At 46.5% G+C, this 43440-nt stretch carries 40 protein-coding genes, 1 tRNA gene and 1 rRNA gene (1 of these 42 running past the window's edge); 16 read left to right on the forward strand and 26 right to left on the reverse strand.

Annotated features, from left to right (window positions below; all coding sequences use genetic code 11):
• The 9 genes from ACQKPA_RS15670 to rpsF all read right to left on the reverse strand — a co-directional run.
• Positions 1-667, reverse strand: the 5' portion of a protein-coding gene (locus ACQKPA_RS15670) for an ABC transporter ATP-binding protein (protein ID WP_427493536.1). It extends 299 nt beyond the left edge of the window; the window shows 667 of its 966 coding nt (coding positions 1-667); it begins with the start codon at positions 665-667; the stop codon falls past the left edge of the window.
• Positions 667-1641, reverse strand: coding sequence for an ABC transporter ATP-binding protein (locus ACQKPA_RS15675; RefSeq protein WP_427493537.1), 975 nt, complete (start codon positions 1639-1641; stop codon positions 667-669). The genes ACQKPA_RS15670 and ACQKPA_RS15675 overlap by 1 nt, the downstream gene beginning before the upstream one ends.
• A gap of 11 nt (positions 1642-1652) precedes the next feature.
• On the reverse strand, positions 1653-2576 hold the full coding sequence (opp4C, locus tag ACQKPA_RS15680) for an oligopeptide ABC transporter permease (RefSeq protein WP_427493538.1): 924 nt from the start codon (positions 2574-2576) through the stop codon (positions 1653-1655).
• Positions 2577-2588: 12 nt separating this feature from the next.
• Positions 2589-3551 (reverse strand): ABC transporter permease, encoded by a 963-nt coding sequence (locus tag ACQKPA_RS15685; RefSeq protein WP_427493539.1) that lies wholly within the window; start codon positions 3549-3551, stop codon positions 2589-2591.
• 66 nt (positions 3552-3617) lie between these two features.
• Entirely contained in the window at positions 3618-5381 is a 1764-nt protein-coding gene (locus ACQKPA_RS15690) for an ABC transporter substrate-binding protein (protein ID WP_427493540.1), read from the reverse strand.
• Positions 5382-6106: 725 nt separating this feature from the next.
• Positions 6107-6781, reverse strand: a complete 675-nt coding sequence (locus tag ACQKPA_RS15695; RefSeq protein WP_427493541.1) for an SOS response-associated peptidase — start codon at positions 6779-6781, stop codon at positions 6107-6109.
• Between the two features lie 813 nt (positions 6782-7594).
• The gene (rpsR, locus tag ACQKPA_RS15700; protein ID WP_006207333.1) at positions 7595-7867 is read right to left on the reverse strand and encodes a 30S ribosomal protein S18; all 273 of its coding nucleotides are present in this window, start codon (positions 7865-7867) and stop codon (positions 7595-7597) included.
• Between the two features lie 21 nt (positions 7868-7888).
• Positions 7889-8383 carry a single-stranded DNA-binding protein gene (gene ssb, locus ACQKPA_RS15705; RefSeq protein ID WP_071219337.1) on the reverse strand — a complete coding sequence of 165 codons (495 nt, stop codon included), beginning with the start codon at positions 8381-8383 and terminating at the stop codon, positions 7889-7891.
• 47 nt (positions 8384-8430) lie between these two features.
• On the reverse strand, positions 8431-8715 hold the full coding sequence (gene rpsF, locus ACQKPA_RS15710) for a 30S ribosomal protein S6 (protein WP_009591503.1): 285 nt from the start codon (positions 8713-8715) through the stop codon (positions 8431-8433).
• A 238-nt stretch (positions 8716-8953) separates the two neighbouring features.
• Between rpsF and ACQKPA_RS15715 the strand changes: the two genes are divergently transcribed.
• The gene (locus ACQKPA_RS15715; RefSeq protein WP_071219336.1) at positions 8954-9148 is read left to right on the forward strand and encodes a YjzC family protein; all 195 of its coding nucleotides are present in this window, start codon (positions 8954-8956) and stop codon (positions 9146-9148) included.
• Positions 9149-9725: 577 nt separating this feature from the next.
• Here ACQKPA_RS15715 and ACQKPA_RS15720 read toward each other — a convergent pair.
• From ACQKPA_RS15720 to ACQKPA_RS15735, 4 genes are all read right to left on the reverse strand, one after another.
• Positions 9726-9816: transfer RNA gene (locus ACQKPA_RS15720), tRNA-Ser, on the reverse strand.
• A 71-nt stretch (positions 9817-9887) separates the two neighbouring features.
• Positions 9888-10109, reverse strand: a complete 222-nt coding sequence (locus ACQKPA_RS15725) for a DUF951 domain-containing protein (RefSeq protein WP_071219319.1) — start codon at positions 10107-10109, stop codon at positions 9888-9890.
• Positions 10110-10173: 64 nt separating this feature from the next.
• Entirely contained in the window at positions 10174-11073 is a 900-nt protein-coding gene (locus ACQKPA_RS15730) for a mechanosensitive ion channel family protein (protein ID WP_427493542.1), read from the reverse strand.
• A gap of 14 nt (positions 11074-11087) precedes the next feature.
• Positions 11088-11372, reverse strand: coding sequence for a DUF3343 domain-containing protein (locus ACQKPA_RS15735; RefSeq protein WP_427493543.1), 285 nt, complete (start codon positions 11370-11372; stop codon positions 11088-11090).
• A 231-nt stretch (positions 11373-11603) separates the two neighbouring features.
• Between ACQKPA_RS15735 and yyaC the strand changes: the two genes are divergently transcribed.
• Positions 11604-12209, forward strand: coding sequence for a spore protease YyaC (gene yyaC, locus ACQKPA_RS15740; RefSeq protein ID WP_194540271.1), 606 nt, complete (start codon positions 11604-11606; stop codon positions 12207-12209).
• Here the strand turns inward: yyaC and ACQKPA_RS15745 are convergent.
• The 12 genes from ACQKPA_RS15745 to rpmH all read right to left on the reverse strand — a co-directional run bounded on the left by ACQKPA_RS15745 (position 12184) and on the right by rpmH (position 25005).
• A complete protein-coding gene (locus ACQKPA_RS15745; protein ID WP_427493544.1) occupies positions 12184-12684 on the reverse strand; it encodes a DUF4446 family protein in 501 nt (166 codons plus the stop codon). The two genes, yyaC and ACQKPA_RS15745, sit on opposite strands and share 26 nt — an antisense overlap.
• Before the next feature lie 38 nt (positions 12685-12722).
• Positions 12723-13871 (reverse strand): aminotransferase class V-fold PLP-dependent enzyme, encoded by a 1149-nt coding sequence (locus tag ACQKPA_RS15750; protein ID WP_427493545.1) that lies wholly within the window; start codon positions 13869-13871, stop codon positions 12723-12725.
• Between the two features lie 252 nt (positions 13872-14123).
• Positions 14124-14963, reverse strand: coding sequence for a ParB/RepB/Spo0J family partition protein (locus tag ACQKPA_RS15755; RefSeq protein WP_427493546.1), 840 nt, complete (start codon positions 14961-14963; stop codon positions 14124-14126).
• On the reverse strand, positions 14956-15717 hold the full coding sequence (locus ACQKPA_RS15760; protein WP_071219313.1) for a ParA family protein: 762 nt from the start codon (positions 15715-15717) through the stop codon (positions 14956-14958). Before ACQKPA_RS15760 ends, ACQKPA_RS15755 begins: the two co-directional genes overlap by 8 nt.
• 267 nt (positions 15718-15984) lie before the next feature.
• Complete coding sequence (gene noc / locus ACQKPA_RS15765) at positions 15985-16803, reverse strand: nucleoid occlusion protein (RefSeq protein WP_427493547.1); 819 nt, start codon at positions 16801-16803, stop codon at positions 15985-15987.
• Positions 16804-18258: 1455 nt separating this feature from the next.
• Positions 18259-18981, reverse strand: a complete 723-nt coding sequence (gene rsmG / locus ACQKPA_RS15770) for a 16S rRNA (guanine(527)-N(7))-methyltransferase RsmG (protein WP_427493548.1) — start codon at positions 18979-18981, stop codon at positions 18259-18261.
• 3 nt (positions 18982-18984) lie between these two features.
• Positions 18985-20871, reverse strand: a complete 1887-nt coding sequence (mnmG, locus tag ACQKPA_RS15775; RefSeq protein WP_427493549.1) for a tRNA uridine-5-carboxymethylaminomethyl(34) synthesis enzyme MnmG — start codon at positions 20869-20871, stop codon at positions 18985-18987.
• 109 nt (positions 20872-20980) lie between these two features.
• Complete coding sequence (mnmE, locus tag ACQKPA_RS15780) at positions 20981-22357, reverse strand: tRNA uridine-5-carboxymethylaminomethyl(34) synthesis GTPase MnmE (RefSeq protein ID WP_427493550.1); 1377 nt, start codon at positions 22355-22357, stop codon at positions 20981-20983.
• A 188-nt stretch (positions 22358-22545) separates the two neighbouring features.
• Complete coding sequence (gene jag, locus ACQKPA_RS15785; RefSeq protein ID WP_427493551.1) at positions 22546-23334, reverse strand: RNA-binding cell elongation regulator Jag/EloR; 789 nt, start codon at positions 23332-23334, stop codon at positions 22546-22548.
• On the reverse strand, positions 23331-24221 hold the full coding sequence (locus tag ACQKPA_RS15790) for a YidC/Oxa1 family membrane protein insertase (RefSeq protein WP_427493552.1): 891 nt from the start codon (positions 24219-24221) through the stop codon (positions 23331-23333). The genes jag and ACQKPA_RS15790 overlap by 4 nt, the downstream gene beginning before the upstream one ends.
• A gap of 75 nt (positions 24222-24296) precedes the next feature.
• Positions 24297-24647, reverse strand: a complete 351-nt coding sequence (rnpA, locus tag ACQKPA_RS15795; RefSeq protein ID WP_009591465.1) for a ribonuclease P protein component — start codon at positions 24645-24647, stop codon at positions 24297-24299.
• A 223-nt stretch (positions 24648-24870) separates the two neighbouring features.
• The gene (gene rpmH / locus ACQKPA_RS15800; protein ID WP_006207379.1) at positions 24871-25005 is read right to left on the reverse strand and encodes a 50S ribosomal protein L34; all 135 of its coding nucleotides are present in this window, start codon (positions 25003-25005) and stop codon (positions 24871-24873) included.
• Between the two features lie 454 nt (positions 25006-25459).
• Between rpmH and gnd the strand changes: the two genes are divergently transcribed.
• The 11 genes from gnd (at position 25460) to gyrB (ending at position 37930) form a co-directional block, all read left to right on the forward strand.
• Entirely contained in the window at positions 25460-26359 is a 900-nt protein-coding gene (gnd, locus tag ACQKPA_RS15805; protein ID WP_194540277.1) for a phosphogluconate dehydrogenase (NAD(+)-dependent, decarboxylating), read from the forward strand.
• A 135-nt stretch (positions 26360-26494) separates the two neighbouring features.
• Complete coding sequence (locus ACQKPA_RS15810) at positions 26495-27172, forward strand: GntR family transcriptional regulator (RefSeq protein WP_427493553.1); 678 nt, start codon at positions 26495-26497, stop codon at positions 27170-27172.
• Between the two features lie 162 nt (positions 27173-27334).
• Positions 27335-28696, forward strand: coding sequence for a GntP family permease (locus ACQKPA_RS15815; RefSeq protein ID WP_427493554.1), 1362 nt, complete (start codon positions 27335-27337; stop codon positions 28694-28696).
• Positions 28697-28785: 89 nt separating this feature from the next.
• The gene (gntK, locus tag ACQKPA_RS15820; RefSeq protein WP_427493555.1) at positions 28786-30333 is read left to right on the forward strand and encodes a gluconokinase; all 1548 of its coding nucleotides are present in this window, start codon (positions 28786-28788) and stop codon (positions 30331-30333) included.
• 301 nt (positions 30334-30634) lie between these two features.
• Positions 30635-30868 (forward strand): hypothetical protein, encoded by a 234-nt coding sequence (locus ACQKPA_RS15825; protein WP_427493556.1) that lies wholly within the window; start codon positions 30635-30637, stop codon positions 30866-30868.
• A 742-nt stretch (positions 30869-31610) separates the two neighbouring features.
• Positions 31611-32957: a chromosomal replication initiator protein DnaA gene (gene dnaA / locus ACQKPA_RS15830; protein ID WP_427493557.1), complete on the forward strand. Its 1347-nt coding sequence runs from the start codon at positions 31611-31613 to the stop codon at positions 32955-32957.
• 203 nt (positions 32958-33160) lie between these two features.
• On the forward strand, positions 33161-34303 hold the full coding sequence (dnaN, locus tag ACQKPA_RS15835) for a DNA polymerase III subunit beta (protein ID WP_427493558.1): 1143 nt from the start codon (positions 33161-33163) through the stop codon (positions 34301-34303).
• 39 nt (positions 34304-34342) lie between these two features.
• Positions 34343-34558, forward strand: coding sequence for a S4 domain-containing protein YaaA (gene yaaA, locus ACQKPA_RS15840; RefSeq protein WP_009591516.1), 216 nt, complete (start codon positions 34343-34345; stop codon positions 34556-34558).
• 56 nt (positions 34559-34614) lie between these two features.
• Entirely contained in the window at positions 34615-35727 is a 1113-nt protein-coding gene (recF, locus tag ACQKPA_RS15845; RefSeq protein ID WP_427493559.1) for a DNA replication/repair protein RecF, read from the forward strand.
• A 14-nt stretch (positions 35728-35741) separates the two neighbouring features.
• Positions 35742-35993 (forward strand): extracellular matrix regulator RemB, encoded by a 252-nt coding sequence (gene remB, locus ACQKPA_RS15850; protein ID WP_071219299.1) that lies wholly within the window; start codon positions 35742-35744, stop codon positions 35991-35993.
• Positions 35994-36019: 26 nt separating this feature from the next.
• A complete protein-coding gene (gene gyrB / locus ACQKPA_RS15855; RefSeq protein ID WP_100541344.1) occupies positions 36020-37930 on the forward strand; it encodes a DNA topoisomerase (ATP-hydrolyzing) subunit B in 1911 nt (636 codons plus the stop codon).
• 133 nt (positions 37931-38063) lie between these two features.
• Here the strand turns inward: gyrB and ACQKPA_RS15860 are convergent, their stop codons facing one another.
• On the reverse strand, positions 38064-38876 hold the full coding sequence (locus tag ACQKPA_RS15860) for a YheC/YheD family protein (RefSeq protein ID WP_427493560.1): 813 nt from the start codon (positions 38874-38876) through the stop codon (positions 38064-38066).
• Positions 38877-39287: 411 nt separating this feature from the next.
• On the opposite strand from ACQKPA_RS15860, the gene gyrA reads away from it, so the two are divergent.
• The 3 genes from gyrA to ACQKPA_RS15875 form a co-directional block, all read left to right on the forward strand.
• On the forward strand, positions 39288-41783 hold the full coding sequence (gyrA, locus tag ACQKPA_RS15865) for a DNA gyrase subunit A (RefSeq protein ID WP_427493561.1): 2496 nt from the start codon (positions 39288-39290) through the stop codon (positions 41781-41783).
• 174 nt (positions 41784-41957) lie between these two features.
• Complete coding sequence (locus ACQKPA_RS15870; RefSeq protein ID WP_427493562.1) at positions 41958-43070, forward strand: HD-GYP domain-containing protein; 1113 nt, start codon at positions 41958-41960, stop codon at positions 43068-43070.
• A gap of 296 nt (positions 43071-43366) precedes the next feature.
• Positions 43367-43440 (forward strand): 16S ribosomal RNA (locus tag ACQKPA_RS15875); the annotation flags it as partial.

The raw sequence follows: 43440 nt of genomic DNA on the forward strand, positions 1-43440 counted from the left end.
ACAAATGCTCTACAACACTGAGATCATGCGAAATGAACAAGTAGGTCAACTGTTTATCGCGCTGCAAATCACTAAGCAAGTTGATGATTTGCGCCTGAATCGATACATCCAGTGCGGAGACCGGCTCATCCGCTACAATAAAATCTGGATTCAGAATCAATGCGCGGGCAATCCCGATCCGTTGACGCTGTCCGCCGGAGAATTCATGCGGATAACGATCATAATGATAGGCAGCAAGGCCGCAAATCTCAAGCGTTTCAATCACGCGAGCCTTAAGATCCTTACGGTTAACTAAGCCATGGTCAATGAGTGCTTCGCCGATCGCTTCGCCAACCTTGATTCTTGGGTTCAGGGAACTGAAAGGATCTTGGAACACGATCTGCATCTTCGGACGCAGTGCACGCATTTTCTCTTTGGACAATGTATGGATATCCTGACCATTAAAGATAACTTTACCTTCCGTTTTCTCCAGCAGACGGAGAATGGTTCGGCCAATGGTGCTTTTGCCGCAGCCGGATTCACCTACAAGCCCGAAGGATTCACCTTTGTTAATGGAAAAGCTGACTCCGTCAACTGCTCTTACATTGCCCACCGTCCGCTGCAATATGCCGCCGGTGATGGGAAAGTATTTCTTCAAACCATCGATTTCGATCAGTGCTTGACTCATTACGCTTTCCCCTCCTCTTCATACAACCAGCAAGCGACCTTATGGCCGTTAGGATCCGTACCGAGCGGAGGCGTCTTCTCTCTACAAATCTGCATGCATGATTCACAGCGATCATGGAAATGACAGTTGTCTCCAAGATCTACCGGATTGGGTACCTGTCCCGGAATTGAATACAGACGTTCCTGGGTCTGATTAATGACGGGCTTAGCTTTCAAAAGCCCCCTGGTATATGGATGCTTCGGCTGCTTGAAGAGCTCAATGACCGGGGCTTCTTCAATGACTTTTCCTGCATACATAACAACAACATAATCCGCCATCTCCGCTACGACACCAAGGTCATGCGTAATCAGCATAATGGATGTATTCAGCTTCCCTTTGATGTCGCGCATTAGATCCAAAATCTGGGCCTGAATCGTAACATCAAGCGCTGTTGTTGGCTCGTCAGCAATCAGAAGTTTGGGATTACAGCTAAGCGCAATTGCGATCATTATCCGCTGGCGCATACCGCCGCTGAGCTCATGCGGATAGGAGTCAAAAATCTTCTCCGCACGCGGTATTCCTACCAGATTGATGAGGTCGATGGCACGTTGTTTAGCTTCTTTGCGGTTTACGAGCTGATGCAGCAGAATCGGTTCTACAATCTGTTCCCCGATCGTTAATACCGGGTTCAGGGAGGTCATTGGTTCCTGGAAGATCATAGCGATATCGTTACCGCGAATCAAACTCATTTCGCGCTTGCTCATCTTCAACAGGTCCTTGCCTTCATATAGAATCTCTCCTCCAACTGGAGGTGTATCAATTAAACGCATAAGAGACATGGCTGTTACGCTTTTTCCACAGCCCGACTCACCCACCACGCACAGTGTTTCACCCTCACGGATTTTGAAGCTTACATCGTCGACGGCTTTCACGGTGCCTGCGGAGGTTTGAAAATGCGTTTTTAAATTACGGAATTCAACTAATTCTTTTGCCATATTCGCATCTCCTACTTCTTCATTTTCGGGTCAAGTGCGTCGCGAAGCCCGTCACCGATCAAGTTGATTGCAACTACGGTAACCAGAATACACATACCTGGCGGAATCCATAGCCATGGTCTCTTCCGGAAATCAATCAAGTTGTTTGCCGCAGAAATCATATTTCCCCAGGATGGTGTCGGTGGAACAACCCCAATTCCGAGAAAGCTTAGCGAAGATTCAAAAATAATCGCGCCTGCTACCCCTAAGGTTGCAGATACAATAATGATAGGAATCGTATTAGGAAGCAGATGGCGGAAAATCTTCCGACGATCTTTAAGCCCTAAAGCTTCTGTTGCTTGCATGAACTCCTGCTCGCGGAGCCCCAAGATTTGACCACGTACGAGGCGGGAGATGCTGCTCCAGCCCAACACACCGATAATCAACATCAAGAAATAGATACGATCCGTTGGCTCCACCTTCAGGTCTGACAATATCGCGCCCAGAATAATCAGGATCGGCAGCGTAGGCAATGCCATAAAAATATCAGCCACACGCATAATCAGCGTGTCCACCCATTTACGATAAAAACCCGCTAAAGCTCCCAAAGTTGCTCCGATAATTACCGAAATGCCTGTGGCAACAAGCCCAACCAAAAGAGATATTCGTCCAGCAAGCATCATACGCAGTAAAATATCTCGCCCAAGCTTATCGGTACCTAGCCAATACTTCGAGCTTGGAGGCAAATTCTTGTCAAGTACACTGTAATCATATAAGGAATAAGGTGAAAAGAAAGGGCCAATAAAGCACAGCAAAAACATAAATACAATTATGAAAAGTCCGATGACAGCGAGACGGTTTCTGGAAAAACGGCGAATAGCAATTCGCCATGGGGAATCCGGCCGCTTCTTCGGAACTGGTAGATTCGTTTTTAATGGTGCAGTCTCTGCGGACAAATGAATCTCCTCCTACTTTAAGCGAATTCTTGGATCTGCAGCTCCATATAGAACGTCAGACAACAGGTTGCCCAGAAGTGTCAGTACGGATATGAATACTGTGAACCCAAGCATGAACGGATAGTCCCGCATATTGATTGATTCCAGATAGACTTGACCGACCCCGGGCCAGATGAAAATTTTCTCCATGATGATGGCTCCACCAAATAAAGATGGAAGCTCAAAACCCATGAGAGTAATGGCAGGAAGCATGGCATTACGCAGCGCATGCTTGAAAATAACCGTACGTTCTTTCAATCCCTTTGCGCGGGCTGTGCGGATGTAATCCTGACGGATAACCTCCAGCATGCTTGTACGGAAATACCGCGTCAAACCGCCTGTGCTCAGCATCGTAAGTACGGTTACCGGCATGAACATATGCCATGCAATATCGATCAGTTGATCCCATGTGCTTCCGTTCATTCCTGAAGTCTTCATACCTCCAACAGGAAACCATCCTAAATCCAAGGCAAAAAACTTGATAAGCAGGAGTCCGATAAAGAAAGACGGCAGTGACATACACAAGAAAACTAATAAAGTTATGATCTTGTCAAACAATGAATATTGAAACTTCGCTGAGAACACGCCAGCAAAAGCAGCTATAATCCAACTCAATATTAAACTGAAAATCGCAATAAAAAAGGAATTCCACACGTAATTATTCATTACGGTTGTGACAGGTTGTTTGTGCACAAGGGAATCTCCGAGATTGCCCTTTAACATATTACCGACCCATGTAAGATAACGCTCCACAGGCGGCTTATCCAAACCATAAATTTCCCGAAGCTGAGCTGCTTTCTCAGCAGTCATCGTCGGGTTGTTCACTGCAGTGATATAATCACCTGGTACCAAAGATGATATTGCAAATATGAGAATCGAGATCCCGATCAATGTCGGGATTATCTGCAGCAGCCTCCGGATAATGTACTGCTTCATAATATTCCTCCCGGCTTATAAGTGCATATGCCCAGCTCTTGCGAGCTGAGCATATGTTTCTTGATGCTATTGTTGAATTTCTGCTTTGTACAGGTCAATTGCGAAATCTTTGTACGGTGTGATGTCAACGCCGTTCAATCTGGAGTTGATTGCCCATGCATCACGTCTTTGGTAAATCGGAAGATCCGGAACGTCTTTATTCAGCACTCGATATGCTTCGGCATAAGCCGCTTTACGCTCTTCCAAATCAAAGGCGTTCAGACCTTTTTTCATAGCTGCATCATAGTCAGGGTTGGAATATCCGATGTCATTTTGCTGTCCATCTGTGATATATACCGTGGAGTCTGGATCTGGAGTCAATCCCCATGCAGCAAAGAACATTTCGAACTCGCCTTTATCCTTCTTATCCATAATTGCATTAAAGTCCAAAGTTTCAGCTGTCAACTTGATGCCCAGCTCTTGGTAGTTCTGTGTCATGACCGGAATCAAAGCATCAATTACCGGGTTGTCAGCAGTTGCAGAGAAATGAATTTCGAATTTCTTGCCGTCTTTTTCGCGGATGCCGTCAGCACCTGGAGCCCAACCTGCTTCATCGAGAAGCTGCTTCGCTTTTTCCATATCAAACTCGTACGGCTCAATACCTTCACTCGTGAAAGCCCATGATTCGCTGGACTGTGGAATGTTGATTACGTTAGCATATTGGCCGTAGATAATTTCTACAACCTCAGCGCGGTTCAAACCATAAATCAATGCTTGACGAACTTTAGGATCTTGGAACTTAGGATCTTTATGGTTCATCGCAACATAACCATAACCATTGGTTGGGAAGATGTTAATGTCCAAGAAGCCCATCTCTTTCAACGCTTCTACGTTATCTTCGTTAACGGTAACCATATCCATATCGATTTCACCGGATTGGAACATAGCCAATCTAGTTTCTTCGGTAGTTGTCTTGTAAATTACGTTCTTAATTTTTGGTGCGCCCAAGAAGTAGTTCGGGTTAGCTTCCAATACAACCTCTTGTCCAGGAGAGAAGCTTTTCAGTACATATTGACCGCTACCAATTGGTTTAGCATGCAGATCTTTCATATATTCCAGGTTGCCTTGTTTGTAACCTTTTCCATAGTATGCTTCTGGTACAAAAGGAATCGTACCGAGATTATCCTTGGTCATGGCGTTTGCTTCGGTAACTTCGATTTCAATGGTATGGTCGTCAATGACTTTAATACCGGAGATATCTTTAGCTTTACCTTCGTTGTACTCTTTACCGCCTTTGATATGAACGGACAACAAATCGGATTGGCCGTCATAGCTGGAATCATGATAAACTTTCATTGCGAAAGCATAGTCTTTTACAGTAACCGGAGTGCCATCAGAATATGTCACGCCTGGCTTCAATTTGAATGTGTATTTCAATTTGTCTTCGGATACTTCAACGCTCTCAGCCAGGCGATTATTATAAGTTCCATCACCGTTCAGCGAGAAGAAAGAATCGAAAATTGCTTCTACAACATATTTGTCATATGCTGTTTGCCAGTAGAATGGGCTAAATACCCCTTTAGGTGCTGTCATACCAACAACGAGTGTGTCTTTACGTGCCAACGCATTCGCCGGATTAGCAGATGGATCTGCTGCCTCGAAATAACCTTGGCTTTCGTCTCCAGTTTCAGCAGGCGGTTCTGTAGTATCTTTGTCGCCTTCAGCTGGTGGTGTTTGCTCCGTTTGCTCCCCTTGACTTGGCTGTTCTGCTGTTCCTCCGCCCCCACATGCTGCCAATACCGTGATGGCCAGTAGCATGATTGCAAGCAGGAGTGACATTCTTTTCTTCATGCGAATCCTCCTCTTAAAAAATATTGTTGCTATAAATTATTAGGACGAATATTGAAATCATCCTTAAATAATTTCGTGCTGAATTCTAAGTTCTCTAGGATGTCATTGCATGATGTGAAATAAATTGAAAGTTTTACAGAAAATATACCATTGGTCAATTAGTGCCAAAGTCTCTAGCAAAATCTTCTTGCCTATAAAATTAATGTTATGATACGTGTAAATTTAGGTAACGTCAATTACTTTTTTTCATTTTTCTCAAAAATCATGTTTTTAACGTCATTTTTGAGGTTAATAATTAAGTTTATCTCCGTTGTATATCCTTAGTTTACTGAAAATGTATGTATTATCAAGATTTATTTACAATTTATAACTATAATCACTTATGGTTCAACCGTTTTTATGTAATATTTTATTACATAAACCCTTAAATTAAATGATAACTTTCATTGGTTGAGTTAAATGTGTTAAGTATACGTAATCTTATTTAACATTCACTAAGTTTGTCTCCCTTGTTTACAACTAGAAGCCACTTTTATGTAATATATTATCCTTACAATATGCTTCAATTCAGTATTAGATGACGTGTATTTATGGTTCAGCTTTTTCATAGTTTAGCCTCCTACAGCGTTAACGCTTAAAAAAAGCAATCCAGGACTGTGGTCCGGATTGCTTTTATGTTGAATTCCATGTCAGATAAATCAACCTTGCTCTTTCATACTTGCGAACTACAGATTCTTTACCCAAGCAAGTTTTAAATCCATCTCTTCAATGCACTGCTGGTGATCATGCGTATCGTCTGCCACTAACGGCGTCACCGGATACATTCGCATCTGTCCGCGGTACGTATGAAGCAGCGGAAACACCGCATGTCTTCCTTGGATCCCTGGGTCCAGCCACTTTGCCATGTTTTCCTCTGACAAAATCGCCGGCATTCGGGTTTCGAACTCTCGAATCGCTTCATTGGCCTCTGTCATTAGGACCGTACATGTTCTCATTTCATTTCCTCTTGCATCTCGCCAAGTCTCGTACAGGCCAGCCATACCGAATATTTCATGATCTCCGATAACGGTCCGTACCGCATAACTCCGTTTGCCAACCGTTCTCCAGTAATATAAACCGTTACAAGGGATTACACAGCGTCTTGTGTCAATCGCTCTACGGTAAGTGGGATTTTGATCAACCGTTATAATATCAGCATTGACTGAGTCTTTACCCCAATAGGGCACTAACCCCCATCGATACTCGTCGAGCACCCGCTCTCCCTGTTCCTGTACAATGACCGGCATGGTTTGGGTAGGGCTAATGTTGTACCGGCTTTTGTAGTAATACATTACCCGATTGATGCCAAAGCGTTGGTTCACTTCATCGATCCCTGCGGACAGCGAGAATCGTCTGCACATATAACTACCTCCTTTTTCCTTTATCGTTTGGATAATGGAGGCGGAATATGCATAATAAGACTAACAACATGGAGCTTCCACTACTTGTACGCTTGTATCCCTGGAGTGGACATCACAAGATTGAAAGGTTTCTGCAAGTTTTATGTAATCACAATATTAAATTTTCTTTAGCACTCTGTCGTGGCAATGTTCTTCTATCATGTTTGTATACGATAGACATCATTCTCGATTATGTAAGCATGGGATCTGCTTAAATCGTTCTCTTTTTTGAGACAACGTTTTGACTGTACTCTATTTTCAATTTGGTGATTATCCCAGTTCTCATTTGATGAGTTGATACGTACCTATATATAATAGAAGGAATTTTTTTTAGATGGCTTCTTTTTGCCTTCATAATCGTACTTCTATTTCTTACGGGAGTAATTCCATTATGGATAAAATTGTATTGCTTACAATAGACACTGTCCGTTTGAAGTAGACATAGTTTCAGGGCTTTAAAACTGGAAAGCTTTACACCAGGCTTGTATTTGTCGGCAGCTATTTTTCTTCCTCAGTGTACACTCTGGGGAGACACGATTCTTCCGTGGAGACATTATGTTGTCCCAACATTTGGATAACTCCATTTCACGCCGAAATGAATTTTGCTTCTAATCCTGAACTTTCATACTTGTGAGGTACGCTTGGTTTTACTTGCTTGTATGACCCTCATCTCATACATTTCCCATCACATCTCTCACGAAGCAACCCTGGGCTCTTCCATAATAAAAAAGCGGACCAGCCTAATTATAGGCTGGTCCGCTCTGACACAATTGATTACTCAGTTGTGTATGGAAGCAATGCGATTTGACGGGAGCGTTTGATCGCAATCGTCAGGGCACGCTGATATTTAGCGCTAGTACCTGTTACACGACGAGGCAAGATTTTTCCGCGCTCGCTGATGAATTTCTTGAGCAGGTCTGTATCTTTATAGTCAATGTGAGTAATTTTGTTCACAGTGAAGAAACATACTTTACGACGCTTGTTGCGGCCGCCGCGGCGTGCCGGTCTTTTGTCGTTGTCTCCGCCTTCTCTTTGTTTAAAAGCCATGTGTTGTCAGTCCTTTCCGTATTAAAATGGCAAATCATCATCCGAAATATCGATCGGTTTTCCTTCATCGGAAAAAGGATCCTGATTGTTGTTTCGCGAGTAGTTATTGTTCCCGCGGTTTCCGCCACTGCTATTGCTGTTGCTTCCTCCGCTGAACGATGATTCCTCACGATTTCCTCCGCCACCGCTTGTTTCACGGTTTGACTCCAAGAAGCGAACATTATCGGCAATGACTTCGGTGACGTATACACGCTTACCTTCGTTATTCTCGTAATTCCGCACTTGAATGCGCCCTTCTACAGCCGTCAGACGGCCTTTACGCAGATAGTTTGCACAAGTCTCCGCAAGCTGTCTCCAGGTCACGACCGGAATGAAATCCGCTTCGCGCTCCCCGCCTTGTCCGGTAAACGGACGATCGACAGCAAGTGTAAATTGCGTTACAGCAACACCTGAAGGAGTATATCGCAGCTCGGGATCCTTAGTCAGTCGGCCAATCAAAATGACACGGTTCAACAATCCAATCCCCTCCTTAGAACGAAATCAATTACAAAGTTTTTTACATATTAAGCAACGTCGTTCGTGATGAGATAACGAATAACTTCGTCAGAAATCTTCATGAGACGCTCAAGTTCAGCTACAACTTCAGGTGTTGCGTTGAAGTTTACCAGAACGTAGACGCCATCACGGAATTTCTTGATCTCATACGCAAGACGGCGTTTACCCATTACGTCATGCTTTGTAATTTCTCCGCCGTTGGAGATGATGCCTTGGAATTTATCGACTGCAGCTTGAACAGCTTCTTGTTCAATGTCAGGACGAATAATGTACATCACTTCATATTTGCGCATATGTTTCACCTCCTTATGGACTTCGGCCCTCAATCTCTGTTGAGAGCAAGGAGCGAGTCTAACTCGCACCATAATACTATACCAGAACGGGTGATCGGATGCAAGTTTCTTTTCGGTGCTGAATCTGCTCTCTTCCCTTTATTCCCGCGCCTTTCTCACTTTCCCTGCAATGATTTAGGGTCCAATGGCGCATGATAATACATGCAGTCCATCCATCATAATGAGGAGGAATTCCACAATGGGAGAACAGTCCGAATTTCGTGCGGGTGACAAAGCCCCAAACAACGGCATTTATATGGAAGTGGGCGTCAGAGACCACATCATGGGGATCGAAAACCCTCGTCAAATTAAAATGAGCAAAGGCGATACCTTCCCCGAAACCCAAAATGACGATCGTGTATGGTTAAACAAACGCAGAGTGCAGCCTAAGTAATCGCCTGAATGGATCAATCAGCTTAAAGGAGCTTTGTACATCGTGCCTACCGTATCTTGTGTGCAGGGAGTTATCAGAGCATTGCTTGAAAACTGTCAGCTACTCCATGAAAATTAAACGATTGATGTTGGAATTTTCTTCCAGTGAAATTCGCATGTATACAATTGGACCTTTATGCGCACATTATAATCAGGCGGTGCATGAGAGAGGTGTGGTTCCGTTGAACGTTGCAGCAGAACGACGCATGAGGTTTCTGATCGTCACACGGATTGCAAGCTGAGGAAATGAGCCGAATGCTTGACCGCTTGGACAAGTGAAGCTATTGACAAGGTTCGCAGAAGTGCTGATAAAATGATTCCAATTCACAAGCACCGCCTACCCAGAAAGAAGGGCCCAATCGGGCCCTTCTTTTTCCGTTCAAAGCTCGGGATCTAGGCTCAAATTGTTAGCAACGAAAAACACCCCCCGCAGATTGTCTGCATGAGGGTGTTTTATTCAAGGGCGCTTTACAGCTTAACCCCTAACTTATGTATCAAACATCGTTTACATCCATAACAGCGGAACTTTAAACGATTGGTGGCGGAAAGGGTGGGATTCGAACCCACGCACGCCTTGCGACGCCTAGCTGATTTCGAGTCAGCCCCCTTGGGCCTCTTGGGTACCTTTCCACAGCAGAATTGATTATATCATGGAAACGTTATCTGGTCAATAGCTTGTCTTAACCTTAGGAGAGGAGATATTACGGTGTATCTCCTGCCCCTTCCGTCTCCTGAGCCGAACGCAAAACCTTCTTCATATTCTTCTCAAACTTTACACGGGGGATCAACACGCTATGCTGACACTTGGTACATTTGATCCGAATATCCATCCCCATGCGAATAATCTCCATCTCATTATTTCCACAGGGATGAGGCTTCTTCATCTGAACGATATCCCCTAACTGAAATACCTTGCGCTCCATGGCTATCGCTCCCTTTTACTTCTATTACTTCTATCTATTATATATCATTGGTTAACCGATTAGATCAAGCCTGAACGCGTTCTTGTCCCATATCCCGTGCTTCAATAGCCTGTTTGATATCCGTAAATATCTGGCGCTCCACGTTTTCCCTTGCATTAGGATTGCATTCCGCCACAATACGAACAACATATTCAGAAGTATTCAATGTCTGGATTCCTAGCACATCCGGTGTCCGCTGCACCTCTGGGCGACGGTCCATGATTCCCGTAAGGGCTGACTGAATCAGCGTAATCGTATCCTTCACCTGCTGGTCGTTCTTTACCGGTAAATCTACAATGGCTAATGAGTTAGAAAGGGAGTAATTCGTGACGCTGGTAATCATTCCGTTCGGAATAATATAGGTCTCCCCATTCAATCCCTTAACACGCGATGTGCGTAGCCCGATCATTTCGACAGTTCCCCGGTACTCACCACTCTTGATTACGTCACCTACCGCGAACTGATCCTCGAATATAATGAAGAATCCGGTAATAACATCCTTCACTAAACTCTGTGCACCAAAACCTATTGCAAGACCAAGTACCCCGGCGCCTGCTAACAGCGGTCCTAACTTGAAGTTAAACTCTGAAAGAATGATCAGAATCATGACAAAGTTGCACACAACAGAGGTTACATTTTTTAACAGTTCCCCTACCGTGACAAAACGTCTTGAGTTCACTTGAATTCGGCTTTTCTCCTGCCTAAGGAGAAACTGATCAATCATTTTATATACAACCCGTATCACAAAACGCGTCAGGATAAATATGATGATAACCCGAATGCCGGATGACAGGATATTCATCCACATCTCTTCATTCGTTAACCATCCCCAGACTTTATCTTTCAAACCCTCAGCCTCCTTAGCTATAGTTTCTAAGTTTACACCATCATCTGTTTCCCCTGATAAGTAACCAAAGCCCCTCATCTGATGTACTCCCCTTACTCTTCGATGTTGATATACCTCTCGTTGTTATCCAGCCTAAAGATGCCCCGGATCTCCACATGCTCCTGTCGGATAATCTCTTGAACATCATTTAACGCATCAGGTGGGAATTGAATCGATAATGCACAGCCAGCCGTAATCTCTTTTGGTGTAGGAAAAAGATCAATTTCGATATCCGCGTACTCCAGCAGCATTTCTGCACGCAGCGCCTGCTGGGTGGAATCAAATGCGATCAACATCGCGCCTTCCACTGCCCCGTCCCCCTCCATCATGGCTATCATTTTCTCTTATTTCTTCTCAACCATCATTCCCATTGATTAAGAGTTTTATATAAACCTTTTCATAGATCAAGTATATTCATATACCTCATACTGTCCAGGCACATTCCTTATCCTGAGAACATTCTTCTGTCCGAGTTGAATATAAATCACATTTTAAGTGAATCCCAAAGTATAAAAACAGTCTTTCATCCATATACTGATACTACCAAATGCAGACGAAAGGAAGATTCTATGAACCGTCTATCTAAAATCACGTCTCGCCCGGAGGCTTCCAGCTTAAAAATACCACACACGGACCCTAATATCCATTCTGCTATTATACATCGCTTGCTCTTCCATCTCTCTGACGCCCGTATTCAGCATCGTCCGCTTGTCATTGTCTGCATCGGTACCGACCGTTCTACCGGCGATTGTCTGGGACCCCTTGTCGGCACCTCACTTGCACGCTACAACAGTCCCCTGTTTCATCTCTATGGCACGCTGGACGAGCCTGTCCACGCCATGAATCTGAAAGATACACTAACGGCGATATATGAAAAATTCGACAACCCTTTTGTGATTGGCATTGATGCGTGTTTGGGGCAATCATCAAGTGTAGGCTCTATTCAAATATCCGATGGCCCTCTAAAGCCCGGAGCTGGCGTACATAAAGAATTACCGCCGGTCGGCGATATCCACGTAACGGGCATCGTCAATGTCGGCGGCTTTATGGAATACTTCGTATTGCAGAACACTCGCTTAAGCTTGGTCATGAGGTTGTCCGATATTATTGCAACTTGCCTATTTGCAGGTATTAAAGAGTGGAACCGTTCTACCCTTCTTGCAGCGCAAGAGTGATGGCCTCTTTTTCTTCCGGAGACAATGGATATTTGGACTGCCCATCCTTCAGTGGTTTAGCGTACACATAGGAGCTCTCCCGGTTATGCAGACCGGTCAGAACAATCCCTTCCTCTTGTTCACTGAGAATAGCCAGGGAGAAGCTCATTTCGTTCCCCCGCTCGCCAAACGCATTGTATCGTACGATACCAACCTTGGACTTCATTCCTTTCAAACTGCCGCTGATCGTATCCAGCATTTTTTGATGATTGGCATGGCCCTCTTCAATCTCATCCATTTGGATTTTCAGTTGGACCAACAATGATTCGATATCTTCTACTCCACTGCCTGCCATCATCGCATCATAACGACGCTTCATTTTACGCAGTTTTGTCCCTTGAACAATTAAAGTTACCCATAAGATCAAGATGATCATGATCATTCCGACGACAAACCAATGAAGCTGCTCCATGATCAATTCATTTAATTCAGACATGCTTTCTTCCTTCCTCTTCTCCATCTTGATCTATTTGATTATCTATGAATTTCTGTAATTGCCTTTCGCATGAGCTCTACCTCGTCACGGCTAGTAGATATCCCCACACTCGCTCTGACTGCACCTGTCTGTTCCGTGCCTGATGCCATATGCGCAAGCGGTGTGCAATGATAACCAGCACGCACGGCAATCCCATATTCCCGGTCCAGTCGAAAAGCTAATTCGGACGCGCTGTATCGCTCTGACACAAAAGCTACGATACCAGTCCTCGCTTGACCAAGTGCAGGACCTAATATACGAAGGTCTCCTACCTCTTGCAGACCCTCTATCATATATTGGGTTAGCTCCCATTCGTGCTGGTAAATATGCTGCGGTGTCCATTCAAGCACCTTCTTCACACCCGCTTGCAGTCCCGCATATCCAATCGTGTTAGGCGTCCCTGCCTCATATCGATCCGGACGTACCGTCGGCTGTTCAATAGCCTCTGATTGACTTCCTGTGCCTCCGTGCAGTAATGGTTCCAGATCAATATCAGGCGAGATATACAACCCGCCTGTTCCTTGCGGCCCTAGAAGCCCTTTATGCCCCGGAAAAGCCAACATGCCTACATGCATCGCCTCCACATGAATATCAAGCATACCGGCACTCTGGGCAGCATCTACGAGCAGTACAGCCCCTTTTCTCTTCACCAGTTCTCCAATCTCAACGAGAGGAATGATCGAACCAAGAAGGTTGGAACTGTGACTACACACAACAAGTCTAGTATTAGAACGAAAGGCTCCCTCTATTAGTTGCACATCAAGCTGACCTTCTTCATCGACAGGAATATAGTCTACTTGTATCCCTCGGGTGCGTTTCAAATACTCTAACGGTCTTCGGACTGAATTATGCTCAATCATGGTAGCAATCACATGATCGCCTTCACGCAAATACCCTTTGATCGCTAAGTTCAACGCTTCTGTTGTATTCGATGTCAGCGCAATATCATTAGGATTCTTTACCCCAAACAAGTCTGCGAGCGTCCTCCGTGTTCCATAGAGCACACGGGAAGCTTTCACCGCCATCCGGTGACTCCCACGTCCCGGGTTTGCAGCCGCCTCTTCCATCGCCTTTCTCATCGCCTCAAATACTTCAGGCGGCTTTGGCCACGAAGTGGCTGCATGATCCAGATAAACGATCGGGTCCATGATGTTTCACCTTCATCTTTGCCGTATTGGTGTCTCTTTACAGGATATGCCCAAATATCTTCAAGTTCGGAGTATCAAGGCTATGGCTTCACGTTTAGTTAAATAAAGACATATCTCATTCCTCTTACAGGAACGTCGACATGTCTTTGGTTTTTAATCGCACTCATTTGCTGTTCACTCATTTGCTGTTCACTCATTTGTGATTCAACCCGTCACGCATGATAGTTTCTTATTCAATAGAACTGCGGCTCTTTATTGAAGAAGTTCCAACAACCGCTCCAGGTCCTGTTTACTATAGTAATTAAGCTCAATCTTTCCTTTATCCTTATTGTGCTTAATTTTGACCGTCGTTTTAAAACGTTCTCTTAGATCCTCCTCCAGATGATCGATATAAGGATCTCTATTCTTAACCTTAGGCTTTGCTTTATCCGTTGGTTTACGATCCAGATTCTTAACTGCTTCCTCTAATTCACGAACACTCCACTCTTGCTCCACACACTGCTTTGCCAACTGTTTAACAAGAATGGGATCCTTAATTCCAACGATCGCCCGGGCATGTCCCATGGACAATGTTCCACGTGAAACATTGTCCTTCACTTCATCAGGTAGAGAAAGCAACCGCAAAAAGTTAGCGATGTGTGAGCGAGACTTACCCACCTTCAATGACAGCTCTTCTTGGGTTAAGGAAAATTGTTCCATCAAACCTTGATAAGCTACAGCAATCTCCATGGCGTTCAGGTTCTCCCGCTGCAGGTTCTCGATCAGGGCGATTTCCATGACTTGTTGATCGCTAAAAGATCGAACCACTGCCGGTATCGTTGCTTTGCCGCAATATTGAGATGCCCGGAATCTGCGCTCCCCGGCAATAATCTCATACCCTTTCAGCACACTGCGGACGATAATCGGTTGGATAACTCCATGCTGACGGATCGATTCCGCCAATTCCTGGATAGCCTCATCGTTAAATGTCTTGCGCGGCTGATACGGATTCGCTCGCAATTGACTAAGCGGAATTTCCACTACCTTGTCATCATCATGAATAGACAAAGATGGAATAAGCGCATCCAGCCCTTTTCCCAATCGTTTACTCATACGAGATCACTTCCTTTGCCAGCTCCAAGTATACTTCCGCTCCCTTAGATCGAGGATCATAAGTAATGATCGACTGTCCATGAGATGGTGCTTCACTCAAACGAATATTTCTAGGAATAATCGTTCTGTACACTTTTTCCTGAAAATACTTTTTCACTTCTTCAATTACCTGAATGCCCAAGTTCGTGCGGGCATCCAGCATCGTCAACAATACACCTTCAATCTTAAGCGATGTATTCAGATGTTTCTGAACAAGGCGAACCGTATTCAGCAGCTGACTCAGACCCTCAAGTGCATAGTATTCACATTGAATCGGGATAATCACGGAATCGGCTGCAGTCAATGAATTGATCGTTAAAATGCCAAGCGATGGAGGACAATCAATCAAAATATAATCATACTGGGGTTTGACTAATTGGAGTGATTTCTTCAATCGTACTTCACGGGATATCGTAGGAACAAGCTCAATCTCAGCACCAGCCAATTGAATGGTTGCCGGAATGATGTCCAGGCCTTCGATATTAGTCCCACAGATGGCGTCCTTCGGGTGTACTTCATTGATGATAATATCGTAAATGCAATTTGCAACATCGGCTTTATTAATGCCAACCCCACTCGTCGTGTTACCTTGGGGGTCAATATCCACCAAAAGCACCCGTTTGCCAAGCGAAGCCAATCCAGCTCCCAGATTGACGGAAGTCGTTGTTTTGCCGACACCGCCCTTTTGATTTGCTATGGCAATTATCTTTGACACTCATTTCACCTCAATGTAGGAAGACTCTTCTAAGTAGTCGCAATAGATGATATACAGTAATAGGCTGTATATGTATTAAGCGAACGATCCCGATGATTACGGGATGCCCAGGATATAGCGGCGATGAAAATGAGTAATAAAAAATTACATGTTTCTCATCTGCAACATCAAACCAAAACCCATTGTTAAGCAACATAGACCGCTGCAGAGCATTATCTCTTGATCAACAGAAAAAGCGGTACGATGCATACCGCTTCACACCATATCTCAACGTTTAGGTATTTTTATAACGATTTCATAGTGATCTTCATGATCATTCTCTGTTGTTTTAATTGCCATCCCCGAACCTGAGACCATATCGATCGATTGACGGATCGTGTTCAGAGCCAGGCGAACATCCTTACTGTACGATATACGCTTGGCCTTCTTCATTGTTGTTACTTCTTTATAAAAGGCGATTCGGGCCTCTGTCTGTTTCACATTCAGTTCCTTGGTAATGATCTCGTCCAGCACTTTAAGCTGGGTTTCTTCATTATCCAATGAAAGCAGCGCGCGCGCATGTCGTTCCGTCACCTTGCGTTCCATCAATGCCATCTTGACAGCTTCCGGCAGCTGCAGCAAACGAATCTTGTTTGCAATCGTGGACTGGCTTTTGCCTAGCCGTTGTGCCAAGCTCTCTTGCGTCAATTGATGAAGATCAATCAACTTCTGATAAGCCACTGCCTCTTCAATCGAAGTAAGACCTTCACGCTGCAGATTCTCGATTAACGCAATGGAGGCAGCTTGTGAATCGTTGAACTCCCGAACAATGGCCGGAATCGTGTCCAGACCCAGCTTCTTAACCGCACGCCAGCGGCGTTCCCCTGCAATGATCTCATACATGCCATTTCGGACACGAACGACAATAGGTTGAATGACTCCATGGGTTTTAATTGTCTGGAGTAATTCATCAATCTTCTCGTCATCAAAAATCGTCCGTGGCTGGTATGGGCTGCTGACAACCTCGTTTACCGGGATTTGTTTCACTTCATCCCCTTGGTTCCGCTCTGCCGCTAAGCCAAACAATCTCGAAAATTGTTCTTTCATTCCGTATATTACCACCTAATTTCATGATAGCACGGATAAGCCTCCGAATATCCCGGAATCGGTTATACGATTGGATAACCACAACATGGAGTCATACACGGATAGTCCCACCATCCATTGGCGCTAGAATCCACTGTGGTGCCAGGCATTTCCCTGCAAAAACAGATTTCATGCTGATCGGAGAAAGACGCCTGTGGTGATCATTGCCGTATTTCTCTGATCAAACCGCTGCATGAAGCGGTTGCTTCTTGAGAGATATAACAGGAGGTTTTATCATGATGCTTACGATCAATCGATATCTCACAAGTGGTATATATGTTTTTCTATTTCGCTTAAGGCCATGATCCCATGGGATGGCATGGTACCTTCCAAAAAACAGCAGCCACAACGATCAAAGTTGTTGACTGCACGAAGCAAGGATGGAAAAGTGACCAAACCAGGATTTATACTCTTTCATCCTATTAAAGAACGGGCAAACCGGCCCTTCTGTCCAAATGGATACTACGATTCTATTCTACCACTTTTTGTCCTATAACTCTATTCTCCAATATCACCTTTTTTCCTTCATTTCTTGCTTGCTTTATACATGATTTGTGCACAGTTCCAAAGTTTGCACGTCGAATTCATGTTATTGGGCCGCATCATCTACCTCGCAGCCTCTCTAGAGGATCCCAGATTCAGAATAATTGTAGGATATGCCAATAGATTGAATCTTTTGAACAATCATTATCATCAACGTATAAGAAGTACGAATCTCAAAGACTAGTAGATTCACTCGAATGATGCACATGATGATTCCCTGCTCCCTGCAACTTGCCCTGTCCAGTGCATGAATACGATGGTTAGTTGCAGACTAACTTTTTTATGAGGATATAAAAATCCTCCTTTATCCTTGTTAAATAGCATAATTAATCAAAGAATTATACCTTCATAGAGATGGCTAACATATAACTCACAACATTCTTCAAATGTTTCACGTGAAACATTCAAAGTTGATCAGATACATTCACAGCGTTGATGTCCATTCTTATTCAAAAGCTCATCATAAGTCACTCCCTTTAGAGGTAACCCTTGTTTCCATTTGATAAAAAACGTAAAAGTGAAAGTACCATCGAGTCGCAAAAATGCTCCTTATGAGATCCTTAAAGGCTCCCTCCTACTCGGCAATCTGATGAGATATATATTTTCTTGTTTCACCTCTCTAATTTAAATAATGACAACCACTGCTGGAAGGCTTAATCAACGAAAATACAAAAAATCACTTTTTTATATATTCATATGTAATAAAACAAGTATTAACGACCTCCCTTCCCTCTAAAGGCAAATCTACAAAGTCAATATAAAAAGAGAAGGACTCTATGAGTCCTTCTCTTGAATGGTTTGCATGTCTTCTAGCAAAGCTTGCTTCTGCAAGGGAGACCGACGTGACATTATCTAGATCAATGTACAAAATGCTTACACGATCGGCGTTTTGCTGGCCGTACCCGCCTTACGGGGGTACTTGGAAGGCGTGGCTCCCTTTTTATCGATCACCACGATATGCCGGCCTGATTCCTCTACGGGTAAGGAGAATGAATGAACCTTGTTCAAAGCCCCTCTCAGCTCTTTCAAGCTGCGAGCTGCCTCCTTCACCTCTTCCGTAGGGTCACTGCCCTTCATCGCTGCGAATCGCCCCCCTACCTTCGTGAAAGGTAGGCAGAACTCGTTCAACACAGCCATGCGAGCAACCGCTCTCGCTGTGACCAGATCGAACCCATCACGGTACCCCTGCTTGCGAGCAACCTCTTCCGCACGCCCGTGAATCAGTTCAACCCCCGTCAGGCCAATCGTATCCACGACATGCTTCAGAAAGTTAATCCGTTTGTTAAGCGAATCCACAATCGTCAGGTTCACATGCGGGAAGCATATTTTCAGAGGAATACCAGGAAAGCCAGCGCCTGATCCGATATCCGCCAGATTGCCGATTTGGGTCATATCTACATAAAAGGCGAGCGTAATCGAGTCGTAAAAATGCTTCGTATAGACTTGCTCCCGTTCCGTAATTCCGGTTAAATTCATTTTCTCGTTCCACTCCACCAGTATTTCGTAATACATCTCGAACTGCTGGAGCTGTTTCTCATCAATCGTGATCCCGTGCTCTCCGAGCCGGTCAACAAAAGCCTTCTGAATGTCGTCCATTCCTTATCCTTTCGCTGCGGTTACCCGGTTATAATGCTCCAGGTAAACGAGAAGTATCGAAATATCCGCCGGTGTTACGCCGGCAATGCGCGATGCCTGACCAATGGAGATCGGGCGGATCTTGTTCAGCTTCTGACGTGCTTCCATGGCCAGTCCGTTGATCTCGTCATAAACGATATCCTCCGGAATGCGTTTCTTCTCCATCTTCTGCAGCTTTTCCACATGTCCCAGCTGTTTCTCAATATAACCCGCATATTTAATTTGAATTTCGACTTGCTCTTTCATTTCTTCATCTAGCTTGTAAGGAGACGGCGAGAGCGACTCAATCATCGCAAACGTAATCTCCGGACGACGCAGAATCGTCAGCATATTGCTTCCATCCACAATCGGTGCAGAACCGGCTGCTTCCAGCATCGCATTCACGTCAACCGGCTTCACCTTCGTTTGACGAAGACGTTCGATTTCCTGCTCAACCAGCTGTTTCTTCAGCACGAATTTGGCATAACGCTCTTCCGAGATCAGTCCGATATCATGGCCGATTTCGGTAAGACGCAGATCGGCATTATCATGGCGAAGCAGCAGACGGTATTCTGCACGGGATGTGAGCAAACGATAAGGCTCATTTGTCCCTTTGGTCACCAGGTCATCAATCAGCACACCAATATAACCCTGGGAACGATCCAATATAACAGGCTCTTTGCCCTGTACTTTACGTGCCGCATTGATACCCGCCATAATGCCTTGACCTGCTGCCTCTTCATATCCCGAGGTTCCATTGATCTGTCCGGCCGTGAACAGACCCGGCAGTTTTTTCGTTTCCAGAGACGGCCACAGCTGCGTTGGCACCATCGCATCATACTCGATAGCATACCCGTTACGCATCATTTCTACCTTCTCCATTCCGGGAATGGAGCGAAGAACCGCAAGCTGAACATCCTCAGGCATGCTGGTGGATAGCCCTTGAACGTAGTATTCTTTCGTATTTTTACCTTCAGGCTCAAGGAAAATCTGATGCTTCGGCTTGTCGGCAAAACGAACGATTTTGTCCTCGATAGAAGGGCAGTAACGTGGTCCAGTACCTTCAATAACACCAGAGAACATCGGTGCGCGGTGAAGGTTGTCATTGATAATCTGGTGCGTATCCACCGACGTATACGTCAACCAGCAAGGAAGCTGCTCATTGTCGGAGGATTTTGTTTCATAAGAGAAGAACTTAGGCTTCTCATCCCCAGGCTGAATTTCGGTCTTGGAGAAATCAATCGTATCCTTATGCACCCGCGGTGGTGTACCTGTCTTGAATCGAACAAGGTCGAATCCAAGCTCGCGCAGGTTATGCGCAAGTTTTACAGACGGCTGTTGATTGTTCGGACCGCTCTCATACATCAATTCACCCATAATGACTTTACCGCGCAAATACGTACCGGTTGTCAGCACAACCGCTTTTGCACGATATTCCGTACCCGTCTGCGTCACGATCCCCACGCATACACCATCTTCTACGATGAGCTGATCCACCATACCCTGACGAAGGGTAAGCTTCTCTTCCTTCTCCATCGTCTCTTTCATGGTATGCTGATAAGAAAACTTATCCGCTTGAGCACGCAGAGCGTGGACAGCCGGACCTTTACCTGTATTCAACATTCTCATTTGAATGAAGGTTTTATCGATGTTTCGTCCCATTTCTCCGCCCAGTGCGTCGATTTCGCGAACGACATGGCCTTTTGCAGGCCCTCCAATGGACGGGTTACATGGCATAAAAGCAACCATATCCAGGTTAATTGTAACCATCAACGTTTCAGCACCCATTCGTGCAGATGCAAGTGCAGCCTCACAGCCGGCATGTCCTGCACCGACTACAATCACGTCATAAGTGCCACCCATATAACTCATAGCTCACCCTCCTGTTCTAATTGTGTTATATACGTAATCAAAGGGATTCCACCTCGGATATCCCTGAAATTGTTGAGCTGTTCCTACTATATATAGTAAGGCTTGAAGCTTATTTACCCAAGCAAAACTGTGAAAAAATCTGATCAATGAGCGAATCGCCAACCGCTTCACCCAATATCTCACTTAACTGCTCCCAGGCCATTCTTACATCGATTTGGATCATATCGATCGGAATGAGCTGTTCAGCCGCATCATAAGCATCCTGCAGCGACTGCTTGGATTTCTTCAGCAAAGCGATATGTCGCACATTGCTCACATACGTCAGATCTCCGCCTTCAATCTGGCCGCTGAAGAACAAGTTGGATATGGCCTCTTCCAGGCGGTCAATACCCTCTTGCGCCTTCACCGACATCGGAACAATCAATTCATCGGGATAGTATCGATGGAGAATGTCCAGATCGAGATTAGACGGTAAGTCCATTTTATTCATAATGATAATACATTGTCTACCGCGTATTTGTTCCATCAATTCCAATTCGTCCTGATGCAGCGGTTCGTTGGCATTCAGCACGAGCAGAATGAGATCCGCTTCGTTAACCGCATGCTTGGATCGTTCAACGCCGATCTGCTCGACCACATCCATCGTTTCCCGGATACCCGCGGTATCAAGCAGCTTCAACGGAATGTTGTTAATGGTGACAAATTCTTCAATCACATCGCGAGTCGTACCGGGTATATCCGTGACAATCGCGCGATTATCCTGGGCCAGCGTGTTCAGAAGCGAAGATTTGCCCACATTGGGCCGACCGATAATAGCTGTCGTAATCCCTTCACGCAGGATCTTCCCTTCTTGCGCAGTCTTCAGCAGCTTATCAATTTCACCCATGACAAGCTGGCTTTTCTCTTTAATGAATTCTGAAGTAAGCGACTCCACGTCATGCTCAGGGTAATCGATATTCACTTCGATATGGGCCAGCGTTTCGACCAGGGTATGCCGCAGCTCGTTGATCTTACGGGATAACGTTCCTTCGACCTGCTTGAGTGCAACGGAGAAGGCGCGATCGGATTTCGAACGAATCAGGTCCATAACGGCTTCCGCCTGGGACAGATCGATCCGGCCGTTTAAGAAAGCCCTCTTTGTAAATTCACCGGGTTCCGCCAAACGGATGTTTAATTGAAGCAACAGATCCATGACGCGTTTTACGGAGATAACGCCGCCATGAGCGCTGATCTCGACGACATCCTCAGTCGTGAACGATCGAGGAGCACGCATCACGGTTACGAGAACCTCTTCGAGGTTTTCTCCCGTTTTTGGATCCACAATATGACCGTAATGAACGGTATGGGAATCCACTTGTGTTAACTTGTTTTTACTTTTGAATATACGATCCACTTCCTGAACGGAGTCCGGCCCGCTGACGCGAATAATCGCAATGCCGCCTTCACCGACTGCCGTAGAAATGGCTGCAATCGTATCGCTAAACATCGTTTCCTTCACCTCTTTCTATTTAAAAAACCCCGGGATTACACCCATACGGTGTACTATCCCGCTGCTTGATCTATTTTCTTAAGAAAAACCTCCTGCTGAAGTTTTCCTGTATAGGTCTTTTTAAAAAACAATGACTCCCTCTTGAAGCTTAAGGAGTCATTGTTTATATATACTCTTCAACTCATTTAGGACGACTTGGGTGTAATAACAACCCGCCGGTTCGGTTCTTCGCCCTTGCTGTACGTCTTCACGGCTCCATGTGACTGGAGTTTAGCGTGAATCACCTTCCGCTCAGCAGCAGGCATAGGCTCAAGCACAATCTCTTTACGGGTCTTCAGTACCCGTCCCGCTAACCGATCCGCCAGATCCTCCAGCGTCTTCTTGCGACGGTCTCGGAAGTTCTCCGCATCCAGTACGATGCGAAGATAGCTGTTGGAATAACGGTTAGCTACGATATTCGCCAGATACTGAAGGGCATCCAGAGTCTGACCTCTACGCCCGATCATCAGTCCGAGTCCGGCGCCAGAAATTTGAAGCGTGGTAAAGTCTCTCCCCTTCTCAACCTCAACCGAAATATCTAGCCCCATGGCTTGTCCGGTATCAACAAGAAAGGTGATGGCTTCCTGGTAAGGATCCTTGCCTTCAAACGAAGCTGTGGCAGGGTTCTCTATATCACTGCTGACAGCAGGAGCTTCCTGCGTCATGACAGAGGTATTGGAGACCTGAACCACTTTGGCCGGAACAGCTTGCGCGTTTGTAGGAAGTACTTCCTTCACAGATGAATCGCCGCCGGCACCGTCAGGCAGGAGCGTTAGTTCGACTTTCGCTTCCTTGACCCCGAACAGGCCCAGGAATCCTCTTGATGGCTGACTCAATACTTGAACCGATACACGGTCTTGACTTACACCCCATCGGGCCAGCCCTTGTGCGACAGCATCTTCAATGGTTTTTCCTGTTGCGACGATTTTACTCATCTCGACTTTTTGGCTCCCTTCGAACCTTTTTTCCCGCCTTTGCTGCCATTCTTTTTCCCGCCCTTGTTACCGCTCTTATTGCTCTTCTGACCGTCGGTAGCGCTGGCAACGCTTGCCACGACAGCAGCCTTGTCATTGTTGCGGTACAAGAAGTAGTTCTGCACGATCGTATAGAGGTTACTGTAGAACCAGTACAACGGAAGTGCCGAAGGGAACTGGAAGGACATTACAAAGATCAGAATCGGATAAACGAACAGCATGAACTGCATCATCCCCATTTGAGGAGACGGGTTCATCTTCATCATCATTTTTGTTTGGAAATAAGTGGTTACAGCGGCAAGCACCGGCAAAATAAACAGCTTGTCCGGTTGACCTAATTGCAGCCACAGGAATTCGTGATCACGAAGGAGATTGTTATAGTAAATCGAATGATAGAGTGCGATAAATATCGGCATTTGTACGATCAGCGGCAAACATCCCGCCATCGGATTAACCTTATTCTCCTGGAAGAGCTTCATCGTTTCCATTTGAACTTTTTCAGGTTGATCTTTATATTTCTCGCGAATTTTCTGAATTTCAGGCTGAATGGCCTGCATTGCCTTTGAGCTTCTGACCTGTTTCAGAGTCAGCGGTAAAATCAAGGTACGAACGATAAGCACCATCACGAGTACGGACAATCCGTATTCACCGTTAAACCATGTCGCAAACGTATCAAGTGCCCATGTAAAGTAATAAACAACGTTGCTCTGCCAAAAGCCTCCATTTTTCAAGTCTTCAATGGTACGCGTTTGGTCGGTTTCAGACGCACAACCCGATATAACGGCCACTGCGAGTATTACAGCGGTGAGGAGGAACCATTTTCCTCGTCTTGTCTTCATGAACGACACTTCAAAACCCCTCTCTTCGCCATTCCATTCCACGGTAAATCATAACATATTTATATGGACAAATAAACACATGGTTCAGCCCCTCTTCGCTTTCAGAAGGGACGATTTCCTCAATACATGAAGCACGCTTTTCTCCAGCTCCTGATAAGACTTGTCGAGCGCTCCCTTTCGAACGATAAAGATCAGGTCGATATGCTCGATAATCTGGTGCTGATGGTGCCTGACAATCTCTTTAACCAGCCGTCTCATCCGGTTGCGGACAACCGCATTGCCGATCTTTTTGCTGCACGAAACGCCGACGCGAAACTGCTCTACCTCTTTTTTGCGCGACCAATAGACAACAAATTGATGATTGGCGAAGGACTTTCCGTGTCGATATACCCGGCTGAAATCAGCGCGGTTCCGTAAACGAAGTTTTCTATGCACAAGTTTCTCCCGCCCTGCCGTTAATCAAGTTCAATAATCATAAGCCTCTTTGGCATCTCTTCTATTATAAGAGTATAGTCATGCCAAAACCGCGATAAACACTCCAATTGGAATACTTTAAGCCTACTTTAGCTTATATTCTACCGGTTTCATAAGGAAACTCCTCACACTGCAGGATATATTACGAAAAAAAGACCACCTCGGTGGTCTTCGTGGCCCAATATTACGCGCTCAGTACTTTTCTGCCTTTTTGACGGCGGTTAGCCAATACTTTGCGTCCGTTCTTCGTGCTCATTCTTTTACGGAAGCCATGTACCTTTTTACGTTTGCTTACATTCGGTTTGAAAGTCGGTCTCATGAATTAATGCACCCCCTTACAGGAATATGTCTTACCCATATTTTAAGATCATAACGTCAATCGACGCACTTTCACGGAAGAATAGACCGCGATTTGTTGAACCGACGTCTATGGACGTATCTCTTGTAAACAGACCGCTAAATGGTAGCGGATAATGTTCTCATCTTCACAGAAAATGCCTTTATACATTTAATCACGTTCAGGCCCAAAAGTCAAACCTTACTTGACCTCGGCAAGCACTTAAGTTTTCCACAAGTAGTCATTATTGCTAGTTTTGAATTATCCACATGGGGATAACCTACTAAAACATTGTGGATGTCATTTTTCGATTTCCATGTAAGTCCTTTCATCCCTCGCATGCCCCTTATTTACACAAGAGGTATAAAGGAGTAGTATAAATAATTGAATTTAAGTTGTATACAAGTATACACCTAAGAAGGAGTTGCATTGTTTTATGAAAATAGGCATGATCGGTCTGGGGAAAATGGGCCTCAATCTGGTTCAGAATCTGATTCATCATCAGCATCAGGTCGTAGCTTACGACTTAAATACGGAATTGGTCGATCAAGCTGCCCAGTGCGGTGCCGAAGCCGCAGCATCAACTGAATTGCTCGTTGCGAAACTGGATAAACCCCGCATCGTATGGATGATGGTGCCTGCCGGAAATATCGTGGATTCCGTCATTGATTCTCTCACTCCGCTCCTCGAGTCCGGTGATATTCTGATTGACGGCGGCAACTCGCATTATAAAGATTCCAAATCCCGTGCAGCACGTCTGGCGGACCAAGGCATTCATTATTTTGATGCCGGCACTTCCGGAGGCATGGAAGGCGCTCATCATGGTGGCTGCTTTATGATTGGGGGCAATCGCGACATATTCACCAGCATTGAGCCCCTGTTTAAGGATATGGCTGTCGAGAACGGTTACTTGTATGCCGGCGAAAGCGGCAGCGGCCATTTTCTGAAGATGGTCCATAACGGAATCGAATACGGCATGATGCAATCCATTGCGGAAGGCTTTGAAGTATTGGAAAAAAGCGCATTCGACTTCAACTATGAGGATGTCGCCCGGGTATGGTCTAATGGATCCGTCATTCGCAGCTGGCTCATGGAGCTGACACAAAATGCATTTTCCAAGGATCCGAAGCTGGATGGCATCAAAGGTGTGATGAAATCGTCCGGCGAAGGAAAGTGGACCGTAGAAACGGCACTTGAGGTACAAGCCAGCGCACCGGTTATCGCCATGTCGCTGTTTATGCGCTATCGATCCCTTGACCAAGATACGTTCCACGGCAAAGTCGTTGCAGCGCTGCGTAATGAATTCGGCGGCCATGCGGTTGAGAAGTCGGAATAACGTTGATTCTCTTCTATAAACCTGCTGCTTCTTAAGGGCATCATGTCATAGCCTCATCATGGTCCCTTCTCCTTTCGATGTGGTATCATTACCACTAGATAAAATTAGAATCAGTACGGATTGGAGAATTATGCTATGAAATTTCCCTCAACATGGCTTCAAGGGGCCTCTCTAGGAGAGGCCATCGCCAGTGAACTGAGATTGCAGATTATTAGCGGCACCATCAAGCGCGGAGAAATCCTGTCCGAGAATCGAATTGCAAGTGAATTCGGCACCAGCCGATCTCCTGTGCGGGAAGCAATGAAAACGCTGTCCAGCGAAGGACTGATCCAATTGGAGCGCATGGGCGCCGTTGTCATGGGCTTATCGCTTAAAGAAGTAGAGGAATTATACGATGTTCGTTTCCTTATCGAGAGCTTTGTTCAAGGCCAGGTGTTTGCGAATCCCCAGCCGGAATTAATCCAGCATTTAAAACAAATCGTCGATCGGATGGAGCTTGCAGCCAAACATCAGGACCCGGTTGAATTCTCCTATCAGGATTTGGCTTTTCATGAACGGATTATTACGGAAGCGAACCATAAACGGATTCTTCATCTGTGGAAGAGCATTCGCCCTATCGTGATCACAGTCATGTTAATTACGACCCGTCAGGTGTTTGGTGGCGGAGGCACCAAGATTCGGTATGTCATGGACAAGCATCTTCAGCTAATTGCAGAGATGGAATCCCTGGATCCGGCACGGATCCAAACGGCGGTTCAGCATTACTTCGATGATTCCCGTCAGACGCTTCATCTTAGTTTTCCGGAGGGTTAGCTTAATCCTCCCTTCCTCCGTCTTACGAAACACGGTGCACGCTCTAAGTTGTCGACAAGTATACAATAGAATTCACCTTTGTTTTGGGTATACTACCGCAGAACAGCTCGATAATAATCATTTCCCAATTCAAAATGGGTAATCTATAGGAGGAAGCAAGATATGAATTCACTATTCGGTCTCAGTCATAATGCTACCTTAATGATCTGGACACTGCTGACGATCGTCTTCCTGATCGTGCTGATTTCCAAATATAAATGGAATCCTTTCGTAACCTTATTGATCTCCGCACTGAGCCTTGGTCTATTGACGGGCATGCAGCCTGCAGATGTGATTACTTCGATAACCGGCGGTCTTGGCGGAACGCTTGGAACGATTGCAATCGTTATCGCCTTAGGTACCATGCTCGGAAAAATGATGGCTGAATCCGGCGGCGCTGAACAAATCGCCACCACCCTCGTGGACCGCTTCGGCGAGAAGCGCGTCCATTGGTCCATGATGATTGTCGGCTTTATTGTCGGTATTCCCGTATTTTTCGAGGTGGGTGTCATCCTGTTGATTCCCATTGTCTTTACAGTTGCACGCAAAACGAAAATGTCCCTGCTGCACATCGGCATTCCGATTTTGGCCGGATTGTCCACCGTTCACGGTTTGGTACCACCGCATCCTGCTCCAATGATTGCTATTGAAGCTTATGATGCCGACCTTGGCATGACGATTCTCTACTCGTTCCTGGTCGGGATCCCGGCAGCGATACTGGCCGGCCCAGTGTTCGGCAAATTCATCGGCAAACGGATCCGAACCGAACCGCCCGAGGAGCTTGCCGAGCAGTTTTCAAGCAAAGCGGAGCGCGGTTTGCCCGGCTTTGGCATCACGTTGTTTACCATTTTGCTGCCGGTTATTCTGATGCTTATCGGTTCCGCAGCTGATATTATCGATCCGGAATCTACCAGCTTCATTTCCGTGTTCTGCAAGTTTATCGGTCATGAAATCATTGCATTGCTCATAGCTGCTGTCTTCTCCTTCTACTCGCTGGGATTCGCACGCGGCTTTAACAAACATGATCTGTCCCGCTTCACCAGCGAATGTCTTGCTCCAATCGCTACGATCATTCTGATCATCGGCGCAGGCGGCGCTTTCAAGCAGGTTCTGATCAACAGCGGCGTCGGCAATGCCATCGCCGAAATTGCAACCGGTGCAAATATCAACGTGATCCTGTTTGCGTGGCTTGTCGCGGCACTCATTCGGATCGCAACAGGTTCTGCAACCGTAGCCATGACAACCGCCGCAGGGATTGTCGCTCCTGTGCTTGCCATGACGCCTGGCGCCAATGTTGAGCTAGTGGTCCTCGCTACCGGAGCAGGCTCCATCGTACTGTCCCACGTGAATGATGCCGGCTTCTGGATGGTAAAAGAATTCTTTAACATGACGGTAGCCCAGACGCTGAAGTCCTGGACCGTGATGGAGACGATCCTGTCCCTGACCGGACTCGTGTTGGCTCTCGTTCTCAATGTAATTGTATAATGAAGCAATAAGACACATGGGGGCTCCTTGGAATGCTGATATTTTAAGCAGCGAACCGGGTGCCCTTACGTAGAAAGAAGGTATGTCTCATGAGTACTCAGAACTATATGATCGGTGTCGATATCGGTACAACCAGCACCAAGGCCGTCCTTTTCAAAGAGAATGGTGAGGTTGTAGCCAAAGCCGGCGGTGAATATCCGCTGCTCACCCCTACTCCCTCTACGGCCGAGCAAGATCCGGAGCAAATCTTTCAGACCGTCATTTCCTCTGTTCAAGGGGTCATGACGGAGAGCGGGATAGATCCTGCTCAAGTTCTATTCGTTTCTTTCAGCGCGGCCATGCACAGCGTCATCGCCGTAGATAGCCAAGGCAGCCCGTTGACTCGATGCATTACATGGGCCGACAACCGCAGTGCTGCCTGGTCTGCGAAGCTCAAAAAAGAACTCGGCGGCATGGAGCTGTACCTTAGAACCGGAACTCCGATTCATCCGATGTCACCTGTGACCAAGCTAATGTGGATGCGCCATGAGCTGCCCTCCCTCTTTAACCAAGCAGCCAAATTCATTTCGATTAAAGAATATGTTTATTTCAAACTATTCGGCCAATATATTGTAGACCACTCCATTGCCTCCAGTACCGGGATAATGAACCTCGAGGAACTGGCATGGGATCAGCAGGCGCTGGAGCTCGCTGGCATCACGGAGGATCATTTATCTACGATAGTACCAACTACACATATCATGGAAGGCCTGAAAAGCGAGTATGCCGCAGCCATGGGGCTTTCCACTTCCACACCCTTCGTGCTTGGAGCTGCCGACGGCGTCCTGTCGAACCTCGGCGTGAATGCCATCAAGCCGGGAGTCGTTGCCGCTACCATCGGTACGAGCGGTGCGATCCGTACGGTTGTCGACAAGCCGATGACCGATCCGAAAGGTCGTATTTTCTGCTACGCATTAACGGAGAAGCACTGGGTCATCGGCGGCGCGGTTAACAACGGCGGCATGATTTTTCGCTGGGTTCGCGATGAATTTGCAGCCTCCGAGGTCGAAACCGCCAAGCGGCTCGGCATCAATTCTTATGATGTACTAACCAAAATCGCGGACCGTATTCCGCCAGGATCGAACGGACTGCTATTCCATCCGTACCTGACCGGAGAACGCGCACCATTATGGGATCCGAATGCCCGCGGATCGTTCTTTGGTTTAACCCTGAATCATAAAAAAGAGCATATGATCCGCTCCGTGCTGGAGGGCGTGATCTTTAATATGTATACCGTTCTGCTGGCAATGGAGGAACAAATCGGCCGGCCGGCCAAAATTCACGCCACCGGCGGTTTCGCCCGTTCACCGATCTGGCGGCAGATGATGGCGGATATTTTTGACCAGCAGGTGATCGTGCCGGAGAGCTACGAGAGCTCTTGCCTTGGCGCCGTAGTCCTCGGTCTGTACGCTACAGGAAGAGCGGATTCGCTCGACATTGTAGAGACGATGGTCGGCGGTACGCATGAACACCAGCCAGTGAAGGAAAGTTCTGATGTTTATAAGGCTCTGCTGCCCATCTTCATCCGCATTTCACGGAAGCTGGAAGAAGATTATGAAGCCATTACCGAATTCCAGCGCCGATTCGAGCAATCGTAAGATTACTATAGAAGGAAAAACCTCTATTCGACGAATATACTTGAGATGAAGACAGACCGCATGCAGATATTGTTTTTCTTGCGATATGTCATGCTGCGAGGTTTATTTTTTCTGAATATATTAAAAAAAAGCCTGTTTTCGATGGATCCGATCCATGGCGAAAACGGGCTTTTTGTCATAATGCCTGAGAAAAAAATATCCACAGTGAGAGTCCCATACCGAAAATTCCCCCTGCCTTACACATGAAGAAGTAGAAATCGCTGGGCTCGGGTTTATCATACATCCAATTCGAGGGTGATATATGAAACAAAAAGCGCTGAAAGGCTTCATACCGGAAACCGCACCAGGCATAAACCAGCATCACGAGTGCCAATACGAAGAATCCTACCCTGCCATTAGGGTCGTGAAACTGCTCGTCGGCAGCCTTGGCCAGCTCCGTGGGGAAATAACGAGGCTCTTCCGGATCCAATCGAATTTGCCCGCCTCATCGCTGATTCTGATGCCGGGAGCCATCATTTCCCCCTTCTCGTCGTAAGCAAGAAAGCTCCGGTCTCCAAAAGGTTTCACGAGGTAGGTCCTACCGTCAGGATAACGCACTTCATATGATGCAGAATGGCCTGATTCCTTTCCATATGCTCGGATTTCATATACCTCGTTCGCAATCTCTACCCGTTTCTCATCTTCATAAGTATGAAGTAGTAACCCTATTCTTCTCCATTTGATGAAGTTACTTTCCGTCCGCACGTGGTTCCCCCGTTCTGAAAAAAAGCCCTCAATTGGAAATCTATCGATTCCATTTGAAGACTATCCACAGCCATTTTTCACCTTTGGTCGATTTGTTGGTTGCTAGAACATTCAACCATAAGTTATGAACAGATGGTGGGAGAAGAAAATTCTGCTTGCGAATCGGACAACCTGTGAATAATTTTTTGCGCATTGAGGCCAATGATGTCGAAGGCTAAACAAATTATAAACAATATATAGTGGTGTGAATAAAAATTATGCACAACGTATTGAATTTGTGGATAAATTAGCGACATACATTGAAAATAAGGCCTTCTTTTGCTATGATGATATTACTTTTGGTTGTGAATATGTGAATGAAGCTATAATATTATCAACAGGCTGTGGATAAAGTTGTGAACAATTTCAATTTATCCATATTTTTTTGTTTCCACAGGAGTTAGTTCTGGGGATAATTAGACATCATTCATTTTCTTTCGACAATTCCACACATGGCTCTAGCCACATTTGGAAGATTTAAAGGAGTGACAGTTTTGGAAAGCCATACTTCCGAATTATGGCAAGAAATATTATCGATCATACAAACCAAGCTGAGTAAACCGAGTTTTGACACTTGGTTTAAAGCTACCAAGGCATTGACCATTAACGATCACTCCGTCGTCATTTCCGCACCGACAACGTTTGCTGTGGAATGGCTGGAGAGCCGATACACCAAGCTGGTTAGTGCAACCGTATTGGAGGTGGTGGGCAAGCAGGTGGATGTCCGCTTCGTCATTGAGGAGGCCAAAGGACACGAACCTGTGCCGCAGCAGATCTCGCCGCCGCTTGAAATATCCGGGGAAGAAATTCAGTCTCACATGCTGAATCCGAAGTATACGTTTGATACCTTTGTCATCGGTTCAGGCAACCGTTTCGCCCATGCTGCGTCGCTCGCTGTTGCCGAAGCTCCGGCTAAGGCGTATAACCCATTATTCCTTTATGGTGGAGTGGGACTTGGAAAAACCCACTTGATGCATGCCATCGGCCACTATATTTTGGAGCACAATCCCAGCAGCAGAGTCGTGTATATTTCCTCCGAGAAATTCACCAACGAGTTCATCAACTCCATTCGGGACAACCGCGCTGAAAGCTTCCGCAACAAGTACCGTAGCGTCGATATTCTGCTCATTGACGATATTCAGTTCTTGGCAGGCAAAGAATCGACGCAGGAGGAATTTTTCCATACGTTTAACGCTCTGCACGAAGAGCGGAAGCAGATTATCATATCCAGTGACCGTCCGCCCAAGGAGATTCCGACGCTGGAAGAACGGCTCCGTTCCCGGTTTGAATGGGGATTGATCACCGATATTCAACCGCCGGATCTGGAGACGCGGATCGCCATTCTTCGCAAGAAAGCGAAGGCCGAGAATCTGGATATTCCGAACGAAGCCATGATGTATATCGCCAATCAGATTGATACGAACATTCGTGAACTCGAAGGTGCCCTGATCCGTGTCGTTGCCTATTCCTCCCTGACCAATCAGGACGTAACAACGCATCTGGCAGCGGAAGCCCTGAAGGATATCATCCCGTCCAGCCGGCCGCGAATGATTACGATTCAGGACATCCAGCAGAAGGTTGGCGAGTATTACAACCTCAGGCTGGAAGACTTCAAAGCCCGCAAGCGAACCAAAGCCGTCGCGTTTCCGCGGCAAATTGCCATGTACCTGTCCCGCGAATTAACCGACTATTCCCTTCCCAAGATCGGAGAAGCATTCGGAGGCCGGGATCATACCACTGTCATCCATGCCCATGAGAAGATTACCCAATCTCTGAAAAATGACCAGGAGCTGTTCAAAGTGGTCAATAATATTACGGAGAAAATCAAAAATCCAACCTGAACAAGTTCAAAGCCTATGCACAATCTATACACATGTGGATAGGCTTAATTTTATGCCTTTTCTGGGGCTTATCCACATATTCAGTGCCCCTATTACTATTACTAATAATAATTAATAAATAATTTAACCATAAAGAGGGGGATCCTCTTGGCATTCGCCAAGTGAAAAAACCCCCTCTCATTTTTCCGTAAGGAGTGAAATTGATGAAAATCAGCATATTAAAAAATGTATTAAACGAATCCATTCAACACGTATCCAAGGCGATTTCCAGCCGAACTACAATTCCGATCCTCAGCGGCATTAAACTGGATGTCACGTATTCAGGTGTCACACTAACAGCTAGCGATACTGATATTTCCATTCAATCGTTTATTCCTGCGGAAGATGAGAAGCACACCATCGTCCAGGTAGAGCAGCCTGGTAGCGTTGTGCTGCCGGCCAAATTTTTTGTTGAAATCATCAAGAAACTCCCTTCCCAAGAAATCCAGATGGAGGTAAAAGAGAACTTCCATACCTTTATTTCTTCGGGAGCTACGGAAATTCAGATGGTGGGTTTGGACCCGGAAGAATTCCCGGTATTGCCTAACATTGAAGACAGCCAAACCGTTTCTTTGCCTGGAGATCTGCTGAAAAACATGATCAAGCAAACGGTATTCTCCATTTCCACCCATGAAACAACGCCTATTTTGACCGGGGTATTATGGAGTCTGAACGACAATGAGCTGAAATTTACCGCTACAGACCGCCACAGATTGGCAACTCGCTCTGCACAGCTGGACAATGCACAGGATATTTCGTTCAACAATGTTGTCATTGCGGGTAAAACGCTGAATGAGCTGAGCAAAATTATTCCGGACCAAAATACGCTGGTGGATATCGTTGTGGCCGATAATCAGGTATTATTTAAAATTGACCGTGTTCTGTTCTATTCCCGTATACTGGACGGCATTTATCCCGATACTTCTAGAATTATTCCAACATCGCATAAAACAGAACTCGTTTTGGACACAAAAAAATTAAGCGAGTCGATCGACCGCGCCTACCTGCTCTCCAAAGAGGAGAAAACGAATATTGTTCTTCTGCAAACGATGGAACATGGCGGCATCGAGATCTCTTCCAGCTCCTCCGAGCTTGGTAAAGTGCGTGAAGAATTGGATCTGATCGATTTCAAAGGGGAGCCGCTGCGCATCTCGTTCAACTCCAAATACATGCTGGACGTGCTAAAGGTGGTTGAAAGCGAACAGCTGATGATCGCTTTCATGGGGGTTATGAGCCCGATCATTCTTAAACCGCTCGATGACAGCAAGAGCCAATATATTATTCTGCCGTACCGTACGGCCAATTAAAGTTATCCCCATGTTGATAGGGGATGAAAGGACGAGGTCATGAAACAAATATTTATCCACAGTGAATATATCAAGCTGGATCAGTTCTTGAAGCTTTCAGATTGCGTATCCACAGGTGGGATGGCGAAGGCGCTGCTTGCGGAAGGAGCGGTTCTGGTCAACGACGAGAAGGAAGAGCGGCGAGGACGCAAACTGGTTCCTGGCGACATCGTCAAGGTGGAGGACTGCGGGACGTTTCAGGTGGCAGCACAATAGACAGCCTCCCGCAGCCGCTTTGGCGCTAAGCGCGGAAGATGAGGGAGAGGATAAGCTTGTTTGTCAAAAATGTCAGCCTGCAGCACTATCGAAACTACGAGAAGCTGCAGCTTGAGCCGTTTGGTGACGTTAATTTGATTATCGGACGCAATGCTCAGGGAAAGACGAATTTGATGGAGGCGCTCTTCGTGCTTGCTTTAACGAAGAGCCACCGTACCTCCAAGGATCGCGAATTGATTGGATTCGAGCAGTCCAGTGCCCATATAGCAGCCGAGATTGACCGCAAGTACGGAGCTTTGAAGCTGGAGCTAAGCTTGTCCCAGCAGGGGAAGAGGGCAAAAATCAACGGACTCGAGCAGCGGAAGCTTAGCGATTTCATCGGCTCGCTCAATGTCGTGATGTTTGCACCCGAGGATCTGGAGATTGTCAAAGGCACGCCGGGGGTTCGCCGCCGGTTTCTTGACATGGAGATCGGACAGGTGGCGCCAAGCTATCTGTTTCATCTGCAGCAATACCAGAAGGTGCTTGTGCAGCGCAACAATCTGCTGAAGCAATTATGGGGAAAGGGCAGCGCCGAACAAGCGATGCTGGACATTTGGAACAGCCAATTGGCAGAACATGGTGTTAAAATCGTCAAGAAGAGGAAACAATTTATAAAAAAGCTGCAAAAGTGGGCTGAGAGCATTCATCAGGGAATCACAAACGGCCTGGAAGAGCTCTCTTTACACTACCTTCCGTCCTTTGCTGACGCGGAGGAAGAAGATGAAGCTGTCTTATTTGAGACATTTATGATAAAATTATCACAAATGAAAGAGCAAGAAATACGGCGTGGTATGACATTGGCAGGTCCTCATCGAGATGATCTGGCTTTTTATATTAATGGCAAAGAAGTCCAAACGTATGGATCTCAAGGTCAGCAGCGGACGACGGCGCTATCTTTGAAACTGGCTGAAATCGAGCTGATACAGGAAGAGATCGGTGAATATCCGGTGCTGCTTCTGGATGATGTGCTTTCTGAATTGGATCCGTACCGGCAGACACAATTGATCGAGACATTCCAGAGCAAAGTGCAGACATTCATCACGGCGACGGGCATTGAGAGTTTGAATACCGACAAATTGAAGGGTGCCAGCATTTTTCATGTCCATGACGGACAGGTGGGCTCTTAAGGGAGTGATTCCATATGTATATTCATTTGGGCGGAGAGAAGATCATCCGTTCGTCGGAGCTGGTTGGGATTTTTGATATCTCGATAGAGAAATCTTCTAAAATCTCCAAGCAGTTCGTCACGCATGCCCAGCAGCATAAAGTCGTGGAGATGATTGGCGAAGAGGATCCGAAATCCATTGTGGTGACGAAATCGATCGTCTATTACTCTCCGATCTCCTCTGCAACGCTTAAGAAACGAGCAAATCATTTTGTAGCTCAGGCATAACAGAATCTGTAGAAGTAGGTGAAGGCATGTCTATGAATCAACCGACATATGATGAGAATCAGATTCAGGTACTGGAAGGATTGGAAGCCGTTCGTAAACGTCCCGGGATGTATATCGGGTCTACCAGTGCCAAGGGTTTGCATCATTTGGTATGGGAAGTTGTGGACAATAGTATTGACGAAGCGATGGCGGGAATATGCGACCATATCGAAATCATTGTCCATGAGGATAACAGTGTTACCGTTGTCGATAACGGGCGCGGAATTCCGGTCGGCGAGAACGCCAAACTGAAGAAGTCGACGCTGGAAGTCGTTATGACCGTCCTTCATGCCGGCGGTAAATTTGGCGGCGGCGGATATAAAGTATCCGGCGGTCTGCATGGTGTTGGTGTCTCGGTCGTGAATGCACTGTCTTCGAAAGTCGTGGTTCAAGTCAAACGTGACGGGCACATCTACCAACAGGAGTATCATCGCGGCGTACCTCAATATGATATCAAGGTCATCGGGGATTCCGACGATACTGGTACAACCGTAACCTTCCTGCCGGATCCGGAGATTTTCACGGAAACAACGGAATATGATTACAACACGCTGCTTACGCGGATTCGTGAGCTGGCGTTCCTGAATAAGGGCATTGCGCTTACGCTGACGGATGAACGTACAGGTGCCTCCGACTATTTCAAATACGAGGGCGGAATCATTGAATACGTCAAGTTCCTGAATGAGAAGAAGGAAGCACTGCACGAAGACCCTATCTATGTTGAGGGCTCACGGGATAATATTCAGGTCGAAGTATCGCTCCAGTATAACGACAGCTATACCGAGAATATTTATTCTTTTGCAAATAATATCAACACGCACGAAGGCGGAACGCACGAATCCGGCTTTAAGAGTGCGCTCACTCGGATTATCAATGACTATGCCCGCAAAACGGGATTGATCAAAGATAATACCAACAACCTGTCGGGTGACGATGTGCGTGAGGGATTGACGGCAATCATCTCGGTTAAGGTACCGGAGCCGCAGTTCGAAGGACAAACCAAAACCAAGCTCGGCAACAGTGAAGTGCGCGGTATTGTGGAGTCCTTGTTCGCTGAGAAGCTGCAGGAGTTCCTGCAGGAGAATCCGTCGGTTTCCCGTCGGATCCTGGAGAAGGCGCTCCAGGCATCACGTGCTCGTGAAGCGGCGCGTAAAGCCCGCGAGATGACACGCCGGAAGAGTGCGCTTGAAGTCAGCGCATTGCCGGGTAAACTGGCAGACTGCTCTTCCAAGGATGCCTCCATCAGTGAGCTGTACATCGTCGAAGGTGACTCTGCCGGCGGATCCGCCAAGCAGGGACGCGATCGGCATTTCCAAGCCATTTTGCCGCTTCGGGGTAAAATTCTCAATGTGGAAAAGGCGCGGCTTGACCGCATCCTCTCCAATGCGGAGATCCGGGCGATCATTACGGCGCTGGGCACGGGGATTGCGGAAGATTTCGATCTGTCCAAGGCCCGTTACCACAAAATCATTATTATGACCGATGCCGACGTTGACGGCGCGCATATTCGTACCTTGCTGCTGACGTTCTTCTACCGTTACATGCGTAAGTTGGTGGAAGCGGGTTATATCTATATCGCCCAACCCCCGCTCTTCAAGATCGAGCGCAATAAGGTGATCCGTTATGCCGGCAGCGAGAAAGAACGCGACGAGATCATTAAGGAATTCGGTGAGAACGTCAAAATTAACGTACAGCGATACAAAGGTCTCGGCGAGATGAATGCCGGACAGCTGTGGGAGACAACGATGGATCCGGAAAGCCGTACCATGCTTCAGGTGACCATCGAAGATGCGATCCTAGCCGATACGTTGTTTGATACCCTGATGGGCGATAACGTGGAGCCACGGCGGGATTTCATTCAAGAGCATGCGAAGTCGGTCCGTAATCTGGACGTATAAAGTTAATAATTCAAAATGGGGCATCCCAAGGTCTGTGAAGGCCTCAGGGACTGCCCCTTTATTTTTACGATAGATGCGATTTGGTGTGTTCACCCTATATCCTGAATCTTGGGATTAACTCATATATCGCAGGCTAACCGGTCTTTTTGGCTTTTTTCTTGCCGGTTAAGTTACGCCCATAAGCGGTTGCATATTTTTTTACTTGATTGTAGATGCTGGGATCTTTGAAAAATTTCTTGAAAGGGAACAGTGCAGGTTTGGTATTAACCTCCAAGATCCAGATATTCCAGCGACCGTCGATGGCAATATCGAGGCCGATTTCTTTCAGCTTGGGATAGGATTTCTGCAGCTGCGATGCGACATTCACCCCAAGCACATTCAGCTCTTTACGGATGTTCTCTGCTTCTTCCGCCGTCATATGCTCGGTCATCAGTGGTTTATAGTGCTGGGCTGCCCCACCGCTATGGTGGTTGGTAATGATTTTATTCTTGGCCGCTACCCGCCCGATTATTCCTGTGCTCACCCACTGGCCAGAAGGACTCTTCTGAGTAAGTACACGTAGATCAAAGGGGCGGCCCTTATGGCGAAGCAGATGAATGCCTTGCTGAATGAGATACTCCTTCCCCTGAAACAAAGCGCTCAGTGTTTTATCGAGACTCTCCAGGGAGGTAAATATTTCGGTTTTCTGTTCATAACGAAGCTTGTAGGAAGTGGTCGTGGTTTCGTCGGCATCTCCATCTTTGGATTGGAGCTGCTCGACTGACATGACGCCGACGCCGTAGGTCCCCCGGTCAGGTTTGATATAAACAAGTGTATGTGTGCCCAGCATGTCACCAAGCGCCTCCAATGAATACTGGCGGGTAGAAGGAACATAAGAGGCGAGACCTTTATTTTTCAAGAGTATTTTCGTTTTCGCCCACTTGCTTGCAACGCGTTGGATAGTCAACCATCTTCATCCTTTCCAGCTGTATGATGGGAGTGACAGGATTTGGCCTGCCTCGTAAACAAACTCGTGTCCATCCGGTTGATTTTGAAAGAATCGGGGCATCTCCAGCAAGAGAGCTTAAACCCGGAAAACATAGGACAAGTATGACAAACAGTGGTATAATATAAAGATGTGATGCTACGAAAAGTCCTGTGCAATGCATTGTATGTGAAAAGGGGCACGGAGGACAGGGCGTATATCCCGGTTTCCGGGCAAAAATCATTCTTTCACTTGATCCATCCCGTGTTTAATTGTGCACGGTTTGTGAAAGTAATATAATAAAGGTTAGTGCGTTTTTAGGTTTCTGATCACTATTCTGCTTTTTTCACATAGATCAAGGCATGGTTGATAGGAAAATGAAGGAGGTCCAGCATGGCGGAAGAAAATTTCTCCCAAATCAAAGATCGTGACATTGGTACCGAGATGCGCGAGTCCTTTATGGACTACGCGATGAGTATCATTGTCAGCCGGGCTTTGCCGGATGTACGGGACGGAATGAAGCCAGTACACCGTCGTATTTTATATGCGATGTCCGAACTTGGAATGGCCCCGGATAAACCGCATAAGAAATCGGCAAGAATTGTTGGCGAGGTTATCGGTAAGTACCATCCTCATGGTGATTTCGCAGTTTATGAATCCATGGTTCGGATGGCGCAGGACTTCTCCATGCGTTATATGCTTGTTGATGGACACGGAAACTTCGGTTCCATTGACGGCGATATGGCAGCGGCTATGCGTTATACCGAGGCTCGTTTATCGAAGATTGCTATGGAAATGCTGCGTGATATTAATAAAGAGACTGTAGACTTTGCTCCTAACTATGACGGTGAGGAACAGGAGCCGGTCGTTCTTCCTGCGCGTTATCCTAACTTGCTGGTAAACGGCGTGTCCGGGATCGCAGTAGGTATGGCTACCAATATTCCGCCTCATAATCTCGGTGAAGTTATCGATGGCGTTCAGGCAATGATTCGAAACCCTGATATCACACCGATGGAGCTGATGGAATATATTCAAGGACCGGATTTCCCAACAGCGGGATATATTCTGGGGCGTGAAGGGATCCGCCAAGCCTACCGCACGGGCCGAGGGTCCGTTACGATGCGGGCAAAGGCGACCATTGAAGAGAATAACAACAAGGCGCGCATTGTTGTTCACGAGATTCCGTATCAGGTGAACAAGGCTCGTCTGGTTGAGAAGATCGCGGAACTGGTTCGCGATAAGCGAATTGATGGCATTACCGATCTCCGCGACGAGTCGGACCGTAACGGTATGCGGATTGTTATTGAGCTGCGCCGGGACGTTAATCCGAATGTCGTTCTGAATAACCTGTACAAGCATACGGCCATGCAGTCTAATTTCGGTATTAACATGCTGGCCATCGTAAACAATGAGCCGAAAATTTTGAACCTGCGTGACGTGCTGTTCCACTATTTGGAGCATCAGGTTGTTGTTATCCGTCGCCGGACCGAGTTTGAACTGAAGAAGGCGGAAGCTCGGGCTCATATTCTCGAAGGTTTGCGAATTGCGTTGGATCATCTCGATGAGGTTATTGCCCTCATTCGCGCGTCACAGACTACAGAGGCAGCTCGCGAAGGCTTGATGGAGCGTTTCGGTCTCAGTCATGAGCAGGCGCAGGCCATTCTGGATATGCGTTTGCAGCGCCTGACCGGACTCGAGCGCGAGAAGATTGAGAACGAGTACCAAGAATTGCTTGCCAGAATCGCGGAACTGCGCGAGATCTTGGCTAATGAGCATCTTGTGCTTCAAATTATCAATGATGAGCTCCAAGAGATTAAGGAGCGCTTCTCGGATGAACGCCGTACCGAAATTACGGTCGGGGAAGACAGCATCCTGGATGAGGATCTGATTCCACGGGAAGAAGTGATCATCACCATTACGCATACCGGTTACATCAAGCGTCTGCCTGCGAACACCTATCGCAGCCAGAAGCGGGGCGGCCGCGGCGTTGTGGGGATGGATACGAAGAGCGAAGACTTTGTCGAGCATCTCTTCGTCACGAATTCCCACCACTACCTGATGTTCTTCACGGACAAAGGGAAGGCGTACCGGTTGAAAGCCTATGAGATTCCAGAGCTTAGCCGTACCGCCCGCGGAACGCCGATCATCAACCTGATTCAGATTGAACAGGGCGAGTCGATCAATGCCGTGATCCCGGTGGAGAACTTTGACAGCGATAATTTCTTGTTCTTTGCCACGCGCCAGGGTGTCGTTAAGAAAACTCCGCTTGAGGATTATGTCAATATCCGCAAGGGCGGTCTGATTGCGATCAACCTGCGCGAGGATGATTCCCTGATCGAGGTTAAGCTGACAGATGGTCAGCAGGAGATCATCATGGGAACGGCTCAAGGCATGTCCATCCGCTTCAAGGAGAGCGATGTTCGCTCGATGGGAAGAAGCGCGACGGGGGTTAAAGGGATTACGCTCGATGACGATGACGAAGTCATTGGCATGGACGTGGTGGACCAGGAGCTTGATATCCTTATTGTAACGACCAAAGGTTACGGCAAGCGGACGCCTGCAAGCGACTACCGCAGTCAGACCCGTGGCGGCAAAGGGATCAAGACCATCAATATTACGGAGAAGAATGGACCGGTCGTGGCACTTAAGGTCGTGAAATCGGAAGAGGATCTCATGATTATTACGGCAAGCGGCACTATCATCCGTACGAGCATGGAGGGCATCTCTACCATGGGCCGTTATGCTCAGGGCGTGAAGCTGATCAACATCCGTGAGGATGATTCCGTAGGTACCGTGTGCCGCGCGGACAAGAGCGATGAGCCTGAAGCGGGTGAAGAGGAAGAAGAAGGTCAAGACGGCACAGAGCCGGTTGAGCCGACAGAAGAATAAACAAATAGTATCGAGCATGAATGCAGATTTGCATTCATGCTCTTTTTTTGTTTTACCGGATTACAAATTCAGGGAAATGGTATTGTACAGGCCGCGAAAGACGAACTATAATATGTATAATATAAGGTGAAGTTTGCTGCCGTGACGCAGCTTAATAGATGGAGAGGGTTGATCATGACGATCAAAGCCGTGAACGAAGTGGTGGCTGGAGTAAAGCTGGCCAAAGATGTGCATACGCCTCTGGGGGGCCTTTTGCTACAAAAAGGGAAGGTTTTGCTTCCCCGGGATCTAGAGGTTTTGAAAGCTTTCATGGTGGACCATGTAATTGTAGAATCCGTTGAAGCAGATAGCACAAGAATACCGACCGTAAAATCTGCCGGACAGAAGCCGTCGCTGATCTTTACGGGGAATCAACAGGGCAGTGGGAACGAAGAGGCACCTGTCCGAAAAGACTTGGCCTTGCATGAGGAATACGACAAGACCATGACCCTGGTCAAAAACTGTTACCAGTCCGCCATAACGGGCGAACTGCGAATGTATGAAGTTCGTAATCAAATGGACAACTTATTAAAACACCAACATGAGTATCATATCCTTAAATTCATTCCTCGCATGACCAATCGCCATGATTATCGGTATCACAGTGCCGTGCTATGTGCCCTTTCCTCCTATAAGCTTGCACAATGGGTGGGGCTCCCGCAGAAAGATTGGATGCAGGTTGCCTTTGCAGGACTGCTGCATGATATCGGAAATGCCAAGATTGATCCGATTGTGTTGAACAAACCTTCAAAACTAACCGAAGAAGAGAACGAAGAAGTGCGTCAGCATACGACCTACGGTTATCAGATTCTCAAGAATGTTGCGGCGGTGAATGAAGGAGTTCGGCTCGCAGCTCTCCAGCATCATGAGAAAGTAGATGGCTCGGGGTATCCACTGCGGCTGGAAGGGAACAAGATTCATATCTACGCCAAGATCGTTGCTGTTACGGATATCTTTCATGCGATGACACTGGATAAGTTCTATCGGAATGCTCAATCTCCTTATGTTGTGCTGGAACAAATTCAACTAGAGGCCTTTGGCAAGCTGGATCCAAAGATCGTTCAGACTTTTATTCAAAAGGTAACAGCCTTGCATTCGGGTACTCGAGTCCGGTTGAGTAATGGCACTTCGGGAGAAATCGTATTTACGGACGCCAAGCATCCAACGAGACCGATGGTATCGGTTCAGGGAGAGATCATTAACCTGATGCAACAGCGCCAACTCTATATAGAAGAAGTTATTTATTGATTTTCAAAAAAGGGTTGACCTACATAGGAATGCTGTGATATATTATTTCTTGCCGCTTCTGAGCGGGAATATATCGCAGCTTTCAATGAAATAAAAGTTTTCAAAAAAAGCTTGCTAAATAATTGAGAAAGTGATATATTATAAGAGTTGCTGGTGCGAACGAGATTCGCCGGTAACGAAGAAGTTGATCTTTGAAAACTGAACAACGAGTGAGTAAAACGAACCACTTCGGTGGAACGTTGAAATAGAGAATTGGACAAATTCTCGTCAGTTAAGAAATGAGCAAGTCAAACACTTTATTGGAGAGTTTGATCCTGGCTCAGGACGAACGCTGGCGGCGTGCCTAATACATGCAAGTCGAGCGGACTTG

It is taken from the genome of Paenibacillus sp. NPDC093718 (assembly GCF_050279985.1).
In the GTDB taxonomy this organism is placed as follows: Bacteria; Bacillota; Bacilli; order Paenibacillales; family Paenibacillaceae; genus Paenibacillus_AQ.

Bases quoted from the DNA above. Each gene is read 5' to 3' on its own strand.
- yaaA (WP_009591516.1), top strand. From the start codon at position 34,343: ATGAAACAAATATTTATCCACAGTGAATATATCAAGCTGGATCAGTTC.
- ACQKPA_RS15755 (WP_427493546.1), bottom strand. From the start codon at position 14,963: ATGAGTAAACGATTGGGAAAAGGGCTGGATGCGCTTATTCCATCTTTG.
- ACQKPA_RS15725 (WP_071219319.1), bottom strand. From the start codon at position 10,109: ATGGAGCGCAAGGTATTTCAGTTAGGGGATATCGTTCAGATGAAGAAG.
- noc (WP_427493547.1), bottom strand. From the start codon at position 16,803: ATGAAAGAACAATTTTCGAGATTGTTTGGCTTAGCGGCAGAGCGGAAC.
- gyrB (WP_100541344.1), top strand. From the start codon at position 36,020: ATGTCTATGAATCAACCGACATATGATGAGAATCAGATTCAGGTACTG.
- yyaC (WP_194540271.1), top strand. From the start codon at position 11,604: ATGAACCGTCTATCTAAAATCACGTCTCGCCCGGAGGCTTCCAGCTTA.
- rpsF (WP_009591503.1), bottom strand. From the start codon at position 8,715: ATGCGCAAATATGAAGTGATGTACATTATTCGTCCTGACATTGAACAA.
- ACQKPA_RS15745 (WP_427493544.1), bottom strand. From the start codon at position 12,684: ATGTCTGAATTAAATGAATTGATCATGGAGCAGCTTCATTGGTTTGTC.
- ACQKPA_RS15750 (WP_427493545.1), bottom strand. From the start codon at position 13,871: ATGGACCCGATCGTTTATCTGGATCATGCAGCCACTTCGTGGCCAAAG.
- jag (WP_427493551.1), bottom strand. From the start codon at position 23,334: ATGAGTAAAATCGTCGCAACAGGAAAAACCATTGAAGATGCTGTCGCA.
- gnd (WP_194540277.1), top strand. From the start codon at position 25,460: ATGAAAATAGGCATGATCGGTCTGGGGAAAATGGGCCTCAATCTGGTT.
- ACQKPA_RS15735 (WP_427493543.1), bottom strand. From the start codon at position 11,372: ATGATAGCCATGATGGAGGGGGACGGGGCAGTGGAAGGCGCGATGTTG.
- ACQKPA_RS15825 (WP_427493556.1), top strand. From the start codon at position 30,635: ATGAAACAAAAAGCGCTGAAAGGCTTCATACCGGAAACCGCACCAGGC.
- ACQKPA_RS15685 (WP_427493539.1), bottom strand. From the start codon at position 3,551: ATGAAGCAGTACATTATCCGGAGGCTGCTGCAGATAATCCCGACATTG.
- ACQKPA_RS15870 (WP_427493562.1), top strand. From the start codon at position 41,958: ATGACGATCAAAGCCGTGAACGAAGTGGTGGCTGGAGTAAAGCTGGCC.
- ACQKPA_RS15690 (WP_427493540.1), bottom strand. From the start codon at position 5,381: ATGAAGAAAAGAATGTCACTCCTGCTTGCAATCATGCTACTGGCCATC.
- gntK (WP_427493555.1), top strand. From the start codon at position 28,786: ATGAGTACTCAGAACTATATGATCGGTGTCGATATCGGTACAACCAGC.
- ACQKPA_RS15730 (WP_427493542.1), bottom strand. From the start codon at position 11,073: ATGAGGGGCTTTGGTTACTTATCAGGGGAAACAGATGATGGTGTAAAC.
- dnaN (WP_427493558.1), top strand. From the start codon at position 33,161: ATGAAAATCAGCATATTAAAAAATGTATTAAACGAATCCATTCAACAC.
- rsmG (WP_427493548.1), bottom strand. From the start codon at position 18,981: ATGGACGACATTCAGAAGGCTTTTGTTGACCGGCTCGGAGAGCACGGG.
- rpmH (WP_006207379.1), bottom strand. From the start codon at position 25,005: ATGAGACCGACTTTCAAACCGAATGTAAGCAAACGTAAAAAGGTACAT.
- rpsR (WP_006207333.1), bottom strand. From the start codon at position 7,867: ATGGCTTTTAAACAAAGAGAAGGCGGAGACAACGACAAAAGACCGGCA.
- ACQKPA_RS15715 (WP_071219336.1), top strand. From the start codon at position 8,954: ATGGGAGAACAGTCCGAATTTCGTGCGGGTGACAAAGCCCCAAACAAC.
- ACQKPA_RS15810 (WP_427493553.1), top strand. From the start codon at position 26,495: ATGAAATTTCCCTCAACATGGCTTCAAGGGGCCTCTCTAGGAGAGGCC.
- mnmG (WP_427493549.1), bottom strand. From the start codon at position 20,871: ATGAGTTATATGGGTGGCACTTATGACGTGATTGTAGTCGGTGCAGGA.
- ACQKPA_RS15695 (WP_427493541.1), bottom strand. From the start codon at position 6,781: ATGTGCAGACGATTCTCGCTGTCCGCAGGGATCGATGAAGTGAACCAA.
- remB (WP_071219299.1), top strand. From the start codon at position 35,742: ATGTATATTCATTTGGGCGGAGAGAAGATCATCCGTTCGTCGGAGCTG.
- mnmE (WP_427493550.1), bottom strand. From the start codon at position 22,357: ATGTTTAGCGATACGATTGCAGCCATTTCTACGGCAGTCGGTGAAGGC.
- ACQKPA_RS15675 (WP_427493537.1), bottom strand. From the start codon at position 1,641: ATGGCAAAAGAATTAGTTGAATTCCGTAATTTAAAAACGCATTTTCAA.
- ACQKPA_RS15815 (WP_427493554.1), top strand. From the start codon at position 27,335: ATGAATTCACTATTCGGTCTCAGTCATAATGCTACCTTAATGATCTGG.
- gyrA (WP_427493561.1), top strand. From the start codon at position 39,288: ATGGCGGAAGAAAATTTCTCCCAAATCAAAGATCGTGACATTGGTACC.